The organism is Streptomyces afghaniensis, assembly GCF_044327915.1.
Taxonomy (GTDB): Bacteria; Actinomycetota; Actinomycetes; order Streptomycetales; family Streptomycetaceae; genus Streptomyces; species Streptomyces afghaniensis.
On sequence record NZ_JBIRGJ010000014.1, the window covers coordinates 1 to 56423 of the forward strand.

The 56423-nt window shown below is 68.3% G+C and carries 50 protein-coding genes and 4 pseudogenes (1 of these 54 running past the window's edge); 19 read left to right on the forward strand and 35 right to left on the reverse strand.

The features are described from left to right. The first annotated feature begins 179 nt into the window (after positions 1–179). Positions 180–515 (forward strand): ComEA family DNA-binding protein, encoded by a 336-nt coding sequence (locus ACH4G3_RS41180; protein WP_397629284.1) that lies wholly within the window; start codon positions 180–182, stop codon positions 513–515. 715 nt (positions 516–1230) lie between these two features. Next, the gene (locus tag ACH4G3_RS41190) at positions 1231–1767 is read left to right on the forward strand and encodes a SixA phosphatase family protein (protein WP_397629286.1); all 537 of its coding nucleotides are present in this window, start codon (positions 1231–1233) and stop codon (positions 1765–1767) included. A gap of 546 nt (positions 1768–2313) precedes the next feature. Here ACH4G3_RS41190 and ACH4G3_RS41195 read toward each other — a convergent pair. Further along, positions 2314–2580, reverse strand: a pseudogene (locus tag ACH4G3_RS41195) (helix-turn-helix domain-containing protein); the annotation flags it as partial. Positions 2581–2698: 118 nt separating this feature from the next. Then, positions 2699–3466: a transposase gene (locus ACH4G3_RS41200; protein WP_397629287.1), complete on the reverse strand. Its 768-nt coding sequence runs from the start codon at positions 3464–3466 to the stop codon at positions 2699–2701. Positions 3467–3565: 99 nt separating this feature from the next. Here ACH4G3_RS41200 and ACH4G3_RS41205 point away from each other — a divergent pair, with 99 nt between their 5' ends. Continuing rightward, a complete protein-coding gene (locus tag ACH4G3_RS41205; RefSeq protein ID WP_397629288.1) occupies positions 3566–3979 on the forward strand; it encodes a hypothetical protein in 414 nt (137 codons plus the stop codon). Positions 3980–4230: 251 nt separating this feature from the next. After that, positions 4231–4434, forward strand: a complete 204-nt coding sequence (locus tag ACH4G3_RS41210; RefSeq protein ID WP_397629289.1) for a hypothetical protein — start codon at positions 4231–4233, stop codon at positions 4432–4434. Positions 4435–4848: 414 nt separating this feature from the next. On the opposite strand, the gene ACH4G3_RS41215 is transcribed toward ACH4G3_RS41210, so the two are convergent. The 3 genes and pseudogenes from ACH4G3_RS41215 to ACH4G3_RS41225 form a co-directional block, all read right to left on the reverse strand. Continuing rightward, positions 4849–6282 (reverse strand): pentapeptide repeat-containing protein, encoded by a 1434-nt coding sequence (locus ACH4G3_RS41215; RefSeq protein WP_397629290.1) that lies wholly within the window; start codon positions 6280–6282, stop codon positions 4849–4851. 113 nt (positions 6283–6395) lie between these two features. Continuing rightward, positions 6396–6950 carry a helicase associated domain-containing protein gene (locus ACH4G3_RS41220; RefSeq protein WP_397629339.1) on the reverse strand — a complete coding sequence of 185 codons (555 nt, stop codon included), beginning with the start codon at positions 6948–6950 and terminating at the stop codon, positions 6396–6398. Positions 6951–6982: 32 nt separating this feature from the next. Beyond that, positions 6983–7516 (reverse strand): annotated as a pseudogene (locus tag ACH4G3_RS41225) (helicase associated domain-containing protein); the annotation flags it as partial. Between the two features lie 211 nt (positions 7517–7727). Between ACH4G3_RS41225 and ACH4G3_RS41230 the strand changes: the two are divergent. From ACH4G3_RS41230 to ACH4G3_RS41240, 3 genes are all read left to right on the forward strand, one after another. After that, positions 7728–8255, forward strand: a complete 528-nt coding sequence (locus ACH4G3_RS41230) for a hypothetical protein (RefSeq protein ID WP_397629291.1) — start codon at positions 7728–7730, stop codon at positions 8253–8255. Then, positions 8204–8683 (forward strand): hypothetical protein, encoded by a 480-nt coding sequence (locus tag ACH4G3_RS41235; protein ID WP_397629292.1) that lies wholly within the window; start codon positions 8204–8206, stop codon positions 8681–8683. Before ACH4G3_RS41230 ends, ACH4G3_RS41235 begins: the two co-directional genes overlap by 52 nt. Positions 8684–9025: 342 nt before the next feature. Continuing rightward, entirely contained in the window at positions 9026–9298 is a 273-nt protein-coding gene (locus tag ACH4G3_RS41240; protein ID WP_397629293.1) for a hypothetical protein, read from the forward strand. Between the two features lie 219 nt (positions 9299–9517). Here ACH4G3_RS41240 and ACH4G3_RS41245 read toward each other — a convergent pair whose 3' ends face one another. From ACH4G3_RS41245 to ACH4G3_RS41260, 4 genes are all read right to left on the reverse strand, one after another. Further along, positions 9518–10285 carry a hypothetical protein gene (locus tag ACH4G3_RS41245; protein ID WP_397629294.1) on the reverse strand — a complete coding sequence of 256 codons (768 nt, stop codon included), beginning with the start codon at positions 10283–10285 and terminating at the stop codon, positions 9518–9520. 23 nt (positions 10286–10308) lie between these two features. Beyond that, the gene (locus ACH4G3_RS41250; RefSeq protein WP_397629295.1) at positions 10309–10650 is read right to left on the reverse strand and encodes a hypothetical protein; all 342 of its coding nucleotides are present in this window, start codon (positions 10648–10650) and stop codon (positions 10309–10311) included. 191 nt (positions 10651–10841) lie between these two features. Then, entirely contained in the window at positions 10842–12596 is a 1755-nt protein-coding gene (locus ACH4G3_RS41255; protein WP_397629296.1) for a hypothetical protein, read from the reverse strand. A gap of 288 nt (positions 12597–12884) precedes the next feature. Beyond that, entirely contained in the window at positions 12885–13112 is a 228-nt protein-coding gene (locus ACH4G3_RS41260) for a hypothetical protein (RefSeq protein WP_397629297.1), read from the reverse strand. On the opposite strand from ACH4G3_RS41260, the gene ACH4G3_RS41265 reads away from it, so the two are divergent. After that, complete coding sequence (locus ACH4G3_RS41265; RefSeq protein ID WP_397629298.1) at positions 13111–13380, forward strand: hypothetical protein; 270 nt, start codon at positions 13111–13113, stop codon at positions 13378–13380. The two genes, ACH4G3_RS41260 and ACH4G3_RS41265, sit on opposite strands and share 2 nt — an antisense overlap. Positions 13381–14150: 770 nt before the next feature. Here the strand turns inward: ACH4G3_RS41265 and ACH4G3_RS41270 are convergent. The 8 genes and pseudogenes from ACH4G3_RS41270 to ACH4G3_RS41305 all read right to left on the reverse strand — a co-directional run bounded on the left by ACH4G3_RS41270 (position 14151) and on the right by ACH4G3_RS41305 (position 22199). Further along, positions 14151–15203, reverse strand: coding sequence for a hypothetical protein (locus ACH4G3_RS41270; RefSeq protein WP_397629299.1), 1053 nt, complete (start codon positions 15201–15203; stop codon positions 14151–14153). A gap of 248 nt (positions 15204–15451) precedes the next feature. Then, the gene (locus ACH4G3_RS41275) at positions 15452–16585 is read right to left on the reverse strand and encodes a pentapeptide repeat-containing protein (protein WP_397629300.1); all 1134 of its coding nucleotides are present in this window, start codon (positions 16583–16585) and stop codon (positions 15452–15454) included. Positions 16586–17284: 699 nt separating this feature from the next. Then, a complete protein-coding gene (locus ACH4G3_RS41280) occupies positions 17285–20047 on the reverse strand; it encodes a trypsin-like peptidase domain-containing protein (protein ID WP_397629301.1) in 2763 nt (920 codons plus the stop codon). A gap of 21 nt (positions 20048–20068) precedes the next feature. Continuing rightward, positions 20069–20404 (reverse strand): trypco2 family protein, encoded by a 336-nt coding sequence (locus ACH4G3_RS41285; RefSeq protein ID WP_397629302.1) that lies wholly within the window; start codon positions 20402–20404, stop codon positions 20069–20071. 214 nt (positions 20405–20618) lie between these two features. Beyond that, positions 20619–21239, reverse strand: a complete 621-nt coding sequence (locus ACH4G3_RS41290; protein WP_397629303.1) for a hypothetical protein — start codon at positions 21237–21239, stop codon at positions 20619–20621. Between the two features lie 2 nt (positions 21240–21241). Next, entirely contained in the window at positions 21242–21712 is a 471-nt protein-coding gene (locus ACH4G3_RS41295; protein ID WP_397629304.1) for a DUF6192 family protein, read from the reverse strand. Then, positions 21648–21842: pseudogene (locus tag ACH4G3_RS41300) on the reverse strand (DUF6192 family protein); the annotation flags it as partial. The gene ACH4G3_RS41295 and the pseudogene ACH4G3_RS41300, both read right to left, overlap by 65 nt. 42 nt (positions 21843–21884) lie before the next feature. Beyond that, positions 21885–22199: a DUF6003 family protein gene (locus tag ACH4G3_RS41305; protein ID WP_397629305.1), complete on the reverse strand. Its 315-nt coding sequence runs from the start codon at positions 22197–22199 to the stop codon at positions 21885–21887. Positions 22200–22442: 243 nt separating this feature from the next. Between ACH4G3_RS41305 and ACH4G3_RS41310 the strand changes: the two genes are divergently transcribed. Both ACH4G3_RS41310 and ACH4G3_RS41315 read left to right on the forward strand, forming a co-directional pair. Continuing rightward, positions 22443–24317 (forward strand): Hsp70 family protein, encoded by a 1875-nt coding sequence (locus ACH4G3_RS41310; RefSeq protein ID WP_397629306.1) that lies wholly within the window; start codon positions 22443–22445, stop codon positions 24315–24317. Between the two features lie 148 nt (positions 24318–24465). Then, positions 24466–25080 (forward strand): hypothetical protein, encoded by a 615-nt coding sequence (locus ACH4G3_RS41315; protein ID WP_397629307.1) that lies wholly within the window; start codon positions 24466–24468, stop codon positions 25078–25080. Between the two features lie 200 nt (positions 25081–25280). On the opposite strand, the gene ACH4G3_RS41320 is transcribed toward ACH4G3_RS41315, so the two are convergent. Next, positions 25281–25403 carry a hypothetical protein gene (locus tag ACH4G3_RS41320; RefSeq protein WP_397629308.1) on the reverse strand — a complete coding sequence of 41 codons (123 nt, stop codon included), beginning with the start codon at positions 25401–25403 and terminating at the stop codon, positions 25281–25283. A 59-nt stretch (positions 25404–25462) separates the two neighbouring features. After that, positions 25463–26146 (reverse strand): hypothetical protein, encoded by a 684-nt coding sequence (locus ACH4G3_RS41325; protein ID WP_397629309.1) that lies wholly within the window; start codon positions 26144–26146, stop codon positions 25463–25465. A gap of 332 nt (positions 26147–26478) precedes the next feature. Between ACH4G3_RS41325 and ACH4G3_RS41330 the strand changes: the two genes are divergently transcribed. Further along, entirely contained in the window at positions 26479–26712 is a 234-nt protein-coding gene (locus ACH4G3_RS41330; protein ID WP_397629310.1) for a hypothetical protein, read from the forward strand. A 15-nt stretch (positions 26713–26727) separates the two neighbouring features. After that, a complete protein-coding gene (locus tag ACH4G3_RS41335) occupies positions 26728–27102 on the forward strand; it encodes a fic family toxin-antitoxin system, toxin component (RefSeq protein ID WP_397629311.1) in 375 nt (124 codons plus the stop codon). Positions 27103–27224: 122 nt separating this feature from the next. Here the strand turns inward: ACH4G3_RS41335 and ACH4G3_RS41340 are convergent, their stop codons facing one another. The 3 genes from ACH4G3_RS41340 to ACH4G3_RS41350 all read right to left on the reverse strand — a co-directional run bounded on the left by ACH4G3_RS41340 (position 27225) and on the right by ACH4G3_RS41350 (position 30683). Further along, complete coding sequence (locus tag ACH4G3_RS41340; RefSeq protein WP_397629312.1) at positions 27225–28058, reverse strand: hypothetical protein; 834 nt, start codon at positions 28056–28058, stop codon at positions 27225–27227. Positions 28059–28399: 341 nt separating this feature from the next. Beyond that, positions 28400–29185 (reverse strand): class I SAM-dependent methyltransferase, encoded by a 786-nt coding sequence (locus tag ACH4G3_RS41345; RefSeq protein ID WP_397629313.1) that lies wholly within the window; start codon positions 29183–29185, stop codon positions 28400–28402. A 238-nt stretch (positions 29186–29423) separates the two neighbouring features. Next, positions 29424–30683: an NsdA family TPR-like regulatory protein gene (locus ACH4G3_RS41350; protein WP_397629314.1), complete on the reverse strand. Its 1260-nt coding sequence runs from the start codon at positions 30681–30683 to the stop codon at positions 29424–29426. Between the two features lie 512 nt (positions 30684–31195). On the opposite strand from ACH4G3_RS41350, the gene ACH4G3_RS41355 reads away from it, so the two are divergent. Further along, positions 31196–32251, forward strand: a complete 1056-nt coding sequence (locus tag ACH4G3_RS41355; protein ID WP_397629315.1) for a tyrosine-type recombinase/integrase — start codon at positions 31196–31198, stop codon at positions 32249–32251. A 351-nt stretch (positions 32252–32602) separates the two neighbouring features. Here ACH4G3_RS41355 and ACH4G3_RS41360 read toward each other — a convergent pair. Continuing rightward, positions 32603–32995, reverse strand: a pseudogene (locus ACH4G3_RS41360) (transposase); the annotation flags it as partial. A gap of 11 nt (positions 32996–33006) precedes the next feature. Then, complete coding sequence (locus ACH4G3_RS41365; RefSeq protein ID WP_397629316.1) at positions 33007–33411, reverse strand: DUF6336 family protein; 405 nt, start codon at positions 33409–33411, stop codon at positions 33007–33009. Positions 33412–33992: 581 nt separating this feature from the next. Between ACH4G3_RS41365 and ACH4G3_RS41370 the strand changes: the two genes are divergently transcribed. Both ACH4G3_RS41370 and ACH4G3_RS41375 read left to right on the forward strand, forming a co-directional pair. After that, positions 33993–34526, forward strand: a complete 534-nt coding sequence (locus tag ACH4G3_RS41370; protein ID WP_397629317.1) for a hypothetical protein — start codon at positions 33993–33995, stop codon at positions 34524–34526. Next, positions 34526–35464: a hypothetical protein gene (locus ACH4G3_RS41375; RefSeq protein WP_397629318.1), complete on the forward strand. Its 939-nt coding sequence runs from the start codon at positions 34526–34528 to the stop codon at positions 35462–35464. Before ACH4G3_RS41370 ends, ACH4G3_RS41375 begins: the two co-directional genes overlap by 1 nt. Positions 35465–35645: 181 nt before the next feature. Here ACH4G3_RS41375 and ACH4G3_RS41380 read toward each other — a convergent pair whose 3' ends face one another. Together ACH4G3_RS41380 and ACH4G3_RS41385 are read right to left on the reverse strand one after the other, a co-directional pair. Next, a complete protein-coding gene (locus ACH4G3_RS41380; protein ID WP_397629319.1) occupies positions 35646–37793 on the reverse strand; it encodes a coiled-coil domain-containing protein in 2148 nt (715 codons plus the stop codon). 189 nt (positions 37794–37982) lie between these two features. Further along, positions 37983–39359 carry a dsDNA nuclease domain-containing protein gene (locus ACH4G3_RS41385; RefSeq protein ID WP_397629320.1) on the reverse strand — a complete coding sequence of 459 codons (1377 nt, stop codon included), beginning with the start codon at positions 39357–39359 and terminating at the stop codon, positions 37983–37985. A 491-nt stretch (positions 39360–39850) separates the two neighbouring features. Between ACH4G3_RS41385 and ACH4G3_RS41390 the strand changes: the two genes are divergently transcribed. Further along, positions 39851–40942 carry a hypothetical protein gene (locus ACH4G3_RS41390; RefSeq protein ID WP_397629321.1) on the forward strand — a complete coding sequence of 364 codons (1092 nt, stop codon included), beginning with the start codon at positions 39851–39853 and terminating at the stop codon, positions 40940–40942. A 204-nt stretch (positions 40943–41146) separates the two neighbouring features. On the opposite strand, the gene ACH4G3_RS41395 is transcribed toward ACH4G3_RS41390, so the two are convergent. Beyond that, positions 41147–41713, reverse strand: coding sequence for a hypothetical protein (locus tag ACH4G3_RS41395; RefSeq protein WP_397629322.1), 567 nt, complete (start codon positions 41711–41713; stop codon positions 41147–41149). A gap of 1207 nt (positions 41714–42920) precedes the next feature. On the opposite strand from ACH4G3_RS41395, the gene ACH4G3_RS41400 reads away from it, so the two are divergent. Both ACH4G3_RS41400 and ACH4G3_RS41405 read left to right on the forward strand, forming a co-directional pair. After that, positions 42921–45674, forward strand: a complete 2754-nt coding sequence (locus tag ACH4G3_RS41400; RefSeq protein WP_397629323.1) for a CHAT domain-containing protein — start codon at positions 42921–42923, stop codon at positions 45672–45674. After that, on the forward strand, positions 45667–47229 hold the full coding sequence (locus tag ACH4G3_RS41405) for an esterase/lipase family protein (protein ID WP_397629324.1): 1563 nt from the start codon (positions 45667–45669) through the stop codon (positions 47227–47229). The genes ACH4G3_RS41400 and ACH4G3_RS41405 overlap by 8 nt, the downstream gene beginning before the upstream one ends. A 1091-nt stretch (positions 47230–48320) precedes the next feature. Here ACH4G3_RS41405 and ACH4G3_RS41410 read toward each other — a convergent pair. The 8 genes from ACH4G3_RS41410 to ACH4G3_RS41445 form a co-directional block, all read right to left on the reverse strand. Continuing rightward, entirely contained in the window at positions 48321–48752 is a 432-nt protein-coding gene (locus ACH4G3_RS41410; protein ID WP_397629325.1) for a DUF6300 family protein, read from the reverse strand. A 94-nt stretch (positions 48753–48846) separates the two neighbouring features. Further along, complete coding sequence (locus ACH4G3_RS41415) at positions 48847–49380, reverse strand: AlbA family DNA-binding domain-containing protein (RefSeq protein WP_397629326.1); 534 nt, start codon at positions 49378–49380, stop codon at positions 48847–48849. Between the two features lie 160 nt (positions 49381–49540). Then, positions 49541–49756 carry a hypothetical protein gene (locus tag ACH4G3_RS41420; protein ID WP_397629327.1) on the reverse strand — a complete coding sequence of 72 codons (216 nt, stop codon included), beginning with the start codon at positions 49754–49756 and terminating at the stop codon, positions 49541–49543. A 95-nt stretch (positions 49757–49851) separates the two neighbouring features. Next, a complete protein-coding gene (locus ACH4G3_RS41425; RefSeq protein ID WP_397629328.1) occupies positions 49852–50409 on the reverse strand; it encodes a hypothetical protein in 558 nt (185 codons plus the stop codon). 438 nt (positions 50410–50847) lie between these two features. Further along, the gene (locus tag ACH4G3_RS41430; protein WP_397629329.1) at positions 50848–52509 is read right to left on the reverse strand and encodes a pentapeptide repeat-containing protein; all 1662 of its coding nucleotides are present in this window, start codon (positions 52507–52509) and stop codon (positions 50848–50850) included. Between the two features lie 410 nt (positions 52510–52919). Next, positions 52920–53318 carry a hypothetical protein gene (locus ACH4G3_RS41435; protein ID WP_397629330.1) on the reverse strand — a complete coding sequence of 133 codons (399 nt, stop codon included), beginning with the start codon at positions 53316–53318 and terminating at the stop codon, positions 52920–52922. Positions 53319–53336: 18 nt separating this feature from the next. Beyond that, positions 53337–53927, reverse strand: a complete 591-nt coding sequence (locus ACH4G3_RS41440) for a replication/maintenance protein RepL (protein ID WP_397629331.1) — start codon at positions 53925–53927, stop codon at positions 53337–53339. Positions 53928–54106: 179 nt separating this feature from the next. After that, positions 54107–54892 (reverse strand): hypothetical protein, encoded by a 786-nt coding sequence (locus tag ACH4G3_RS41445; protein ID WP_397629332.1) that lies wholly within the window; start codon positions 54890–54892, stop codon positions 54107–54109. A 589-nt stretch (positions 54893–55481) separates the two neighbouring features. Between ACH4G3_RS41445 and ACH4G3_RS41450 the strand changes: the two genes are divergently transcribed. After that, positions 55482–56423, forward strand: the 5' portion of a protein-coding gene (locus tag ACH4G3_RS41450; RefSeq protein ID WP_397629333.1) for an AAA family ATPase. The gene runs 27 nt beyond the window's last position; 942 of the gene's 969 nt are visible here — the first part of the coding sequence; its start codon is at positions 55482–55484; the stop codon falls past the right edge of the window.

The window sequence follows — 56423 nt, forward strand, 5'->3', positions numbered from 1 at the left end:
ATGGGAACGACGCGACGACATCCACGAAGCCTTCCTTGGCCTCGCCACCTGCCTGATCACCTACCGCCACGTCCAACGCCTTTGTTAGGACCTCTAAGCCAGGTTACGGAGACCGCACCGAGGCCAAGGCAGCCCCTGCGTGGGTGCCCCCTGGCCGGGCAGTACGACGCCCGGGCGGTGTGGACCCGGCGATCGGTGAAGCCCTCGAACGTCGGCACCGCCGGGCCGAAGCACGACGGATCCTGGAACGTGACCCGGCCCTTGCACGGGAGCTGCGGATCGGCCGACCGGACCTCCCACGGCAGTTCGATGACGGAGGCCTGGTCGACGTAAATCACGTACCGGCCACGATTCTCGCCACCCTTCCTGGCTTTACGCCGGAACTGGCCGACCAGGTTGTCCGGGCCCGCGACGAACACCAAGGCTTCACTTTCGTCCAGGAACTCGAGGCCTACGCCAACCTGCCGGAGGGGCTCACAGACGAACTCACTGAGCGGTTGCTCTTCCTCCGGTAAAACACGGATTCTCTGGCGAGTTCTGCATCTGCTACCCGGCGAGTCGGGCCTTACTTCAATGAGCGTCTTGGAGTCGATGCGGTGCTCGGGCTTGAGTTCCCTGGGTACCCCCAGTGGGTGGTGTCCGTCGAGTACGTGGTTGTCAGTGGCTCCATGAGCGTCTTGGAGTCGATGCGGTGAGAGCCCGTGGGCCGCGGTGGTCCGCGAATGCCGTGAGGAGCTGGGTATCGAGGCCGTGGCGTCACCGATCACCGGCGAGCTTCCCCTCTTCCTCACCGTTACCCGGACCCGGGGGGACAGCCTGAACACACCGACGTCTCGCTCTGGCACCTTCTCAATGCCGACGCTGACACCGCCACCTCCTACGACCGCGGGGAGTTCCAAGCAATCCGGTGGTTGACCGAAGAGCAAGTGCTCGAAGAGCCGGTTGGGCTCTTCGACCCTCATATGCACCGCTTCACGGGTAAACTGCGGCACGCTCGCACCAGTAGGCGCGGGGGATGGCCTCCTCCGGTTATCCCCCGCTGCTGCGCGACTCGGCCACGCCAGGGACCGACACCAGCACAGCTCACGTCCGATCCCCATGGGGTGTCGTGACCGCGAGGGTGAGGAGTAATGGGCTGGGTCGCTTCAGTCGCTCGGTAAGAACTCGGCCGCCTGAGGCCCACCTCCGACCGAGACGAACGGCCGCTGGGGCCGTGCTCCCGCTGCGGAGGTGACCTTCTCCTTCAGTGGAACGGCCCGTGGGGGCCGCCGCGTAGTGATCTTCCGCCATGCGAAGGACGACCGGAGCGCCGAAGCAGACCACGACCGTCCGCTCGCGGACAGCGGTCGCAAGGACGCGCCCGTCGCCGGCCGCTGGCTTGCAGGCTCCGGCATCGCCCCGGACCTGGCTTTGTGCTCAACGGCTGCACGCTGCCGCGAAACCTGGAAGCTCGCGGTTCCCGAGCTACCGCAGCGGCCCAGGACTGTGTACGAGGACCGCCTGTACGAAGCGTCGATCGGGGAACTGATCGCCGTCCTGCACGAGATCTCTGACGAGGTCAACGACCTGGTACTCATCGGGCACAACCCAGGCACGCACGGTCTCGCTGATGCCCTCGCAGGCGAGGCGGAGGGGGACCTCCTGCCGCGAATGAACCGCAGCGGCTTTCCCCCCTCCGCGATGGCCGTACTCGCATTCAACGGCTCCTGGCGGGCCCTCGAGCACGGCGTGGGGCGACTGGTTGCCTTCTGGGCTCCGCATGCCTAGTTGAGCGCCGCCTGCCGACGTGTCAAGCCGCTGCCTCGGTGGCTGGGTACCGAAGACCTTCCCGCCGCACCCGGCCCGCAGGCGGCTCATCTTCCGGCCCCGCCTCCGCCCTATTCCTCATGGGAGACCGCTAGACATGCCCGACCTCCTGTTCCGGTCACCCGAAGAGATCGAAGCCGCCCGTGCGCCCGCCGGCGGGCTGGACGCGTGACCAGTTCGCCGCCTGGGGCGTTCCGTGGCCCCCGCCCAAGGGATAGAAGGAGGAGCTGACCGAGCTCTGCCCCCAGCCCAGCTCCGGCCGACTTCGCACAGGAGATGCTCGACTTCGGCTGCCCCGACGACAGCGGGGCCGGACAGGATCACCTTGTCCGGCCCCGCTGGTCGTTCCCGGCTGCTCACCGGCTGAGGCGGATGCTCGGCCCCCACGCGAACTCGAGGTCGTCCAGCAGGACGTCCTCCAGCGACTAGGCCGGCCACCCCTCCCCCTGTTGGAGTCACGCGGGCTCACTGTTACAACCTGTTTGTGATCGAAAACTTCATGCGCCGCGGTCTGCCCACGCTCGCCCTCGCCGCGCCGTCGCCACGACGAAAGTCTTCGTCGTCAGTGCTGGGCAGGCGGGGACGACCTCCCGCCCACTGAGAGTCCAGACAGGCCAGGCCTATCTCGTTGAACCGATGGATGACGTTTCGGACGGTGTACTCGTCGGCTTGGACCAGCTGCGCAATCACCGGCACCCGGTTCCCGCCGACCGAGGCCAGCAGCATCATCGCCCGCCGGTAGCGCACCGAACTTGTGCCACCGCGCCTCCAGATCGGACGTCACCGTATATCCAACCGCCACGACCACCAACCCGGCGAACCTACGCGGTCAGAGCACTAAGCGTTGTCCCGTAATTGATCACGGTCGTGCTTACTGACCCGCCTGCTCGGTTCAGCCGGTGATGGTGAGGTTGTGGAGGCGAGCGACGCCGAGCATGGCGTGGTGAACGCCGTTGCCTTTCAAGCGGCAGTCGCGGAGGATCTTCCAGCTCTTCATCCGGGCGAAGGCGTGCTCGACGCGGGCCCTGACCTTGCGGTGCGAGGCGTTGTGTTCCTCTTTCCCACTCGGCAGTTCGGCCCGGCCAGGGTCACGGCGGTGAGGGATGATCAGACCAGTGCCCCGGTAGCCGCCGTCAGCGATCACGGTGGTCCGGCCGATGGCGTCCTTCGTTCCGGATAGCTCCCATGCCTTGCAGTCGTTGCGGTTGCCCGGGACCGGTCGGCCGACGACGACCAGACGGGTGTCGGCATCGATGACGACCTGGTGGTTGGTGGAGTACCTGTAGTTTTTCGACTGCTCGGCGATCGTGTGGTCCCGGGTGGGGACCAGGGTGCCGTCGCCGATCAGCACCGTGTCCTTTCGGAACCTCGTGCGAGGCCGCAGGGCGAGCAATGGCCCAAGGTGGGCGATGATCCGGTCCGCGGCGGACTTGGAGACCCCGAACAACGGGGCCAACTGCCGCAGGGTGAGGTTCGTCCGCCAGTACGCGGCCACCAGCAGGATTCTGTCTTCCAGCGGCAGGCCCCAGGGCCGGCCTCTGCTCACCGGGTCGGCGCCCTCCCGCCGCAACGCGGTCACGAGCTTCGTGAACTGTCGTGGGCTCAGCCCGGTGAACGGGGCTATCCAGGAGGGTTCCGACGCAGTGATCACACCAGCCACGGCGAGATCGTCTCACCTTGATCATGGTCCGGGGCCCGCAACCTCTGGGCGGGAAATATCTCGATCGCCCGGACGGCTTCCGCGTGAGATCCTCCGCCCGTGGCTACGGAGACCGAGGTGGGAGAGCTGTTGCACCAGCGCGGCTGGCGGACGGCATTTACGGTCACTGAAAGGGTGAACGCGTGGGCCGCCCTGGTGCGCGTCATCGAGCGCGGCTACAGCGACGACATCTACGAGTACACCAACGACCTCTACTGGCGAAACTGGCTGCACGAGGCATGGCTCCTGCTGGACGAACACATCGTCCAGCTCTGGACCCCGCGGATCAGAGCTCTGGACGACCGGTACAGGGCCGCGACCGTCGACGACGACGGCCAAGCGCTCGACCAGTTCCACCGACTGCCCGGCCCCGACCTGTGGTGGTGGCGGCGACACCCGCGCATCCTCACCGGAGACCTCGGGCGTTCGCTCCGCTCGGCCGGTGCCATCGGCACCGACCCTGACGCAGCATGAACCTCAGCCTCATGGGGTTACGGGACAACTCTTAGGTGGCTTTGTTCACGAGTCGTGACAGCGGTTGTTCACGGGTTTGGGAGGCGGCCCGATCTGCCCAGGGTCGATGTTCACGAGGACGGGAAGCCCCCGCGGCCGGCCGCCTCCCCCGTGCGGGGGAGGCGGCCGCGACCTTCGGACGATCCCCGGACACCGGATCGGCGGCGACGATCGACGCACATGCCATCACACGTCAAGATCGGAGCATCATCGTGCTGAAGTGGACCCTGCGCGGTGCCGCCATTCTCGCCATCACCGCCGCGATCGCTACCCCGGTCGCTGCGCCCGTCCCCGAAGCCGCCGTCGCCACACCGGCTGCCGCCGTCGTCGCGCCCGCGTCTGGCCCCGACGCCCCGGGGGCCAAGCGCGCCTCCGCCGTCAAGGTAACGGCGAGGTTGGATCACCTCGTCGCCTAGTTCCAGAGGCAGCCGCCGGTCCTGGTGGAAGGCACCGAGCGAAACGAAGACGAAGGACCTGGAGGAGCGGGGCGACGGCCGCCCTCTGCCCGCCAGGGAGGCCAGGCGCTGTCGGAACTTGCGAACATCTTGCTCTGGCCCGACACCTCAGTGCCTCCCGACCGGTGTCGCAGTGCTGCTCCTTCTCGTGTACGAAGCCATGCTAGGCCCCTGTTGCCGGTTGCGGGCCGGCTCCGGTCAGTTGGCCGCGCACCTCTCAGTGGTGGTTCGTGTCGTTTGTGTTCGGCTCGGGCCGCCTGGTGCAGCCTTCCACACGGCCACGCCGCCGCCCACTCCCCCCCGAGCTCCGCCAGCTGCTGGAGCTGGTCGGGGGTTGACGCGCCTACCAGTAGGCCACGCTGCCCTGTGGGGTAGCTACCAGTTGGGAGGCAGGAACAGCCCAGCCGGCCGAGGGTGCCCGCTTGGCGGAACCAGGCCAGTCGGCGCCGAGCCGATGGATTGAGAGAAGTCGACCAAGCCGCCGGTGAACCTCGCCCCACCGAGGTTGACGGTGCTGCCTGAGAACCTCACCTCGCGGAAGTAGACGGAGCCACTAGAGAACGTTGCTCCTCGGAAGTCGACGGTGCCGCCTGAGAGCGTTGCTCCTCGGAAGTAGACCGTGCCGCCGGAGAACCTCGCCTCGCTGAAGTAGACCGTGCCGCCGGAGAACATCGCTTCGCTAAAGATGACGGTGCCGTCGGAGAACGTCGCCCCGCTGAAGTAGACCGTGCCGTCGGAGAACGTTGCCCTGCGATAGTCGACGGTGCCGTCGGAGCACGTCGCCCAGCGGAAGTCGACGGTGCCGCCGCTGAACCTTGCCTGGCTGAAGTAGATCGTGCCGCCGGTGAACCTTGCTCCTCGGAAGTCGACGGTGCCGCTGGTGAACCTTGCTCCGCTGAAGAAGACCGTGCCGTCGGAGAATGTCGCCCCGTGGAAGTCGACGGTGCCGCCGGAGAACTTAGCCACGCTGAAGTCTGTCCTGCCGCCGGAGAATGTCGCCCCGTGGAAGTCGACGGTGCCGCCGGAGAATTTCGCCTCGACGAAGTCGATGGTGCTGTCGGAGAACTCTGCCCCGCTGAAGTCTGTCCTGCCGCCAGAGAACCTTGCCCCCCGGAAGCTAACCCTGCTGCCGGAGAACGTCGCCTTGGAGAGGTCACCACCGTCGAACGTGACTTCTGTGAGGTCGAAGTCGTGGCCCTGCCAGGAGTGCGGGTGCTCGGGTTCCAGACGGAGGTGGTCTCGGATGAGCCGGATGACGGTGTGTCGGACTTCCCGCAGAGCCAAGTAGGTGTGCCGGGCTTCCGCGTCACCTGCTGGCAGGTCAGTCTCTGCGGTGTATGGCAGGCGGAGGTAGGCGCACAGGACGTCGATGCAAGTTTGGCGGAGTTCTCGGGTGGGGGCGTCGTCGGCGAGTCCGGCCAGGGCGTGCACGCCGCCGAGTCGGACCGCGGCGGAGTCGTCGCCGAGTTGGGATACAGCCGTCGTGAAGCGCTCGGTGTGCAGGCGCGTCGCTTCCCGCAGGGCGCCGTCCTCGTCGACCCGCTGGCGTCGGTAGGCAACGATCAGGGCAACTAGAGCGCCGGCTCCAGCCACGACACCGAAGGAGAGCTTCACCAGGTCGAAGAGCGTCTTGGAGTCGATGCGGTGCTCGGGCTTGAGCTCCCGGGCGCCGAGCAGGTCCCACCCAGTGAAGAACACGCCGACGGCGACGGCGATTGCAGTGACGAAGGCCAGGGGCAGGACGATCCAGACGTGCCATAGGCGCAGGCCGCGTCGTTCAGCCCGGAGCCGGGGCATGGAGAGTCTCACGGTCAATAGGACAGGCTGGCACCTGTTGCCGGTTGCGCCCCATTCGGTCGCAGTGGGGGTTCGTGTTGTCTGTGTCCGGGCACGGACCCTCGCGACCAGCCTCCCATGCGGCTCTATGCCGCTGCCCACTCAAGTCCGAGGTCGGCCAGCTGCTGGAGCTTGTCGGCGCTCAGCTTGGCGCGCCTGGTCTTGCTGTTGCTCAGAAACACCCCGAGCCGGACCTCTGTGCCATCTGACAGGACTTCGATGTGGGAGCGGCTGATGGGCCCTACGGAGCCCGTACGGGCCTTGTACTGTGTCAGGGCCGCGATGCCCCGCTCAAAGGCCCCAGAGCCGCCTTTGCGAGCCTTCGCAGGCGTCTCCTGCTCCGGTGGCAGCGGCGTGATGCCGAGCTGCTCCAGGCGCTCGCGCTGCCCGTCCATGAGCCCAGTCCACACTGTGTGCTGACGGTTCCTCTGGACAAATCGTCCGACGTCCATCCCGTGCACGGTGACGCCGGGTAGGACGTCGGTCTGGTCCTCGTCGCGCAGCAGTTCCCGTAGCGCGGCGTAGTGGCGTTGCCAGTCCGTCGGCCATGCGGGGTGCCAGTGCTCGTCGACGGCCTCCAGCGCTGCCTTCCACTCGGGTGGCCGTCGAGTGCGCCGGCGCGGCGGAGGTTGGACAGCCATTGCCCCACCGGCCTGTCAAGCGCTGTCGCTGACCTCGGCGCGCAGAGCGTCCAGTGCTGCTCGTAGTACGCGCGGGCGGCTTCCAGGTTTTCCTGGAACCGTTCGTCCGCGAGTGACCAGATCATGCCGAGTTTTTCCAGTCGCCGTGCGCGCTGGCCGCTCATCTGCCCGGCCTGGTAGGCGCGTCGCTGTTCTGCCACCCACTGTCCAAGGGGGTAGGGGCCGGGGGGCTCCTTGTGGCCGTAGGGGACGCGGGCGTGGCCTTCGCGTTCGGTGAACCGTTTGAGGGCTGCCCAGCCGCGTGCCCAGTCCTGCCGTTCGGTGTCGATCACGTTGAAGTTCACCCAGTTCGCGACCATCACCGGGTCACGGGGAGCGGCGAAGCGGAGCAACAGGCGGGATTCTTCCTCTCCTTCCTCGGGGGGCGGACCGATGAACGTGGACGGCTGCGCGACGTCCTTTTGCGGTTCCTGGGGGATCGCGAGCAATTCCACGGCCTCTTCATCGTGAGCTCGCAGCCCCTCAAGTACTTTCACCAAAGGACGATACGACCCCGAGGTGAACATTTCCTCGGGCCGTTCTTCGGGCTGGAGAAATACGGGCACGATCAAAGAAGCGACCTTTCCCTGTCCAGGCTTCTGACGAAGCGCCCGGCCGATGGCCTGCACGATGTGACTCACCGACCGGCTGGAGGAGATCGGTGGCGACGCCCGGGTGCGCAGCCCGTTCGGATGGATCACCCGGCGGGGCCTGGTTCAGCGGCCGGCCTGCTCGGACATGCGCTGCGACGACGGGATCCGGCTGGATACCGGCGGCGACTGCGCCAACTGCGGCAACGTGATCCACATCCGCCGTGCCCGCCGCGTGCGGATCGCGGCCGACATCGACCGGGAGCTGCCCGGCATCGGCCAGGGGGAGCGCCGCCAGGTCCTCGAGGACCGGCTGCGCGAACACGCCGCAGCGGAGGCGGAGGACTTCGTGTGGCGCCGTGAGCAGGCGCTGGCGGAGCAGGCACGGCGGGATGAGGCCCGTGCGGCTGCCCGGAAGCGGGCGGAGCGCGAGCGCCAGGCCGAGGCTGCCGCCGAAGCGGTGCGGCAGGCGCTGCCGTGCGAGGGCTGCGGTCAGCAGCGGTCAGCCGGGCTGTGCGAGACGTGCGGTCTCCGGCGCCGGACCGAGGCGGCGATCACGGAGGCCGGTCTGGTCGCGGCGACCTGGGCGGCCGAAACCTGGACGACGCCGCCGACGTTGCCGCGGTGGCCGCGCACGTCCGCGCGACGCTGGAAGCCGACATCGACACCGCCCTGAAGCAGTTCCTGGAGCTGATGGAGCCGGGCGAGCTAGAGGCGGACCCGGTCGCGGCGGCGTCCGTACTGGCTTTCAACGCCCTCCAGATCGTGCAGCAGGCCCTGCAGGAGTGCCGCAGCAGCGCCCTCGGGCGGCTGGGCAGCACTCCGGAGGCCGACGAGGAAGCCCGCCGGGCGTACAAGACCGAGCAGAACCGCAGGTGGTTCCGCGCGAACCCGAACGGCGCGGACGCGGTTGCCGCCGCGACGAAGGCCGCCGACGCCGCCCGAGAGCGCACTGCCAAGTACCTGCTCACGCTACGGCTGGAGCAGCTGCGCCGGATGGCGGAGCGCACAGAGACGGCCGCACCCGCCCCGTGGTCGGCCCGGCTGACGGAGCTCGCGGCCCGGCCCCTCGATGGCGAGACGGCCGAGGCGGTGATCGCGTGAGCAGCGAGGTGAGCGGGGTTGACCTCGCGCGCCAGGCCCTGGCCGCGGCCCGGGAGGCGGCGAAGAAGAACGGGGGCCGCCGCCAGAGAAGCCGAAGCGGTCTGGGACACAGGTGGTGCGAGCGACGGCTGCGAGCCGCTCGGGCTCGGCACTGCGATTCAACTGGAACCCCTGAGGATGCCCCCGGTCTGCAGGCTGGAGAGGAATCGGGACCCCTGCGGAGCAGAGAGGAGGAAGAGGTTTCACCACCCTGGGCGAAAGACCGTCCGTCCCGAGGCGGGGTGAGATCGCCCGCAATGATTAAGAGCTCTCAACTGTCAGTCCTCCCCGGTAGGTTCGTATATGACGACGGACACCCAGGACGAGACGGCCGCGCACGCGCGGTACACGTTCCGGTTGCGGGTGTCTGCCGGCGCGGCGCGTGCGAACATCGCCCAGGCGGTGGAGCGGCAGACCGCCGCGATGCGGGAGCTGTCCCGCCGCGCGTTTCCGGAGTCCGACACCGTTGCAGACGATGCGCCCGCCATGATCGAGCAGGCCCACGTCCGGCGCCGCCGCCCTGCGCCGGGCACGAGAGGAGAAGGCCGGTCGCCAGCCCCGCTCAGTTCAAGGTGACAGCAGGGCCAGCTAGTGCTCTGACCGCATAGATTCGCCGGGTTCGTGGTCGTGGCGGTTGGATGTGCGGTGAGGTCCGATCCGATCGCTGGAGGTGCGGTGGCTGAGCCTGTCCGCGTGCGCAGACTGACCGACCAGGAGTGGCAGCGGCTGCATGCCGACTCCGGGTCGGAACGGCGCGCCCGCAGGGGTTTTCCGCCGGTTTGGTGAGGTCGAGGTCTAGGACGACTTCCCGCCCTCACCGCAGTGAGAGGCCTTCTTCGCCGTCGGTGGCGGCCCTGCACCCAACCATCCCGTATCGATCTCCCACGGGCCAGCTTCGGCGGGTGATAGGAGGTGGCTCTGCAGGCGAACCCATTTGTTGCCGTAGCGATCGGTGAAGGCGAGACGCTGGTTGTTGATGATCCGCCAGGCGTCCGCCAAGCCCCAGACCTTTTCGTCGCCATCCTTCCTGTACCTCATAGTCGATGGATTGTAAATGAGTTCGGTACATGGCGGGATGGCGCGCAGCCACTCCTTGAACACGATCACCTCGCCCCATGATCCGTCTCGGGCAGAAGCCTGGAGCGTGAAGTTGGCGACAACCTCGTTCACAGGATCAGGTGACCTGTTCATGATGTGCAGCGTGTGTCCCCCGCTGTAGCCCTCAACCCAAAGCGTGACAAGGGACGCATGCGACCGCGACTCCCTGGCAGCTTCCTGCCGTGACTGCTCAAGCTGGTCCTGGGCGGTCTCAGCTCCGTAGTAAGTTGCGACTCCCGTAAAGATCACACTTCCAATGCCGCCGAGGACCGTGGCGACTGCGCCGATGGTGACCCAGGGAACGCGCCGCCACCAACTCGTCTGTGCATCCTGCGGCTCCGGCTCGCGCAGCGGCTCTGGCTGCGGCTCGGGGGACTCCTCCCGAACACGCGCTCGCACCCTGCCCGACGCAGTGCGCCGTCGGGCAAGCCGTAGCCGAACCTGCCGCTGTTGCCCGCTGGTCATCCGTCCCCCTTGTGTCATCAGAGTCACAGACGCTGACACAGCACGCCTGGCTCCCCCGGTTCACTTGCAGCTGCGGTGGCCGTACGCTGCCGCCCCCGCCCGAACTGGCCGGCCTGCGTCGCGGTCGACAGCGGCGCGTGCATGATGGCGCCCTGATTGACCTCGGGGATGAGGCCGTACAGGATGCACGATGCGTCGATGCGGCCGGGACTGTCGGAGTCGGTCGGCTGCCACGTCGCCCACTCGTTTTCCAGGTCGACGAACGCTCCGCACAGCTGGACCTGGTCCTCTCCCATCTGCTGGACGACCGGCTTGGCGCGCAAGAGTTTGCCTTGTTTGGCGTTGATCGGGTCGACGCTCGGCATGAGCGGACTACCCCCGCGCAGGCGGGGGCGACCGGGAAAGGCGTACCCGGCCGGGAAGCCCGAGGGGACTCCCCCCGCCCGCAGGCGGGGACGATCGCCCGCCGATATCGCACCGAACTCGCGCTGCCCCGGGGTCGTCAATGCGTCGAAGTTGAGAGCTGGCCAGGCGGTGCGGCAGAGCGCCGCGAGGATCAAGGTGCCTCAACTTTCGCGGGCGTGTGGTCCAGGGAGTTGAGGAACTCTCCGAAGGTGATCTTCTCTTTGTCGTAGTCGAAGATCATGGCGGCGGCGAGGGCCGCCCACCTTTCGGTGCTGCGCCCGCAGTGGTCCAGCAGGATCTTCACGGCAATCTCGGGTTCGTGGCGGGAGAGGATCTCGTCGGCGGGGATCTGGAGCAGGTGCTCCAGGGTGTGGTGGCGGGAGGCGACGACAGCCCGGTAGACCTCGGAGCGGGAGAAGTGCTCATCGGCGGCGGGGGAGTCGAGCCAGGACTGCAGGACGGCCACCGGGTCGGGGTGCTGGTCGAGTTCGTCGTCGCTGAGTAGCCGCAGCACACCGTCGTCTTCGTCCCCGGCGGCCGGGACGGCGGCTGCCGCGTGGAGGAACCAGTCGGGGCCTTCGACGCTCTCGGCGATCCAGGCCAGCTCGGCGGGGTGCAGCACGTTCAGGGCGTCGTTGACGGCGCTGTGCGGGGTGTGCGGGTTGGCTGCGAGGGCGGCCAGGGCCTGGACCCGGCGGTGCTCGGAGTGGCGTTCCAGCAGGCGGGCCGGGCGGTCGTGGTCGGGGTCGCTGTTGTCGAGGATGCGGATCAGGGTCCGGCTTGGCGTGGGGGAGACGACGGCCGGCGGATCCAGCAAGGCGAGCTGAGCGCAGGCGCCGGTGAGGTGGTCGGGGTTGGCGCTGAGGAGGGCCAGGTCTTCGGCGAGGCTCAGGACGCGTCCGTCAGAACCGTGGTCGTCGGCTTGCTTGTCGGGCGGGCTGAGGAGCTGGCCGCGGGTGATGAGTGCGTCGGTGGCCGCGTGCAGCTGCTCGGCGGCGAGGTCGGCCAGGAGCGGGTTCTTGTGGACGCGGTGAGCAATGTGGTGCAGGGTCCGGCGTGCCGTCACCTGCGGGTTGGGCAGATCGGCCAGCTCGGGAACGCACAGGGCCGGGAGGCAGGCCCGCAGCAGGTCCTCGCTGAGGGCGGGGTCCGGGTCTTCGGCGGGGGGTTCTTCGCCGGGCGGGTACGCGCTGGCGGCGTGGAGCCGGGCGTCTTCCGCAGCGCGGATCTCCGCCTGGTCCAGCAGCAGGTGCTGGACAGCCGCCCCGAACGTGGGATGGGCGACGAGCTCCGCCCACCGCTCGGGACACCTGGCCAGCATCGCCCAGGCACTGTTGTCGCCCAGTTCCAGCGACCAGTCCTTCGAGAACGCGGACACGGCGTCCCAGCCCTCTTCAGGATCCGGGTGGAGCAGGTACGCGGCGAGCGGAGTGAGGCAGGCTTCCAGGACGGCGTCGAACAGTGCCTGCGGCAGGGGCGGGGCCGGCTCGGTCTCGGCGGTGCGGGTGTAGCGGTCGAGATCCCAGTCCCGGACGACGTGCTCCACCTCGTGACCGGGGAGGCGGGGCAGGAGAGCGATCGCCGCTTCGACCTGGTCGGGGCGTCGTGCGAGACCGGCGACCAGTCCGGCCCAGACCCGGCGGGTGCGCAGGATGGCGGGCAGGTCGGCGGTGGTCACCGTGCCGTCGGCCGCCAGGGCGGCCAGCATCTTCTCGTCGGCCTGCACCAGGAGCCGGTTCCGCAGCCGCTTGGCAGAGGTCCGGGCCAACAGCGCAGGCAATGCCGCCTTGAGGGCCTCCTCTCGCCACCGGTCGGCTGGGAGGTCGATGCCGTCGGGGCTGATCGCCGGAGCGCACAGAACTTCGACCACCGTCTTGAGGGCTTCCTTGGGGAGGTCCTCGCTCATCGCAAGATCCCGCCACAGCGGGTACGTACGGGCATTTACCATCCTCGATTCCTCCCATCCCTGACCCGGCGTCACAGCCCGGTCGCCATCCGTGGAACGACCGTATGGCGCGCCCGGGCCCGAGCGGGGCGCGATCCACGAAGTCGACTCCTTGCGCGGCCCTCAGCTGCCGCTACGCCCAGCAGGCGTCAACCCCGCTGACGCTGCCGGCGCCATCACCCGCGCCCGCTTCAAGAGGAGATGAACCGGCGCACAACCGGCCCGAGCGGTGACCGGGCCGGCCGTCCGTCAGTGGTGCCGCCAATACTGGTGAACCTGCTGTACATCAGCTTTGAGGACGTCGCGTAGGTCGTCGTCGCCCGCGGGCACGTCCAGACCGAGCGCGGCGGCGACTTTGCGGTAGGACGTCGCCATGTCCGGGTCTCCCGCGGCGACCAGGCTGGACAGTAGGGCTTGGTCGGCGGGTGTCGCCTGGTCGACGAGGGTCAGGACCTGGACGCGGTCGGCGAGCGTCATGTTCGGAGACGGCCTTTTCAAGGTCGGCGAAGACGCGTTGCTGGTAGCCCTCGTGTCCGGTGAGCCAGGCGCGTGCTTCGTCGAGGGCTTGCTGTGCTTGGGTGCGGGCCGGGCCAGTCAGTGTTTCGAGGAAGGGGCCGCTGCCGGCGTACAGGCGGCGTACGTGTTCGACAGTGCCGGAGCGCTGGGCTGCCTCGAGGCCGCGGATGAACCGGATGACGTTCTCTGGCAGGGCTCCCGTGCCCTCTGCTGCCACGCCGACCTGTGAAGGTCCGGTCGTAGGGGGGTGCTGTCGCAGAATCTCGGTGGCGGCCGGGGTGATCAGGCCGTCGTCGGTCCAGGAGCAGTCGGCGAGGGGGACCCATTTGGTGGGGTGGGCCAGGCTTTGGGTGCCGATCCACACTTGGCGGCTGGCGCCGTCGCTCTCACACCGCACCCGGTACACATAGGGACAGCGGGAGAGCACCCCGGGTTCCGGCACCACGCCGGGTCCGAGAACAGGTATGCGGCCGTCGTCCCAGTCGGGCGGCACCGCGCCGTCCATATGGACACGCAGGAGGACGCCGTCCTGCAGGTCTACGTCCAGCAACGAGCCGATCGGCTGCGGGAAAGCGAAGGAGCCGGTTCTGCCGTGCTCCAGCAGGGACCGGGTCATCGCCGACTTCACATACAGGTGGTCGGCGCTGGACTCGCCGACCTTCGGCCTCCGGCAGGCGTGTGGGGCGCCGTTGGCCTTCGGAAAGTGTTGGAAGTGACGGACCTTCCCTGTTGAATCAGCGTGTTGAAGCCGATCAGGGGGCGGTTCAGGGGACTGGCGTGTGTTCTGGGTGCCACGCGACACGGTTCGAGGTGGGATGTCACCTCATCCCGTTCCCGACCAGGAAACGGTCCAGGGGCAGACTGAGCGCCTCCACAACGAGCGGCGTAGCAAAATGCATGGGCCGGGCGACAGGCACCGAACTGTCATGCCGAGGTCTGGTGCGCTCGGTTCGCCGGGCGGGGTTCGGCAGCCCCCTGTCGCCGACCCTCGTGGCGTGTTCAACCATCGTGGCCGCCAGCGGACGAGGCACCGTTCTCGCTTTCTGCAAGTCGGAAACGAGATAGGTCGCGGGCAAGTCGGATGACCTGACCGATGGTTAGCGAGTCGGGCGTGCCGGTGTAACTAACGTTCTGTGTACCCAGGGTGAGTTCGTCGTCGGTGACGGCCATCTCCAGGCCGATATTGACCCCCTCCCTAGTGTCCGGGACAAGCCTGACTAGAGTGACACCTTGCCGTCCTTCGGTTGCGAGCCAATCCAGCTCGTCAGGCAACGGCAGTGTGTCACAGACGATCAGAATGTGGGGAAGCTGCCGTGAACCGTCTCTACTAAAAGGCGGTCGGTCACCTACTGCTGCTACAAGCCGAGTGAAGCTAACCGCGTCGTCGGCAAAGGCGGTTGTGTTTGACGGGGTCTGATGGCCAGGAAGACGCTGCGCGTGCGGCAGGTAGTCGATCCATTCCCATTCGTGGGACTGTTGCACGGGCCCGTAAATCATCAATCGGAGGTCGTCAGGCCCGTGAAATGTCACCGCCTGCCCAACGATGCTTCGCACGAGGTTGCGAATACTTTGTTCGTCAGTGCCGCACACGTGGATGTGGTGAAACGCCTTGAGGCTGACGGCCATGGGCATCTCTGCCATGGTTCCGTACTCGTAAACGAGTGAGGCCAGACCGTCAACACACACAGCATCGGCCCCTGCTGGAATAGTTGGAGATTCCAGATCCGTGGCGAGCCGTTGCTCTCCGGATCCCACTCGTACTTGTAGGAAATCGGGGTCATCGGCTGTTCTCTCCCACAACTGACTGCGGCGAGACACGACGGAACGCAACTCCGATGGCTCTGGGTTCAACCACAGCTGGGCTTCTCGTTGCTTCAAGGCTGTTCGATGCAGCTGGCGGCGTACGTCGGTAAGGTAGCGGAGATAGGCCCGCCGTTGTTGCGTCGCATGGGTCACCTCCCCGGCCGAGCCGCGTACCGAAGCAAAGCAGGTGACGGCGATACCCACCCCTAGGGTTACGAACCCGACTGCCCTTCCCATGCTGCTGTCCACGAAGAGGAGCAGGAGGCAGGAGGATGCTATGCCTGGGGAAGTTAAGAGGGCCGACGACAGCCACCTATGGCGCCAAGTGCGGTCCGTGTGGACGGGAGGCGGCCGGAGTGGCACGGGATCGGTAGGGACGGGTGCGGGAAGGAACCGCGGCTGACGGACGAAGGCTTGAGTGGGCGACGGGGCTCCGGAGAAGGTGCTGGAGGGATCCGGATCAGGATCCGTAGTTGCGATGCTCAATCAATTCTCCGTCATGTGATCACGATGCCGCTGCCAGCACCGTTGGTCGGGCCGAGGTCGTCCAGAAGATGCGCGAGACCCGCCGGCAAACGAGTTCTCTGGCCCAGTACCGCAGAGCGCAATTGCTCGAGGGTGAGTGAACGAGCAAGCCTCAGGTCTGCGGCGACGAGGATGGTGCCCGACAGATCGGCACCGTACAGGTCTGCCCCCGACAGGTCTGCGCCCGTGAGGTCGGCTCGCCCAAGGCGCGCGTTGATCAAGGTAGCGTTTCGCAGATCCGCCCCGTCCAGACGCGCTCCGTCAAGCCGGGCGGAGAAGAGATCAGCTCCGCGAAGGGAGACGGACGATGCCCAGGCGTCCTCGAGCCGTGCGGAAGACAACAAGCAGTCGCTAAACGCTGCACCCTTCATCTCGGCCCCTCGCAAGTCAGCGCGTGGGAGGCGCGCCGCAGTCAGATCGGCCCGTTCAAGGCGAGCGCCGCGCAAATCTGTGTCTTCGAGTTCGGCTTCGCGTAGGAAGGATCGGCGCAGGTCAGCGCCTCGCAAGAGCGATCGGCTGATCTCTCCGCCTTCGAATGCCAGGCCGTCTAGCTCAGCGCCCCTCAGGTCAGCCTCCGAGAGTTCGACGCGAGTCCTGCGGCCGAGCGAACCGAGCACCGTCAACGCCGCGTGGACGTCAGGCTCCGATCTCGGCGGTTGAGAGGTCCGATTCGGTCTCTCGGAGCCCCGAGCCTGCCCGCCCGGTGCTGGCTCGGCTATCGGACAGCGACGTACGACAAACGACGAGAGTACTTGTGCAATCGAGGCGACGTCGTGCCGAGAATCCCGGGCTAGTCTCTCCAGGGCGAACACGCCGCCAAGGCGTGCATCCAGGTTGTCGCTGCTCAGCTGGCTGACCGCACCCGCGTATCGATCCGTGACCTGGCTCTGGCGCGACAGTACGTATCCCCTGCCCGTGTAGACGAGCCCCCCGAGAACGGCGAGCCCAGCGGCGGTCTGAAGCACCGTGCCACGAACGGTGTTGAGATGCACGAGGCGTTCGGCTGGCTTCAACTGCTTCGCCTCCGGATCAGCAAGCTGATGCGGAATCCATTGCAAGAGTAGGAATCCGAGAGCAACGGAGACGGCCAGCACCGTGATCAACATAAGTGCCGGTCGTAAGTGCCTACCACCACGCATCATCACGTGGGCTCCTCCCCAGGGCTCAGTGACGAGCAACCTATCGATGCGCCAGAGCTCCAGCAAACGTTGACCTCCTAAGCGCAGACGGCCGCGATGCCTCCTGTCCGAAGCGCAGAACCTCGACTTTAGCCATCCGGTGGTAGAGCGGACTGCCAGCGCCACCGAAGTCGTTTCATTCATCTCTCGGTGGCCTACGGCACAGGGTGCGAACACTGCCGTTCTGGCCTCGCCACCGAGGGGGGAGCGGCTGTTCGTGGTCACGTTGTCCGAGTCGGCGAGGACGCGTGACTGTCTGGTCCCCCCAAAGGCGATCGCCCGGCCAGTCGCGTCCTTGGCGGGCGACTTGAGTCCGACACGCTGACTTGACAGGGAACACTGCCGGTCGACGTACAGCTTGTGCGCGAGCCGGGCTCCGCATCCGCCGAGCAAGAGCCCACACCAGAACGTGTCGTGGGCATGAGAGCGGCGGAACCCGTCCAGCTCGATGGCCTCGGTCGGCAGGACGATGGGCACGTCCGAGTGCTCGTCTCCGATCACTGCCGTCTGCACCAGCCGCGTGTCCCGCACTACGACGACCCCCAATCGCCCGTGGTCAACGATAGATGCCGCCACGCCACGGGGTATGAGCCCGAGCAGGAACGTCTGGCGATGTGGCTGATGGAGCTACCTCCCGTCGACGAACTGGATCTGGCCGAACCAGGCCCGGAAGGCGTATGCGAGCGCGAGCATTCCGGGCGAGAAGAGGCTGACCCACACCATCCCCATCACGACGGGGTTGATGTCCGCCCCGTGCAGTTCGCTGAACATCAGCCCGAACCCGACCGTCATGAGGAGGACCACGGGCGGGGCGATCAGGATGGCGAGGGCGGCGGGCAACTGCCGTTGGCCGTAGAAGCTGCCGATGAACAGGTGGGCGCAGATGATGAACGGCGGCAGGAGCCAGAAGGACGGCTCGCTGGAGTAGTGGGAGAAGTAGGCGACGTTGCCGGTCACGAAGGCCACGAAGCCCAGGTGTGCGAGGGCGACGGCGGTGAGGGCGGTCCGCGCGGCCCGGCTGGTGATCGTATGAACGACCACGGTGGGTCGGGGTGCGTGCGGGTCGGCACTGGCTGGGACAACGGTGGCGTCGGCAGGATCGCCGTCTCCGTCGGCCGCCACCTCCCGGTTCTCATCACGTTCGCCGTCGTCGGCCGGGTCCCAGTCGAGGTCGTCTTCGTCGGACGCGTCGCCGTCGTCCTTCAGGCCGTCGTCGGCCTCCGGCTCCTCTGCGGGTGGGTCTCGTGGCGGCTGACACTCGGGGGAGTTGAAGTAGTCGCCCAGGCCGGTTTCGACATGAGTGAGGGATGTGCTGACCAGTTCGGTGGCCCAGGTGACGAGGTCGGGATCGGCGTCCTGCTGTGCCCGCTCGTCGAGGGCGTCTTGCACACCGTGTAACCAGTGCCGGGCGATGTCGGTGTCGAGTTCGGCGGCGACGGTCCTGGCCGCGAGGGGCAGGAGCTTTTCGGGTGCGGCGGCCACCGCGCGGGCTGCGCTGGCGGCGAGCACGGGCTGGGTGGGGGCGGAGCGGGCAAGGACCGTCAGGGCGCGGTGCTGTTGCTCTTCTTCCAGGTAGGGGTGGGGCAGCAGGCTTTCGATGAACTGCCCTCCGCTTTGCTCTTCGACTTCCGCCGCGAGGGCGGTGCCGAGCAGGTCGGGGCCCATGGAGCCCCAGTGGGCTCCGTCGCCGGAAGGGTAGGCGGCGGTGAGGATGTCCTCGTACGCGGCCAGCAGGCGCCGGTCGTTGGGTGCGGCGTCAGGGAAGCCAGCGTGGTGGACGTCGAAGCCGGCGGTGACCGCGGCCTGCGCGTTGTGGAGCTTCGTGGCGCCGGTGACGGCCTGGACGGCGACGAGGGTGCGCATCAGCTTCTCGTCGAAGTGCTCGCCACGTGCTTCGACGATCCGTTTCCAGTAGCTCACCTCGTGGGCGATCAGGACGTCCATCGGGTTGTCGTAGCGGGCGAAGTCGTCGTTGAGGGTGGCGAGGACGTCGGCGAGGGCTGCCATGTGCAGGGAGATCACCGTGTCGTCGGCCGGTTTGGCGGCTGCGGTGAACACGGGGCCGGTGCTGGTGTCCGGGCGCAGGGGAGAGGTAGCCCAGTCGTCGCCGAGGCCGGCGCTTCGCAGCGTGCGGATCCGTTCGGTGAAGGCGTGCTTGGCGGCGTCGAAGGCGTGCTCGGTGGCGGTCTCGGCGAGCGCGTCGGCCGGGTCGACGTCGATGGTGGCGCCGGTGCTCATCACGGTGGTGCCCTGCCGGGCGCGGCGCAGGGAGGGCCACCAGTTGTCGCGGCCGCGGGCCAGGAGCAGGACGCGTACGGGCTGGCTGGTGTGGCGGGCGGCAAGGACGTCGAGGACCTGGTCGACCTGGTCGCGGCGGGTCTCCGCGTAGTCGATGGCGAGGAGCAGTGGGTATTTGCTGGTGGCGAGCATGCGGTAGTGGGGTGGCTGCTGGAGCGGGTTGTCGGCGAGGAAGCCGCCGGTCCATCCGCGGGCCGTGGGGCTGCCGGGGCGCGGCTGGCCCAGACGGTGTATCAGTTCGGTGATCAGGCGGGTCTTGCCGATGCCGGCGATCCCGGTGACGGCGGTGACGTCGGTGGGGCGGCTCGTACGGCACCAGGCCTCGAGGGCGTCGAGCTGGGCGGTCATGCCGGTCAGCGGTACGACGGCGGACTGCGCGTTGAGCAGGTAGGAGGTGGACAGCTGGGGGTCGGGGACATCGTCGAGCAGGAGTCTCAGGTCGGCTGGCTGAAGCTGGGGGGTCATGCCGGTCACCGCGGTGACCGTGTCGGTGAACCCGGGGGAGGCGAACAGGCGGGCGGCGGGCATCAGGTGGAGCAGGCCGCCGTGCCGGAAGTCGGAGGCGAAGGTGGCCACCCCGACGAGCCGCTCGTTGCAGAAGGCTCCGGCGCCGGACATGCCCTGCCATAACTCGGCTGATTCCAGCGATGTGTTGATCAGCTCGAAGCCGTAGTAGCCGCGCCGGGAGGAAGTGGCCGGCTTGATGTTCCCGTCGACGGCCAGGAGCTCGTCCACGAACGCGTCCGGGAGCGTGGGGTGCGGCCTGCGCATGGCCCGGGGGAAGCCTGTCATGGAGCACACCGGCCGCGCGTCCGGATAGTCGCAGGTCAGCTCACCCCAGCGGACGACAGGGAGGCCGGCCCCCAGCACAGTACGGTCCGTCTGCAGCAGGACGGCGTCCAGGTCCGCATCCGCCCACGTGATGGTGGCTTCGGCTGCCCGGCCGGTCTTGTCCCTGACCTTGACGGGCTCCCGGTCACCGCCAGGACAGGCGACGTGGTAGGCGGTCAGGACCAGCCCCGGCGCGACCAGGGCGCCCGAACCGAACATAGGGACGCGGGGGTTGATGACTTCGACGGTCCGCGCTTCCACCAGGCTGTCCCTGCTCCGGGACTACATGCCGGCCGGGGGAGCGGGCACCGGGTCCAGGCCACGGCCCGCATCGCCGATGAGTACGTCCCGGCCGCCCGGGCCCGTCTCGACCTGGAGGGTGACGGTCATCCGGTGCGTCGCGGTGCTCGCGCGTTCGCCGCGGGCATCGGCGGAGACGACGAACGCCTTCACCCCGCCGCCGGCCGAGGCGCTCTGCCGCAGTTCGATGCCGAGATCCAGCACGATGTCCTTGACGGTGAACCGGATCGGGGAGCCGTCCCCGTCCTGCTGCGCTGCGGCCAGTCCGGCGCGAACCGCCTTGATGGCATCGGACAACTCCGTGGGCTCCAACTCCATGCATCCCCCCTGGTCACTTCACCGGCGGCCCAGTCTGCCGGGCGGTTCTCGGTCACGGAAGACGGTTTGTCGCCGAAGATCACCGCCCGCTAGGCCATGGCTTCAGAGCAGGTCGACGCGGGTTGAGGACCCTGGCGCGGTTGGCAAGGCCATGGACAGCCCCGCCCATCAGGCCAACTCCAGGGCGAGGCTGTCGGCGTTTCGGGTGGGTCTCTTACCGCATCACTGCGTAGTCCTGCGGTGCCTTGCGGAGGATCTCGACCATCTGGTCAGCGGTCAGCTTCCTGAAGGCCACCGCGGAGGAGTTCGCGATCTTCCGGAACAGGACCTCGGCGGGGATCGGCGGCAGGTCGGCGAAGAGAGGGTGATGCTCAGCTCCGGCGCCTTCGCTGAACTCGCGGTGCAGCAGCCACACGGCCTCGGCGAACATGGGGTAATTGGTCTGGTGCTTACTCCACAGGCACCGCAGCGCGTCGCCGCCGAAGTCCAGGTAGTTCGCCCACCGGCTCCTGGGGAACAGAGCCAGGTGCGGCGCCAGCGTGCCGGTGATCATCCGCCGGAAGGCGGTGAGCTTCTCACTGATCCAGACGCGCTCCCACTCTTCGAGCACGCTCGCGCAGAAGTGATAGCCGTCGGCCCTCGTCCAGATCAGCGGGGGCCAGCCCCGCTCCCCGCACAGATCCCGCATGGCGGTCAGACCGCTGCGGGTCTGGTACTCGCTCAGCTCGCAGGCGGCCATCAGGCGTCTGAGAGGCAGCCCCGAGGGGGCTGCCTCCATCAGCGCGATGCGGATCAGTTCGGCGTGACGCTCCGCAGCCGGGAAGCGTTTGCGCACCCTCACTCACCCCGCAGCACGCGGGCGAGTTCCTCGTCCATGTCGACCCGGCCGGTGGAGACCGCGGTCTCCATCCAGTCCAGCACCGCCCGGGCGCGTCCGATGTTCGACAGCAACACCTCACGCTCGTCCCCCGACCAGCTGCGATCCCGCATCGTCGGCACCGCCTTGGAGGCCTCGCCGACGAACCGGTGGAACGCGCCGAGCAGGTCGACGAACTCCTCGGTCCGCTCGGTGTGCCTCACGGCCGGCGCGACGGGCGATTCGCGGCGGAAGGCTTCGGCAGCCTGGCGGGAGCGTTCGGCCTGGGCCCGGTTGACCGCGTGACGGGCGGTGGGGTCGGCCGCGACCCGGGCAGTGACCTCCGGCCGCCTGAGCACGTCGGAGGCCAGCTTCGCCGCAGTAACATCATCCTTGACCACGCTCTGCACCGCCTCGACCCGGTGCTCGGGCTTCTGGGCCTCGGTGACCACGCGGCGCACCTCGGGTGTCCTCCATCAGCCGGGCCGCGACCTGCGGGCGGCGCAGGACATCGCGCGCCACCTCCACCGCGACCTCCTCGTCCACCGCCAGGTCGTGGATGCGTTCCACCTTCTCCTGGACCGTCCCCGGCCGGGGCCGAGTACAGTTCCTGCAAGATCTACTTCACTTTCTTTTCAGCCCGAGAGCGGCACGTACCGTGGTGCGTGAGTGGCCCGTCAGCTGCGCGATGCGGACCTCGGTGAGGCCAGCCGCCTTGGCTCTACGGATCAGATCGTCACGGGACTCCATACACCGCCTGTAGGCCAGCAACGCATCCTCACAGCCTTCCATCGTGTTCTGGGTTTCACTCTCGACGGCTACCGCTGCTGACGGTGATCCCTGATGCAGCGCTCGTCTGCGGGATGGAACTCCTTGCACGGCAGAGTCCGGCGCAAACAGCCCCTGCAATGTCTCGTCGATCACTACCACTTCAGGCATGTACAGAAATATACATGTCCAGTTCCATACACCGAATTCCGTTGATAATCATGTGCGAACAGTCGTGTAAATAGGCTCTCCGGGTTACTGGAACGGGCCGACGAGTATGGCGGCTTGCCCGAATCAGGCAATGGCTATGAAGCTTCCCCCCGGCGGCGCACCCCGCGTCGCACATCTGCGGTCAGGGGTGCTACGCCTCTCCTGGCCTGGGACGCGGAGGTTGACGTGGCAACACCTAAAGTCGTGATCGGAATCGACTTCGGCACCCATGGATCTGGGATTTCGTGGTGCACCTATGGGGGCAGGAATGACGATCCCGGCGAACGGCGCATCAATTTCTTCAACACGTGGGCGGGGCAACCCGTCGCCTCCGTGAAGAACCTGTCCGCGCTGCTGGTCGATGCGCAAGGCGAAGTACTGGGATGGGGATACGACGCGCGCAGGCGAGCCCTCGCCAACACACACGGAGCCGATGAGCCTCGCTACTTCAACGGCTTCAAGATGGGGCTCATGGAGCAAGCAGTCGCGGAGCGCGCAGGCCTTGGCCGAGAAAACGAGGTGATCGAGGAGGCCGCAGGCGACGACGAAGAGGACGACGAGGACGAAGACGAGGACCAAGGCGATAAGGCGACACCTGAAAACGTCGCCGAAGGTACCGGAGAGGAGGAGGGAGCGCAGGATGAGGCCACCAGCGATCTTGTCGTTCTCTCCGGCTCACGCCGACAGAACGCAGAGTCACTCATCTCCGCCTACCTGCGGAACCTCTACGAGACGGCCCTCGCACAGGTCACTGCCAGCGGGTACGACAGGGACGACATCCGCTGGTGCCTGACGGTACCCGCGATCTGGACCGATGAGCAGAAACAAGTGATGCGGGACATCGCCGGGCGAGCGGGCTTCCCCATGGAGGACGGCCGGCTCATCCTGGCCCTGGAGCCGGAAGCGGCAGCTCACTACGCCCTGGTCAGTGGCGTCAAAGTGGCTGGCGGCGCCTCCGACGGCGCCAGCTTGATGGAGCCCGGCTGTCGGTTCATCGTGGTTGACTGCGGGGGCGGCACCGTCGACCTCACGGCCTACGAGACCGATGCCGAAGGCCGGATGGTGGAGATCGGTCTCCCCATTGGAGGTCCGCATGGGGCAGAGGAGATCAACCGTGCCTTTCGCGATGAGCATCTCCTCGACCGTTTCGGCAAGCTGGAGATCCTTCAGGACCTCGCCGCTGATCACCCCGAGGCGCTGCTGGACCTCACTGAGGCCTTCGAGAGGGCCAAGCTTCACTTCGGCCCCGGTGAGACCGACCCGATCTACCTCACGTTGCCTACAGCGATCGACCGGCGGATCGGTGCCACGGTACGAAAGCGTCTCGCCCGCAAGCAGAACGGTGTCACGGACGCCATCGTCGTGACCGCAGACGAGGCGCGCAGCCTGTTCGACAACGTTGTGCCCGACATTCTCGACCTCATCGACGAGCAGCTCAAAGAAGTGCAGAACACGGCGACCGCCGGGAGCCGCGAGCCGGTCGTACTTCTTGTCGGCGGGTTCAGCGCATCCCCCCTGCTCCAGCACGCGGTCAAGGAGCACCTCAAGGGGCGTGCGAACGTGCTGGTACCGCCTGACCCAGGCGCCGCCGTCCTGTACGGCGCCGCGCACTACGCCTACGAACCGCACACGCGCGCACGGCGCAGCAGACTGACGTACGGGACCTGCTACTGCCCGGAGTTCGAGGAAGGCGTCGATCCGGAGGAGTACCGCTTCACTCTGAGCACGGGTGAGGCGCACTGCAAGGCGCGCTTCTCCAAGCTCGTCACTCGAGGTGATCTGGTCAACACCGACCAGGAAGCGCATCTCGCCTACGTTCCCCTCGAGGGCACGACGCGCAAGCTCACCTTCAGTCTCTTTTCCTCCACTGAGCCGGACCCTCGCTACGTCACTGATCCCGGGTGCGCGTACCTCGGCAAGATCACGGTTGATCTGAAGAAGGTCATGGCCTTCGCTCTGCAAGATCGCGGCGTCACTCTGTACATGCGCTTCGGTGAGACGGAGATCAAGGCGCGTGCTGTCGTACGAGAAAGCGGCGAGGAAGCTGCGACCTCCCTCCGCTTCCAGACGAACTACTGAGCTGAGGCTAGACGTGATCTTCCCCGGAGACAGACCCGCAGTGGCACAGCCGCACCAGTCCTTTAACCATCCGGAGTTCCCCGTGGCGGATGATCTCCCTGCGGGGGCTCGGCGTCTGGAGACGGAACTCCGTGAGGGCGCCCGCAGATTGACCACACTTGAGCGCGACTACCGCGCGTTGCAGCAGGCTCACAACCAGTTGGCGGGGCGCCTGCAGTCCGTGGAACGACGGCTGGATGCCCTGATGGCAGCGCAAGCCGAAACGCGCAGTGACTTGCCGTCCAACGCGCACAGCGTTCATCACGTCATCGCCCGTGAATACGACGCGCTCGTTGAGCAGAAGGTTCAGGGACTGTCCCGGGCTGCCGCCCATCAACAGCCCAGGGACGCTCCTGGCGCTGTTCCCAGGATGCTCTGGCACATGGGGCAGATCTGCTCCGTCCTCTTCGGCCCCGATGAGCCGGACGGCAAGGCGATCCTGTCTGTACTTGGTAGGAGCCGCCTCGACCCATTGGCGCCGCAAGCCGGTCGGTTGAGCGACAGTGCCTTCGATCTTCGGCAGCGCTCGGCGCAGACAGGGTTGCCAGCCCACTGGGACTTCGAACTCGTGCCTGGGGAGCACCTCGACCAGGAGTGGCAGGAGCCCTGGCCGTCATGCGACAGCGAGCTGCCCGGCCAGTTCGTGATCGCTCCTGCCTACCTTGTAGCTGACCAGGTCTTCAGTCGTCAGCGAGTGTGCACTGGCTTGTCCATCCCCGGTTGATGGGCACAACCGATCCGTAGAGCGACATGATCCGTGCAGGGCGAGCTGGGGATCGTGCGAGCCGAGCGCCTGGAGCTCGTCGCCGCGATGATGCGGCTGTTCTCGGCTCCCCACACCGCAGAAAAACCCGTCCCGACCGACGCGTCCTCACAGACGTAGGGCGTTGAGGCGGCACGCGCCGGTGACCCGAAGATTCGGGTTCAGACGGGTTCCAAGAGGTCGACGACGGAGAGCCCGGTCTCACCATTGACGAGGTTGAGGGAGACTTCTGCCCGGGCGGCCAGGTCGAGCGGTTCGAGGCCTTCGGCGTATGCGGCGTGCACGATCCGGTCCAGGCCCGCACCGACGAGCGGTGCGGCGGTACGCAGCGAAGCCTCCAGGGCTACGCCCTGGGTGGCTCCGCCGTGCAGGATGATGTTCCGGTGCGGTACAGCCGACGCAGAGCTATCCGGAAGGCGCCGGCGACATCGCCCAGCACAGGGCGGGGAGCCTGCACCAGGTCGGCCATGCGCTGAGCAGCGGGCCAGTCGCTGTACTTCGTAGGAGCCCTGGTGAAGTCCAGCGCCGAGGCCCCGCCTCGGTACAGCGTGTCGGCGACCACACGGGCGCGCTCCTGATTTGTGGCGCAGGCCGCGATGCGCCGGGCGAGTACGTCCTCGGAGCGGGGCTTGTGGCGGTGGGCAAGGGCGGTGAGCTCAGCGCGGGGCCACGAGCAGGCGATGATGGCCGCCATCCGGTCTGCCGCCACCGCCTTACCGGACCGTTCGTTCTCTCCTCTGGGATCGTCCGGGTGCGTAAGCAGCGATTCCACTGCGGCCCAGGCGCCGGCAACGGCCGGGGCCATCGGGCCGCGGTTGACCACGGCCGCGAGCTCCAGAGCGTCGTCGATCCGGCTGCGGGTTCCGGCGACCCGGTAGAGGTGCCCCTCGTTGACCAGGGTCAGGACGTCAGCGCACCGCGCAGGTGGATCGAGCGGGACAGACCGACTGTGGCCGGCGACCCAGATGTAGGGGAGGGGCTCCACTCCTCCGCGGTCCTTCCGCAGGAACTGGGAGCGAGCGGTCATCCGCTCCACGCCGGGCCTGCTCGGCAGCGCTGAACGCATCCAGCGCCGTGAACCGGTAGACGAACCCGCCTCCGGGCCAGACACCGTCGGTGTCGTACCCGTGTTCGCGCAGCCAGGCGATGACCTTGCTGTTGCCGTACCAGTGCTCCAGCGGTTCGGCGAGCTCCCGCCGGGGCACCTTCTTCAGCGCCACCAGCACCTCGTACGGACGGGCTGGCGTCCGCGCGAGCTCCGCGGCGCTGTCCGCTATATCCGCCGTGGCAGCCCCCGCATCGGACCCACGGCCAGCCAAACCCTCCCCGGCAGTGGTCCGGTCCCGCTACCGTGGGGGCATGGCCAGGGAAATCCGCATCGAGATCGATGACGAGCAGTACGCGCAGCTGGAGCGCGAGGCACACGAGCTGCACGAAGACCCGAGAGTGTACGCGCGACGCGTCCTGGCCGATGGTCTGAACAAGGCGAGGTTCCTCGAGGGCTGCGTAGACTTCCTCGCCATTCCCGGGATGCGCGACGAGTTCGCTCGCCGCTTCGGCCCGGAGCCCGGCACCAGCGCTACGGCTGCGTGAGGCCAGCCGCTCACAATGGACCTCACCGTTGATCTTGCATGGCTGCTGGAGCTTGCCCGCACTCACCTCGGTGACCCGGACGTGACCGATTGGGGTGCGCTGGAGGGTGCTCGCGCGCGGCACTGTTTCCGGGTGATGGACGATCCCGTCTACGACCAGCCCCATCACAGGGCGGCCGCCCTGTTCCAATCGCTGTGTCGCGTCCCGGCACTGGAGCACAGCAACGCCCTGTTCGGTATCACCATCGCTGCCGGCTACCTGCATGCCAGCGGCCGCTCGGTGCACTTCACCGCCAAAGAGGACGCCGACCTCGCAGAGCAGGTGACCGCAGGGGACGTGGACGTGCGAACCCTGGCCAACACGCTCAAGGAGTGGACCGAGCGGCGCTGAACCCCAGCACCGGCTCGCGGGCCGTCTGGGCCGACACGCTTGCTGGTCGGCACGTTCCCCGATGCCCAGGCTGGCCCGAAGGCCTCCAGCAAACTGATGTCAGCTATGCGGCGGCACACGCTCTAGCTGAGTTTCCGCAGCACCTCGGCGATGGTGGCCCGGTATGTCCGCAGCGCCTGCAGCCCGGCGGCGTAGCGGTCACGGTGCCTCGAGATGTCCACGGTCTGTTTCCGCGCCCGGACAGCGTGCCAGAGCTCGGCCGTATGGTGGCGGCGCTTGCAGGTGACGTCCGTAGCGGCGGTGTTCCGCTCCCGCGACGTATGCCGGGTGTTGCCGTCGCTGCCCCGCTGCCAGGCGGTGTCCGTGTATGCCGCGACGGGGTCGGGATAGCGCGTGAATCCTTGTGCTGCTACACAGCGGGACCACTCATCCCACGCCGCACGGAGGCGCGGGTCGCGCTTGACGGCCTTGTCGATCTCGATCGCCCGTGTACTTGCGTAGAGCCAGTCCCGCTTGACGTCGATGCCGCGCATCAGCCGCCGGCTCGCCTCTGCGTTGCAGGCGGGGAAGTCCGCATACTCGGCGTTGGTCATCCGGCGGCCCTTCGGTCTCAGAGCCCGGGACTTTGCCGGGTCCCAGCCGTAGCCCCAGCGGCGGGCGGCGGCGAGATCCAGGGCACCGTAGTCGGTGCTGACCGCGGTGGCGACGATGGGATCGGTGGGGTAGCGGGGGTCGAGCGGGAAGTCCGGGTGGCCGTGCTCTGCCATGCACTGCCGGACCAGCAGCGCTGATGCTCGCTGCGATCGCTGGTAGTCCTGCGGCGTGTAGTCGTAGCGGTCGGCCGGCAGGGGGCCGAGGTCCGACGCCGTACGGATGACCTCCGGCTGTCCTGGACCGGAGACACAGAGCGCCGCCAGCACCGCCACGACACCCAGTCGCCACCCCCGCATTGTCATGCGCAGGGATGGTAGCGAAGAGCGTGCAAGGGCCGACCATGGCCCCAGCAACTCAGCCACGCTGAAGGTCACCAGATCGGGTCGATCGAACCCGCTTCGGCACTAACGCGCTGGGGCTTCATGGCGTGGAGTCAGTCCGGTCGCCCTTACCGAACGCGTCCGTGGGGCATGCGGAGTTGTGGGTTGAGGCATTCGGGGCGTCGGCTGGGACCGGAGCCAGGCGGCCGCGGATCACCTCAGTGCCGCTCGATCGGGCTGGGGGCGGGATCGGGTCGTCGACCGGCCGGAGCCACCGGTAGCCGCACTGGAGTGGGATCCCCGCCCGTAGACGTCGTGAGGGGTCAGGGGCGGCGGGCGATCAGGACGTCGAAGCGCGCGAGCTCGTTCAGGCCGCCCCTGTAGTTGTGTTCGGTCAGCAGGGCGAGTGCTCGCTCCTCGAACTCCTCCAGCCGGTCTCCGAACAGGGGACGAGAGGCGAAGGACGTCGAGTACAGGTAGCCGATGACCGTCTGCGGGGTCCAGGGCCGCTCGACCGGGATCGTGCGCTCCTCGACGTCCGGGAACGGGGACTCGGCGAGGATCTCCCGGTAGGGGCGGTCGTGCGCCGCGTAGGTCTTGCCCTTTCCAGCCCGGCGTTCGCTGCCGGTGTATTCCTGGATCAGGGACCGCAGGGCGTCCGTCCACGTCGAGCGGGCCGTCCAGAGGCTGCCGTCTCCCATGACGACGACGGCAGCGTCTTTTGCCGTGCAGCCATCCAGCAGCGACAGTACGGCGGGCTGGTCCATCCAGTGGAACGCGCGGCAGACGGTGACCATGTCGGCCGCCCAGTCGGCGTGGGGCGGGACGAACTGCTCAGCCGGTTTGTTGTGCAGACGGATCGTCGTGTCGGACAGACCGGCCAGAGCCTTGCCCGCTTCAGCCAGCATGCCGGGGTCCCGTTCAACGACGTCAATCTCGGCGAAGGCATCGTGCAGGGCGGCAGGCACTTGCCCCGTTCCTGACCCGAGGTCGAGGAGGACCGGGTGCTGCTTGCCGGCGACCGTCTGGCTGAGCAGGCGAACAGCAGCCGCGGGGATGCCGGGGCGGTAAGCGGCGTAGTACGGGGCGGTGTCAGCGAACTCGCTCATGACGGTCCCTTTCTGGTGGGCGAGCCCTCAGGTGGCCTGCTCGACGTGGGCGACCACGCTGTCCAGGTCGGGCGCGCTGCTCAACCGTCCCTGATGGGCAGCCAGCAGGACGCCGGGCCGCGTGGCCTGGCGTGACTGGCTGATCCAATAGCGCTCGTGCGCCGGGCGGCGACGGCGCCTTGCACGTCGCGGCAAACTGTTGGTGCCCTCCGGGCTGTGTGCGGTCGGCCAATGCCAACTATGCGGCGGCAATTTGGAGGAGTTCCGCAACGCCTTGGGCACGGGCGTAGGGCTGGAAGCGGGGGAGCAGGTCGTCGACGAGGCGGACGCAGCGAGGCGCTCCGATGCGGCGGGCCAAGAGCAGGGACTGGGTGGCGGCGGCCGCGGCGGGCTCGGGTTCCTTGAGATCGAGGTAGCTCGCGGCGCGGTAGGCGAGGAACACGCCCTTCGTTTTGTCCCGGGCAGGCGGTAATAGGCGTTCGCCTTCGCTGATGAGCTGGTGGGCGCGGCCGACGTCGCCAAGGTCCAGGAGCGCCTGGCCGGAGTCGACGGCGAAATCGGCTTCGGACACCCAGGCGCACCAGGTGGGTCGGTCGGTGCCGGCGTCGTTGAGGTGTTGCTCGGCCGCGGTGAGGGCGCGCAGTACGGCGCGGCGTTCGCTCTGGTCACCCCGTGCGGCCAGGGTGCGGGCGAGACGCAGCTGGAGCAGGCAGCGGGCGGCGGGGTTCTGGGCGCGGGTCAAGGCGTGGTTCAGGATGTTGGCCGCGGTGGTGTGGTCGCGGCGCCAGGCGGCCTGGTAGGCGAGGTCGCCGAGGAGGCCGGCGCCCATGTCGTGGTCTCCTGCAGCGTAGGCGTTGTGCAGACCGGCGACCCAGTTCCGGCTGGCTTGGGTGTGGCGGCGCAGGTCGAAGGCGTGCCAGGCGACGGTCTGGGAGAGGGAGGCCGCCAGAGTGTGCAGGCGCAGCCCGAGGGCGGGCGTGCAACGGCCGTTCTCGAGTAGTTCGGTCACCGTGACGAGGTGGGCGTTCAGCAGGGCGGGCGTGTACTGCCGCTCCTCGGTGGAGAGGCCAGCGAGGTGCTGGGCGGAGTTCTCCAGGAAGACGACGAGGTCCTCGCTGATCGGTTTGCCGTCGTGGGCCTGGACGAGCGCGTCGTGGTAGCCGCTGGCCCAGGCCGCTGCCAGGGCGGAGACGGCGGTGCCAGTGATCGTCAGGAAGTCTCGGTGTTCCATCGCTGTTCGCAGGGCCTCTCTCAGGGCGGGCACGGAGCTGTCGGGGCCTAGGGGCACCACCCCGTCGGCGGTGAGCGGCAGCCAGTTCGGCCAGTCGTCGGGGCGGACGATGTCGGCGGGCCAGCCGAGTGCTTCGGCGATGTAGACCTGGGATTCATCGCTGGGTTTGACGCCTCGCTGCCACTTGCGCACACGGGCCTCGTCCGTGCCTGACCGCAGTCCACGTCGGGCGGCCGCGTCATGGATGCCGGCTACCAACTCGTCCATCGTCTTGCCAGCCGCACGGCGCGCAACTTCGAGTGGGTGCTGGATGGTTGCTTCCACACCTTCAGTCAATCACTGAGCGCACAGGTGCTGTGACTCCTTGGTCGAGACGGGACCCCCCAGGGACCCCCTTCAGCTGGTCGACTGGATCGAACGGTTGAGCCCATTGTTGGTGTCCAAGGCACTGCTGCCAGGCCCAACGCCGAACTGCGCGGGTCCGGGTCCGGCAGGGGAGTACCCGGCAGTGGATCCGACCGTCACTACACCTTTGAGCGAGGTCTCACGTGACAGATGTCCTGGCCTGCGCATCGCATCCGTGTGAAATCGGAGGGTGCTGATATGGGCACCGCGACGCTGGTGGCCACCAGCGACTTCCATTCAGCCGTCCCCACTGGGTCGGCGGTGCTGGCCGCCGTCCGCACTCGGCGAGACCAGGGCGCACTGGTCGTCGACGCGGGTGACTTCTTCGGCGGCAGCGCGTACCACGAGCACTCGGGCGGGAGGGTGGGACGGGCATGGCGATCGAACTCGGGAGCGGCGGCGCGTTGCGGCTGCCGCGCGCCCGGGTGGTGCCCCTGTCCGCGCCGCCCTCGTCGTACACCGCGGCGGTCGAGCGGTACCTCACCGGTGCGGGCATCGCGAAGTCCTCCGCGCCGATCTACCGGATCTCGCTGACGACGTGGGGGTGGATGCTCGCCGGCGAGGCGGCGCCGACCGCTCCGGCGCGCCGGAGCGCGAAACCGCCCGTCTTCCCCGTCGCCGCGATCGACGATCCGGCGCTGCCGGAGGTGCTGGCCGAGCTGGCGGCGGCGCGGGCGGACGAGATGGACGCCGACACCGTCAACCGGGAGCTGTCCATCGCGCGCAAGGCGATCGGCTGGTGGCAGCGCCAGGGCTGGATCGACTGCGACCCGACGATCGGCATCGAGCGGCGGCCGGCACCACCGGACCGCACCAAGGCCCTGGCCGAGAACCAGATCGCCGCCCTGTGGCGCCTGGACGTCGCCCTGCGGCAGAAGACGTTCTGGAAGCTCCTCTACGAAAGTGCAGCACGGGCCGATGAGGTGCTGTGCCTGAACGTGGAAGACCTGTACCCGCAGGACAAGCGCGGGAAGATCACCGCCAAGGGCAGGGCGACGGAATGGATTCACTGGCAGTCCGGCACCGCCCAGCTGCTGCCCCGTCTGATCGGCCGCCGCACCCGCGGCCCGCTGTTCCTCACCGACCGCAAGGCCCCGGCTGGCACGCCGACGCTCGACGTGTGCCCGGAGACCGGCCGGGCCCGGCTCTCCTACCGGCGGGCTGAGGAGATCTTCGAGGAGAACACCCGGCTGCTGGCCAACCCGCTCGCCTCACCCGAGGACATCGAGGACCTGGACGGCTGGACCCTGCACCGGCTACGGCACAGTGCTCTGACACACGACGCTGAGGACGGCACCTCCACCCCGATGCTGCTGGCCCGCTCCCGCCACGCATCCGTTCGCTCCCTGGAGCGGTACGCCCACCCCGGCGTCGACGCAATCGCCCGACACGTCGCCGGCCGGAACCCCGCTGCCCGCCGACGGGGTTGAACCGGGTTTCGGCGGCTGCCCGCCAGAGGCTCCAAGATCAACTATTGGCGGCTTCTGGGCTCACCTCGGCGCCGCCCCTTGTAGAAGGTGACCAGGCCAGGAGGGACGACACTCGCTTCGGCAAGCGTGCGAGCCGCGGCCTGATCGCCGTGGTCGGCCGACCGGACCTCATTGGTGCCCGGGGAAAGCCGTGACGGCGCTCGAACTCGTCCGTCATTGCGTTCAGAGCCTCGGAGACCCTGCTCGCCCACGAAGCCAGCCAGGCGGAGGAAAGCGAACGGTCACTCATGAGGCCGGATCATGGCATGAGCCGCGGACATCCAGGGGCGACCAGCAACTTTGCTTCCCAAGTCAGCGCAGTGTCCTGAGCTGTCGGTAGATCATGAGGCACCAGGCGAGTTTGAGGAAGGCTTCGTGGATGTCGGCACGCTGTTCCCAGCGGTTCCGCAGGCGTGGGGAGCCGCGCAGCCAGGCGAAGGTCCGCTCGATCACCCAGCGGTAGGTTCCCAGTCCTATGCCGTGCAGCGCGCCGCGCCGGGCGATGGCAGGCACCCTGCCTCAATTTCGGACCTGGTCACGGTAGATGTCGTGGTCGTAGCCGCGGTCTGCAAACAGTGAGTCCGGCTTGCGGCGGGGACGGCCGATCCTGCCGCGGACTGGTGGGATCGCGTCCAGCAGCGGCAGTAGCTGGGTGACGTCGTTGAGGTTGCCGCCGGTCAACTGGACCGGCACCGCTTGCCCGTCCAGGGCAAGTGCTAGCCGTGCAACCAACTGCCGTAAGGCGCAGTGTCCACGAGCTGGTACAGCCCGAGAGCAGCAGCTCCGAGGACGCTCAGGAACAGCCCCGAGCGCAGGAACGCTGGACCCACGACGGTGACCGAGGCGGCCTGGCTCGTGAGAGTGCGCCAGTCCCGCACGCGTCGGATGTCCCCCGCACTGGCCCACCAGAAGCCGGCACCGACCACAATCAGGCTCACACCGAAGAGTCCGGCAAAAGCACCGACGACGGACAGGAACTCTTTCCGGTCGCTGTGGCCGCTGATACTCAAAGTCGCCACCATGAGCGGCACCACACCCAGCAGGCCGAAGGCCACCCCTCGCCGCGCAACGTCCGTCGGCCGCAGTCGCGGCAGCATCACGCCGTCTCGGTCCAGAGTCATGGCCAGCACCCTAGCCCGCTCAGCCTGAGCAGCCGCAACGCCCCTTGGTCGCCATCGGTGACGGCAGGTTGCCCCGCCGGGATCCCAACGGGGCAACGGTTCCGACAGCCCGTGGCGCCACGGGAGCCAGTTCTCGCCTGCGGGGGTAGGTGCGGTTCGCGCGAGAGCCGTACGCCTTGTCGGCGCGCACCTTGTCCGGCCTGGTACGTGGCCGGCCCGGCCCGATGCGGACCACTCGAATGCCCTCCAGAATCGGCTGGAACTCCGGGCTGTCGTTCCGCTGACCGGCGGTGACGAGCAGGGTGAGTGACGGGGCCCCACGCACCTGGCCCGCTGGGCTCGGGCAGCACGAGGTCCGACACGAGGAGGTCACCTCTCCAAGACACTCATCGATGGTGACGCCGTCGCGACCCAGGCCCAGAAGATCCTCTAGCCGTGCCAGGCCGACCAGGGCACAGCCTTGAGTAGGTACCTGACAGCCGTGAGCGCCTGCTAGTGGAGATTTTCGGCCGTCTGTACGGCTGCATGTCTGGGAGGTTGATCGGTGTGGGTAACTACGACGCGTGATCGAGGGGGAGAGTGTGCCAGAGAGCGAGCGTGAGCTGCGCGAGCGGCATCGGGACATGATCAGGGATCTGGGCGTGCGCCACTCGCGGATCAGGCAAGCCGACCCGGATGACGCGACGTTCGATGATCTGTATGAGCAGCTCGTGGCGGGTGCTGAGAAGCTGTTGGAGTTCGAGCGAACTCTTCCCGCCCGTGTGGCGCAACCGAAGCGGGAGCGCGCAGCACGGGTCGTGAAGTGGTCCTGGCGCGGTCAGAGCGGGATGGCGGTCGCGCTGATCACCTCACTGTTTGTCCTCGGGCATACGGCCTGGTGGCTTGTGCTGCTCATACCCCATCTGATTGGCACGTTGATGGGCTGGTCGATCACCGTGACCACGGAGGGCTACAAGCTTCAGCGCGGTATCGCGATCGGGCTGCACGTGCTGTGCCTGCTGGTGGCGCTGGTCGCTCTCGGAGTGGTCTCCGCATGGTGGATCATCGCCGTCCTGGCCGGCTGGGTCGTGGTCGGCGTGGCCTCGGAAGGCAGCAGCCAGCAGGGGGCGAAGTGATGGAGGACGTCGACCGCCGCATCCGGGATCTGGACAGCCGGATCGATGACCTGGAGGGTGAAGCCGGGAGCCTTTCTCGCAAGCTCGGCTACACCGAGGACCTGGATCACGAGCTGGGCAGTATCCGCAGTGACATCCGAAGCTGCGAAGCGAAGATCGAGGAAGTCGACGAAGAGCTCCGTGACCGCGTCGACGACACCCAGCAGGCCGTCAACCGCCTGGTGCAGCAGGTGCGGCTCCTGGAAGGCCAGCTCCTGGCATCCGGCGGTGCACAGCAAGCGGATCTGGACACCTTCCCCAAGGACCAGCACGACCTTGCTCGCACCATGGAACGCGGCCGGCAGGCCCGCGGCCTGCTGCTCAGCGACCACGAGCGCTCCACTTTCCAGCACCGGCTGCGGTATCACCGCGAGAGCGCCGAAAAACTCCGTGCACACCGAGCCACGGTCACCGATGCGGTTGGCGCACTGCTCTCGACCAGGTTCGGCTCCCGCGCCCGCATCGAGGCCGCCGACAAGCTCCGTGAAGCCGTCATGGTGGAGCGGCGCCTGCGCCAGGATCTCGACCGGCAGGCAGCCCTCGCTGCTGAAGCCGAAGATGCCCTGGCCAACGACGCCAAAACCCGCGCCGAGAAGCAGTCGGTGATGGCCGCGGGGGCCAGAGCCGAGAAGGCCCTCACCGTGGCACTGCGCAGCCGTCTGGCCGATGCGGTCCACGAACGGGCCCTCCTGCCCACCTGGTTCGTCACCGTTTTCGGTTCAGCACCGCCAGCCAGGTCCACCCAGAAGTGGCTGGAGACTGCCACTGAAGTATTGCTGTATCGCCTCACTTACAGCGTCACCGACCAGGTGGTCGCGCTCGGCGAGAAGCCGCCAGACACCGCTCAGCGCCGACAGGCCTGGTACGACCGGCTGCGCAAGGATCTGCAGCGCTGGTAGTGAGCCTTTTCCAACTGGATGTGGGCCGTTACGAGCGTGACGCCACCACCAACCACAACGCCCACTAGACCGGCGCGGCGGCGAGGAGCTCTGCGGTCATTAGCCCTTCCCGTGTCCTGTCTGGGTGTCACGCATCTGGTGCCCGCTCGTACCGCGGTTTGTCTCTTGGCGGGACGGCTTCCTAGGCCTCCGACCGGTTGTCGATCTGGTTCTCGATGCGGGTGACGCGATCGGGGCCGGGATGGTCGACGCCGGGAACCATGGGGTTCGCGTAGTCGAACTCGACCCTGCCGAACGAGTCGTCGGTGATGGGCGGGGGGTCGTTGTCGGCGACGATCAGTTGCAGGCGGTCCCCGTATGCGTCGGCCAGAGTCCTGAACCGGCTGTAGATCTCGGCAGCACGTTGCTGGTCGGAGGGGTTGTTGCCGAAGGCCTTGCGCGGTGAGTCGATCACGAGGAGGGACGGGACCAGGACGTCGGCGTGGTCGAGTCCGGAGGTGAGGAGGGTGAGGCTGTAGGCGAGGTTGACGGAAGTGGCGAGGCCGCCGCCGGAGGCTTGCATGCTCTCGAAGGGCTGGTCGTTGACGACGGGTAGGTAGGTGTCGCGGTCGGTGACGGCCCTCTCGACCCAGGGAAGGTTCCAGCCGGTGAGGAGCCGGCCGAAGTCGTCACTGAGGTCGCGCAGCAGTGACTGGCTGGCCTTGAGCTGCTCGGACTTCACTTTGATGTCCCTGTTGACCTGCCGCCGCTCATTCTTGATCGAGCGGATGTCCGCGTCGATGGCGCGCACCCGGGCCCACGATTCCCGCAGCTGAGTGATGGAATCGATGCTGGCTTTGAGCGCGGCGACGCGGGAGCTGGCCTCGGCGATGGCGTCGAAGCGAGGGGCGACCGCATCGCGGGTCTGGGCGTCGAGCTCCCGGCGCAGGCTGCTGATGGCGAAGCTGAGCTGCTGCGACCGCTCCTGGGCAGCCTGCAGGTGATCTTCGTCGGCCTGCTGGATGCGCTGTGCGTCCTCCAGCTGGTGTTGGAGGACTGTGCGTGTCTCCTCGATGGCGGCCGGGTCGATGTCGGCCTCGACGAGGTCGGGCTGGAGGCAGACGAGGCAGTGGCCGTCCTCGACGGGGCGGGCGGCCAAGGACTGCATGCACCGCGGGCAGACGACGAACTCGAAGGGGGAGAGCTGGTCGATGGCCGTGGCCGACCGGGCGAGACGGGAGAGGTCGAGCTGCACCTGGGCGACGACGGCCCTCCGCGCGTCGACGAGGTCGGTGGCCGCCGATACTTCTTCGTCGGCCTGCCGCGCGCCGCGGATGGCGTTCTGGAGTTCGTCGCGCAGTGCAGTGTCGGCGGCGGTCTGCTCCTCAAGTTCGGTCCGGAGACTGGCCAGCGCGGCCTCGGCCCGGCCCAGGGTGTCGCGCAGCTGCGTAAGCTCGGCCCGCAGCTCGTCGTCACTGCGGGGGTCGGAGGCCGCCAGGAAGGCACTGACGTTCTTGTGCTCAGCGTCTCTGGCAGTCAGCCTCTCCAAGAGCTGGTTCCGGGTGCGCTTGAGCTCCATGAGCGCACTGTCGGTGAGCCCGAACATCAAACGGAAGAGTTCTTTGCGCTTGACCTCGAACCAACGGTCAAGGTGGCCGACGACCTGGCGGTCGATCTCGCGGGCCTGGAGATAGACGTAGGCGTACAGATCGTTGAAGGTGAGGTTCTGCGGCCGCGCTGCGCCCTCTCTCCGTGCGGCGATCTGTTCGCGCGGGAAGCCGAGTGCGTCCAGCAGGTAGTCGGAGAGCGTGGTGGCACCCTCGGAGGCGCGCACAGGCAGGGAGCGCTCCAGGGTGAGGGAGCGGGGGTCCAGGAGATCCACGGTGCCGGCGGTGTCTCCCTCGATGGTCCGCCTGAGGACGACATGTTCGTCGCCGGCCACGACCTCGGCCTGGACGGACAGCACGTGCTCGCGGACCGCAGGGGTGAGCATGGCACCGCCACCGAGGGCGTGCTTGATGAGCATCAGCAGGCTGGACTTGCCGGTGCCGATGAAATGCCGTTTGAGCAGCTTGATCCGGCTGTCGACGACCGCCCATTCCGGCGTTGCGGCCAGACTGGCCGCGGCGTCGGCCCCCTGCCGTGTGGCACGGAACTCGGCGCGGGCGCTGCCGCTGTAGGTGATCAGGCCTCGGGCGGCGAGCGAGCCGAGGATGCTGTAGTAGCGCTGGTCCCAGGGCCCGTACTTGTAGCGGGTCATGCGGCTCTCGACCGCGAGGCGCTCGGGTGGTGTCGGCGCCGTTCCCTCCGGCCACGACGCCTCGCCCGCAGGCAGGAGACGCTCCAGCATCCCCGGATAGCGCAGCAGGAAGTCGAGCTTGGCGAGTTTGGTCAGGCCCGAGAGACCGCCCTTGGGGGGTCGTGAACTGCGCGATGAGCAGAAGGATGCGGGCCTCGTGATAGTGAGTCTCGCGCTGCTCGGCTTGCCGGCGCTGAGTCCGCATCCTCGCTGCGGCGGTCTCGAAGTCGGCGTTGTGCGTCATGAGGCTTCCTCGTCCGCGTCGAACGGCTCGGAGAAGAAGAAGTGGCACTCGTCGCACAACTGGTAGGCCAGCCCCCGCAGGTGCAGGTGGTTGAGCTGGAAGGGCGGAGGCGAAGGCAGAGCATCGACCTTGAGCCGCTCGGCCAACAGGTCGTTCATCTTGATGCCGAACTCGCTGCCGTCAGCCACCTGCGCGCGTGCATGGCGCCGGCAGTCGAAGGCCATCTCCAGCACGTCCGTGGACAGATTCAGCAGGTCGGTCTCGTCCCCGGCCAGGCCGGAGCGCCGCTCGGACCAGGTCGTGTACCACGCGGACCGCAGCCTCTCCGCGAAGGCCGCCTCGTCCGAGGGCACCCGGCCCCGGCGCATCTTGCGACGGAGCTTGGCACCTCCCGGTGCCACCACGGGCGCCTGGCCGCGAGGGAACGTGGGCAGCGGAACCGACGTGAACACGATCTCCCGGCGAATGATGTCGCGGGTGATCCTGCGCCGGCCGATGCGCTGCTGCATCTGCGTGCTGTGCCGGACCCGGCTCGGGTCGGCGATGTACACGGCCAGTTGGCCGCGGTCGCTCTCGTCACGGTTGGCGCGCTCGATCCGGTCCACGATGGCCCGGTAGGTGTTCTCAAGATCGACGTGCGCCAGCTTCAGCTGTTCGACCGCAGGAACCAGAAGGCGTTGGATGTTGACGTCGGTGATGTTCTCGCGGTGCGGTGGCTTGCAGGAGATCTCCAGGACCGCGAGGAATCGTACGACCTTGTCCACGAAGCCGTCGGGTATCTGGATGTCCGCGACCTTGCACACGGGAGTGTCCGGGACGTTGGGATAGGGCTGCTTCCAGCGGACTCTGAGCATCTGGCGTGCGATGTCCTCCGCCATGACGGTCAGCCCGGCCGTAACCTCCGGCTCCGGGCCGCACATCCGGGCCAGGACGCCGGCATTGCCCTTGCCCGGCTTCAGCGCCGCGTTCGTCGCCAGTCTGAGGCGGACATTGGCGGCACACTCGCACGCGCACCAGCGGTCGAAGAGATGGGTCAGACCGCCGCTCTTACACAACTCCGCGAGCGTCCAGGGGCCCTGGGTTCCTTCGCGATGCTTGACCGACACCAGTTCCACTGAACCATCGGTCCACGTCACGACGAAGTCCTCGTGCCACTCGCAGACGACGGAGTCGATGGCGTCCTGCGTGAGCATGGCCAGGCAGTCCCGTACGGCTACCTCCGCCTGATACCGGTAGCGGCCCAGCGTGTCCGAGCCGCTGTCTTCCTCCGGAGCGAGGTCGAAGATCGTGAGTTCTGAATATGTCGGCCCGTCCGGCTCAGAGGGTGCTCCGGCGCCTTCGGCCCCAGCGCCCGTGCCCGCCGTATCGGCCATGGACGTCCCCCGCTCCGGCCCCAAATGAGAGCACGCCCCCCGTTGCGTTGCGACGGTGGGGCTTTGAAGATCTCTACCCGTATCACACTCCAGCATCAACGCGTAACTGTGCGTCGCGACTTCAACCGCGGAATGGGCCCCCGGGAGGTCCTTCCATACAAGAGAGCAGGCGGCATCCAATGACCTCGCCAGGGCCCCCGCCACGTGCCGCCTGCACAGCTGGGCGACGTACTGCGTCGGCGAGAGCACCGCGGCATTCGGGTGGTGCGGCGGCGCGTCACCCCGGCGAGCAGGATTCGTCCCCGTCCGATGTGGTCGAATCCAGGGTGGTGGGCCCGGCGGGGCCCCTGCCCCGTGCTCGACCCGACATCGAGCACGCCCGTGGAGAAGCCAACTCGGCTGGCACCGCAGCATGGTCCGGATGATCCTCGTGGCTCTCTGCTGCGCGTGCTGTGTCGGGACGGCTCCGCGGTAGTGAGGGGCTCCGAGTCATGAAGACAACCGTCATCGAACGTCGCGCCGAACTGCTACGTCTGTACACCGGGCTGCCCTGGCAGTCCGCCCGCCGCCGTGTCGAGGCCGCCGAGCCTGGCTCCCTGCTGATCCCGCACCCGGACGCCGACCAGCTGCTGCTGGAGGCCCGGGTGATGGCCGCACTGGCCTGGCGTCGGATCACCTCTGTGCACCCGTGGGGCATCGAATACGTCGACCCGCGCTCCGACCGCCTCCTGATCCGATTCGAGGCCGACCCGGTCGAGCGGCCCGCCCCGAACGATACCCAGGCCCTGGACCTGGCCGAGGCACTGCTGCCGCGCGCCGACGAGGACGGCGACATCATGGGGGTGCCAGGGGCCCGTACCCACATTGAGGACGGGCAGGTTGTGCTCCGCGTGCCGGACCCTTCAGCCTCCGTCATCCTGTCGGGTCTGGCCCCCGAAAAGTGGCTGCGCGCGGCCAACGTCCAGGACCAGCGGCTGGCCACCTACGGCATGACGCCGTGTCACCGCGACCGGCCGACCAGTTGGCACCCGGCCGAGCGTCCCTACCGGCGCCCGGGACGCCGAGGCACCGCGGCGTCAGCCTGGCTGACCAGCGGGCTGCTGCGCCGGGTCGGACTGATCCGCACCCTAGGGGTGCCACTGGCCGTGACCGGCTGGCTCGGCCACCATGAACGCGACGGCGGGGAACGCTGGATCATCGACCCCACGTTCGCGGAAGGTCACGGCGCCACCGGCCACCGGCGGCTCATGGCGCTGCTCGCGGCCCCCGGCTGGGGCCTGCCCGTCACCCCCTGGGACAACCACTGCAACTGCCATCTGCCGCCTGAGTGCAGCGACCAGTGCACCACCATCACCACCGGGGTGGCCGGGCAGCGGGGATCGCTGGAAGTGCGCACCATCCGCCGCAGCGGCAGGCGCCTGAGGTGGATCCAGGAGGACCGCCCGGCGATCTACGCCGCGAAGCAGCAACTTGCCCAGCCCGTGCCGGCATGGGGCGACGGTTGGCTCGAACGCGATGGATCTCCTTCTTCGGACGTGCAGGGCGGCGTGACGAGGGCTGGATCCTTGGACCATGGCTGGTGATCTCCTGCCCGCCGACTGCAGCCGAGCGTCGCCCATCCAGCCGGTACGGTGTTGACGCGGCAGGTCAGCGCGTCTTGGGTGGAGGGCCACGCCCGGCGGGGCGCGGCGCCGTTCCGCACTGTCCGTACGGCGCTCAGCCACCCCATTGCTTTTGGTGGTGGCCGGTCCGTTCCTTAAAGTTCAGTCGCGGGCGGAACTGGGCGCTCAGCTGCTCACTGGGACGTCGAACATGGGCGATGTGCCCGTGTCCGTAAAGTGGAGCGTTCCCTTGCCTTCCGGGACTTCCACAACCGACGTGCCGATGGCGTACTTGCCGGGCGGGATCTCTCCGACGAAGTCCTCGTATTCGTGGCCTACCACAATCACGGAATTAACCAACCGGCCGTCCTCGCTCTCCCACGTGCCTCCGTCCAGAAGTGAGGAGAGGAACGGGACCGTACCTGTGTTCTCTACGCGGAATGTCATCGCGTAGCTCGTTTTTCCGGGTGTTTCGTTGGCTACCTCGGCCAGGTCTTTCAAGGTGACCTTGACCGGCTGATCTGGCTCGTCATACGCGGGCTGGTAATAGGCCGTAACGGTCTCACCGACGCGGAGCGTCGGGGGAGACTGCCGAGTGCGCTGTTCCTCGGTCGTAGTCACGGGGAGGTCCGCCGTCGTAGTCACGGGGAGATCCGCCTTGTCCTGAGCAGGGGTACCGCCGCACGCGGTAACCCCTCCCACGGCCAGAACCGCCGCAATAGCTGCCGTGACGGTAAGGTTCCGGGTTCGCATTCTGACCACCTTCTATCCCCTCAGTATGAGGGTGTGGAGCCCGGCCGAGCAGCATCACCGGGCCCTCCAGCCGGGGCCGTCACTCCCGGAGCCGGAAGGGGCCCGAGACGATACTCGGTCGGGTGCGGGCGGTTGGTGCGGCGCGGTCCCGTACGGCCTCCAGCGCGGCCGTGGCGTCCTCTCCCTGGGCGGTCACCCCGGAGCAGTGAGCCCACCCCGGTAAGGCCGCAGTAGAGGTACACGGGCGCCTCGTCGTCGGCGGGCAACGTCGATCGTGTCCGTCATCCGAGGTCCTTCCGTGGGACCGACCATCCGGGGATGCCGGCGGCGAGCGAGCAGTTCTCGTCGTGGCTGAGCTGGGAGGGCTCCGTACGTGGAGCGCTCTCGTACCAACAGAACGGGCGGATGCCGTCGGCGGCCATCGTGACCGGGCCTCGGCGGCGGGAACGCTGTCCTCAACCGCGCGGCCCCGTCTAAGGAGGCGAGCAGGCGCGCGCCGTGGTGCTCGCACCCGGGTACCTCGGTGCCGGAACTGTCGATCACGGTCACCGCGTCGTGCGAGCCGTCGCATGGCGTCGGGTCCTCCGGGCGCGCGGCCGTCCGGGGAGGCCGGGCCGGTCACCCGGCACCCGGTGCAGCGGTCTCGTCGTCGCCCAGCTTGCACGGCGCCAGGAGGGCGGCGTGCCGATCGTCGTCCGGCCCGAGCGGCTGGGGCCGCCCGTCCGCGACGTCGCGGCGGTGGAGGTCGTGCTGCAATGTCCGCCCACGCGCGCAGGAGCTCGTGGGCCTCGTCGGGGTCGACGTCCAGGGCGTCCGCGACCTGGCGCCGGGTGGCGCCCAGCTCCATCGCCTGGCGGACGCGGACGCCCCGGCCGCGCTCGATGTCCCGGCGGATGGACTCGCGCAGGGCGAGACGGCGAGGGCGTCGCCTACGTCTCCGCGCTGGACGTCGTACGGGAAGTCAGCGGGGGAGGGCGAGGTTCATCAGCCGGTCGTTGTGCTCGGTGTCGCCGCGACGAGCGGCATCACCGGCGAGGTTCCTCTCGACCGTGCCTGTGGCCCGCCGTCCCGTCCATATTCACGATCAGCAAGGTGTGGCAGCGGCTGCTGGAGACGTACCGCGGCTGAACGGCGACGCACAAGAAGACCGGGGAGGTCCCCCGGGCTACGCTGAGTGGTGGGGCCGATCTTCCCGGAGGGCCGAGCCGTGGCCTCACGCTCGCACCGCTTCCTGACGTCGGACGACCTCGGCCCGCTGCTGCTCCTCGCCGTCCATGAGGTCAACCGCAGCCTGCGCGCTGAAGCCCTCGCGGCGTGCGCCGCGCTCCCGCTGGACGAACAGGCGGCGGAGGAGGTCGCGGAGCTGGTCCTCAGCCGTTTCCGGGCGGATCCCTTGGTGCCGGACTCCCTGGTCGAGGCGGCCGGACACCTCCCTGTGGTCGAGGTGCGGGCCGTCCTGGAAGGGTGGGCCGCTGACGACGGCTCGGCCCACCAGGACGCGGCGCGGCGGGCGCTGGCCACCGGGGACCGGCCTGCCGTCACCCCTCCGGCACGGGGCGATCCGGGCGAGTTGCTTTATGCAATGGGCGTGGAGATGGCCGTGACCCACCGCCTCCTGGACGGTCGTGGCTTCCCGTCGGACCTGTCCCCGCTCGCCTCCCTCTTCGAAGATGGGAGGCAGCGGCTGCTGTCGGCGCTGATCGCCACCCTTGTGGATGCCGTAGACGAGGACGACGAGACCCTCCGGGTTGCCACTGAGCGCCTCGGACAGGTCGTCGAGGTGCTGCCGGACACGCTCGCGGCGGATCTCCCCCAGCTCCCTCGGGCGGTGCCCGAGGGCCGGGCCGACTGGCTCGGCGCGGTGCTGAGCCTCGCGCCGCCCGCCGAGGTGGTCAGCCGTGCCGTCGCACGGCTCAGGGACGAGGACCCGGACGAACGCCTCGCCACGCTGCGAGAACTGTCCAGGGCGGCGCCCCACCTGGGCCACCCTCCCGTGCGCTGGCCGGAACCGACCTCCCGCCCCGGCGAACTCGCCCACCTGACGTGGCTGCTGCAGCCGGAGACCGGATACGGGGAAGCCGACGAGCCGGGGAGGGTGGGGGCCGCCCCGGGCTCCTCACCTCGCCCCCGCGGGTATGGGTTCTCTCGAGCCGCCCCCGCCCCCGCCCCGAAGGCCGCGGCCCCGCAGCCGTCGGGCCCGCCGACCGGGCCCCCTGCGCCGTCCCCGGAGTACGGGGGCGAGGGAGGGCGGGCAAGAGATGAAACGACAGGCCGCCACCTAGTGCCTGGTCGCCTCCGGAACTGGTTCAGGCGCAGGCGCGCCGAGCCCAGCCTCCACATCTCACTCGAGGGGGCTGAGCTCAAAATGGCCGCCGCCACCCGCGAGGCCTACGCCTGTCTCCTCGAAATGGCCGCCCCCACCCGCGAGGCCTACGCCCGTCTCGATGCCTCCCAGCACGTCGTGCCCGACGAAGCCTTCGAGCTGCGCGTCGGGCTGGCCCCGCTCCCCACACCCGAGGTCGTCCAGCCCGCCCCCTTCACCGTCCCCACCGGCGTATTCACGCTCGACGTCTCCGTCCTCGCGCACGGCTTCGCCGTGGTCGGCGAGGACCCTCTCACCCTGCGCATGCGCGCCGGTCCGGACGACCCGTACCCGTACCGGATGCTCAGGCTGCGCGCGGTGGACGATCCGTCCCTGGCCGCGGAGCGGGTGATCACCGCGGTGTACGCGGTCGCCGGCAGCATCATCGGGGTCGCCCACCGGACCGTACGGGTGGGGGAGGCGCCCGGGGAGCCAGCCGGTGACGAGCCACCGCGGAGGCAGGCGGCCGGAGGCGTATGGGTGCTGCCGGAAGAGGCGGACGCCGACACCCAGCCGGACCTGGAGATCGTCGTGGCCCCGGGGAACGACAGCGACGGGCGGCAGCACTGCTGGCTGTACCGCTCGCCGCACCCGGGCGTCGGCGCCTGCGACAAGCCGCTCGTGACCACGCTCGGCGGTGAGGCCGACTGGGCCCGCTCCGTCATGCGCGGCGTGCAGGAGCGCAAGGACGCCTACGACCTAGCCCACTACCTCAAGGGAGTCGGCCGTGAGGCGAGCGGCGCCGTGCCGGAGGAGGTGTGGGCCGCCCTGCGGGCCGCAGGGGAACATGCCGGTCCGCCGAGCGTGCTCCTGGCCACCTGGGACCCGTACATCCCCTGGGAACTGGCCCTGCTGTCCGAGCCGTTGGACCCGGCGGTGCCGGCCCACCTCGGCGCCCAGGCGGTCGTCGGCCGCTGGATCTACGGCGACCGGCAGCGCACCCCGGCCCCGCCCGCGCATCTGCAACCCCGCACGATGTCCGTGGTGACCGGGGACTACGCCGTCGCCGAACTCAAGGAGGCGAAGGCCGAGGCCAAGCACCTCATCCGGCACTACCGCGCGAACCCCGTCGACGCCACCACCGACCAGGTGCTCATGGCCCTGGAGGGCGAGCGAGGGCCGGACATCCTCCACCTCGCCGTGCACGGGAAGTTCAGTACGGAAGAGCTGGAGGACGGTCTGCAGATGGTGGACGGCACGTACTTGAGCCGACGGTCCGTCACCGGAGTGGAGGCCAGCGGGGTGCGGCTCGTGTTCCTCAACGCCTGCCAGGTCGGGCAGGGCCGCAGCGAGCTGGGCGCCTACGCGGGCATGGTGCCAGCCTTCCTCGGCATCGGGGCGCAGGCGGCCGTCGCCCCGCTGTGGAACGTCGACGACAAGGTCGCCAAGAACTTCGCCCAGGGCTTCTACAAGGCCGTGCTGAAGGGCGGCACGGCCCCCGCCGAGTACCTGCGCAGGCGACGTGCCGGAACGCGCGGCGCGGCCGGGGCCGAGCTGTCGACCCCGCTCGCCTACGTCTTCTTCGGCCACCCACGGCTGACCGTCCAGTGGACCGCAGAAGGCGCTGCAGCGGAACGGGAAGGAACGGACGATGCCTGATCTCGAACGGGACGGACGCAGTGAACTCCCCTACGGTCTGGTCCTGCGCTCCTCAGCGGTCGGCGGCCGCATCGGCGAGGTCCGCCGATGGGCCACGGCCGGGACGCCGGTGCGCGACGCGGCCCCTGGCGGGCTGCCCGAGCAACTCCTCACCGACCACGTCCCCGAGCCCGCCGCGCGCCTGCTGGGCACCGCGGCGCAGGAGGCCGGGATGCGGCCGGTGCTCACCGTGCCGCTGAGCGACTTGGCCGTGCCACGCCGCCCCGGCGGGCCCGACCGGAGCGACGCTCCCGGCCCGCACCTCCTGCTGGAGGCACCCGCGCCCCCGCCAGACGAGGGGCAGGTCCTGCTGGAGGCAGATGCGACCGGCGTCGTGCGCTGGGTGTTCCCCGAGGCGGCGGTGCGGAATGGCCGCGCGGACCGGGCCGCCGGGGCCCAGACGTTCCGTGTTCCGATGGAGCAGTTCGCACTCCTCGCGGGCGGGCCGACGGCGGACCGGGGCATCCTCGGGTTCGGTGTCGGCAAAGTCCTGCACCTGCTGCGGTTCCCAATCGAGCGGGCGGCCGGTCTCGCGGCAGACTTCGCGGTCAGCCGGTGGGAGAAGAGGCACCGCCCGTACGGGCTCCGGCTGACCACCCCGCAGACGTTCCTCAAGGCAGGCGAACAGGCGGGTGACGGGGCCGGCGAGCGGCCCGGCGTGCAGGTGAGCACGGGCCAGCTCGCCGAGCTCGCCGACCGGCCCTTCCTGCTCTTCGTCCACGGCACGTTCAGCAGGTGCCGCACCGGCTTTCGCGGCATCGCCGACGACGAGCCGCTGCTGCACGACCTCCACCGGCGCTACGACGGCCGCGTCCTGGTCTTCGACCATCCGACCGTCCACCTGGACCCGGTCGACAACGCGCGCTGGCTCCTGGAGCACCTGCCCGCCGACCGGCGACTCACCCTCGACGTCGTCACCCACTCCCGGGGCGGTCTCGTCGCCCGCCACCTGAACCGGGACGGCCTGGCGGGCGCAGGACGGCCCGCCCCTTCCGTCCGTACGCTCGTCCACGTCGCCACCCCCAACGCGGGCACGGCCCTCGCCGAGAAGCAGCGACTGAGCGATCTGCTCGGAGTCTTCACCAACCTGCTCGGGCTGTTCCCGGAGGAACTGGTGAGCACCACCCTGGAGGTCGTCCTCGAAGTCGTGAAGCACGGTGCGACTGGTGTCCTCGGCGGGCTGGACGGTCTGGCGGCGATGGACCCCTCATCGGTGGGGCTCGGTGAACTCAACGCCTCCGCCGTCCCGACCGAGGGTTCGGTGCGCGCGGTGACGTCCGACTTCGAGCCCGCACGGGACGCGGCGTTGGCGATGCGCGCGCTCGACGTGCTGGTGGACCGGCTGTTCGGTGTCGGCAACGACCTCGTCGTACCGACCGAGGGCGTCCACCGCGCCGGTTCGTACGTCGTGCATGATCCGCTCGTCGTCCCGTCGGCGAGCGCCGTCGTCCACAGCGGCTTCTTCCGGGACGCGCGGGTCCGCGCGGGCCTCTCCGAGTGGCTGCCGGGAAGCTGACCGCGCCCCGGACGTGCCGTTGCCGCCGCACGGAAGGATCCTGGAACGCAGGGGAGGGGAGACGTGCTGGGGCGCCCCGGCACGGGTTTGGGTAAAACCGTGAGACGCCCCGAGAGCATCACCGAACGAACAGGAACAGGGCAAGAGCATCGGTCAGCGTGAGTGGGTGGATGGGGTGCTCCGGGATCTACTTCCCCCTGCCCCAGCTGCCCGAGTGGCGGCAGCACGTCGGGAAGGCATGTGTGGCGGAGATGAACCCGACGTACGCGGTGCAGCTGGGCGATGCGGTTCTGCTACTCCAGGGCTCCGGCGTATTGGAGCCTCACCGTGGTCACCGCTGCGCGCAGGGTGGCGTCGGCCTGGTCCTTACTGCCTTTGCGCTGGATGGATGGGCATAGCTCCCCTTTCCACCCCGATGCGTGGGGCGCCCTCTGGCAGCCTTCGGCCGCGGCTGCCATCATTCGGTGAGGAGGGGGACTGCATTGACGGACAATCGCAATTTGCCCAATCGCGTTGACGGCGACTCCATCATGATGGGTGGCCAGAACCACATCTTAATAGTGGGGGCCTTGGCCGCCGCGCCCTTCCTGCAAGCGGTCGCTACGCACTTCGGAAATCGGTTTGCCGGAGCCCTGGATGAAGGAACGCGCACAGCAGTTCGACGCCTACTCCGTCGTCAGGTGGAGGAGAGTCGCGAGGTGCAGGGCCTTCAGGGTGACGTCCAATCGGTCACCCTACGCACGGAGCATGGTTGGTTGATCTCTATCAGTGAGGATCTTCCAGCCGAGGCAGTGGCACAACTGATCGTCTTGTGCAGCGCGGACCCACCCATGGGGAAGCTTGAGGGCACATATCGGCACGACGAATGGCGCGACGCTGAGTTGCCGCGTGTGGGAATCATTGCCTGGAACCGAAGTGTCTGGCGGACCGCGACGTTTGTAAGGGGACGGGTCAAAGCGTTTGCCTGGGATGCTGCGGAAAACTGCTGGACTAACGAGTGAGGGGGAAGTCGCCGACGGGATCCGGGGCTGCTGCTCCAGTCTCCGCGATGGGCGTGGCCGTGCATCCGCCCCGACCACGACCGAGAGTGTTCAGCCCCGTCCGCGCGGTGTGACGCCGGGTGGGGGAGCCGGACTCTCGGGAGGCTCGAGCTGAGGTGCTCGGGCCCAGCCGTGGGCGTGCATGATCTCGGTCTCCCAGTCCTCGAACAGCTGAGGGAGGGCCTTCGGGTCGCGGTCGGTGTCGCGGTACCAGCGGATGAAGGCGCGGGCGGCGGGGCGGTGTGCGTCGCAGGCCGAGCAGAGCTCCATCCATACGCCGGTCATCAGCGGCCCGTGCCAGTACAGAAGGAGGTCGCCTCCGCAGCGGGAACAAGGCCGGTCCGGTTGTTCCTCCTCGTCACGGTCGGCGGGATGCAGCCGGGCGAGTTCTTCGTCGCTGATGTCGTCGAGACTGCCGTTGATGTTGCCGATGCGGCTGAAAGAGCCGTCGGGCCGGACGAGGTAACGCCAGGTGAAGGACATATGGCCCCCTTCCCGTGGAGCGTGACGCGAATGGTCACGATCTGCCCCGCTCGTGACCGGAGCACTCCCTGGGCCGATCCCCCGGTTCAAGCGGTCAGGTCAAGCCGGCCTCTCGTGCCCAGACGGCGACGGCACCCCGATTGCTGCTGCCACGCCGGGGATGGCGCAGAGCGTCTCGTGACGGCTTCGTTGGAGGCGCAGTCACGGCGTGCGGGCCGGACGGGCTCCGCGGCACAGCGAGCAGCAGGAATCCGGTGCCTGGGGCATCGGGGTTGGGCACGGCAATGGCCTCGTACGGGACGGGCGGTGCGGTGTTGTTCGCGACGACCTGCCGAATGTGCCGTAGGTGTCGGTCGTCCAGGTCGACGTCGAACACCTTGCTGGGCACACCCTTGTCCTCTGCCATGCCGAGGACGAGCAGGCCGCCCGTGTGGTTGGCGAAGGCAGCGACGTCTTTAGCCAGTTCCTCGCGTCCCTTGTCGTCGGCGCTGTAGTGAGCCCGCTTGTAGTCGAGGTCCTCGCTCTCGGCGGCTTCGGCGTTCCCGACCAGCTCAGCGATGCTGCTGTAGTCGATGCCGTCGAGGCGTCCACCCAGCAGGCTCTCGAGCCTGCGCAGTCGCGTCACCATGCCCAGACCTTACTGCTGGCTCGCACAGCGATGGTCCTCGAGGTTGATGCGTCCTCGTACGGCGAAGACGGCGAGGCCGAGGAGGAGCGGCTGGATGACGCGCGTGACCATCTCAGAGGACGATTCGCGACGCAGCGAACGCTCGCTCGACTCGGCCGTTTCACGCTGCCCGCAGTGCCGTGAAAGCGCCGTGCAGCAGATCGGGCACGTCCTCGGGTGGTACGACGCGCAGGGCCACGTAGCTCAGGACGAGTGTCACGATCGCCGCGAGCGCCACCCTGACGATGCCGGTGACGTCGGTGTCCCTGGCCTTGTCCATGGCCCGCCAGGCGAGGAGCCCGAGGATGAACAAGGCCAGCATGAGGAGAAGGATCATCTTCCTGGCTTCCTTCGACGCAGGGTCTTCACCTCTCGGTCCCGGGATCCGGCCCTACCGACAAGGAATCTTGAAGAAGATGCCGGGCGCCCCCTTCAAGCCCGGCGTTGCTCAACACGGCGCCGCTGTTCGGCGGCCAGCCGCTTGGCCTTGCGCCGGACTCGCTCGCCGAGTGCGTGCGGGTCGGTGGCGCCGGCGGCGGCCGCGGCCTCGGCCCAGGTGGTGCCCTCGCCCACGGCGTACGCGAACACGACCCGTCGTTCGGTCTCGTTGAGGCCGCGCAGCACGGCGTTGAGCCGAGCGTCCTCAAACACGCAGCCCGTGGCGTGGGCGAGCAGGTCGGCGTCGGCGGCGACCAGGTCGTACAGCGAGAGCCCGTCGCCGAGGCCGGCGTCCAGAGACAGCACGCGGCCGTGCCGGGTGCGCCGGCGCCACACCGGCACCAGCTGCCGGTGCACCGCCCGGGCCTCCGCCTTCAGGGCTCCAAGCGCTGTGGTTGACAGGTGCCCGGTGTCGAAGAAGGGCTCGCACCAACTTCCCAGCGAGGCTGTGGTCACTGCTTCCCGCCAGCGTTCGCTGCGCGGCACCACCAGGACGCGAGAGGCGAAGCGGTCGACGGTATCGGGAGTGATGCTGTCCCTGATGGCCAGCAATGTCTCAAGTGCACCGCTGATCTGACCGCGGAGCTTGAGCGCCTGAACCAGTTCGGGCTGTCGGGTGGGGCCTCCCGCGAGAGACCCTCGTTCTCGGCCCCGCGCAATACCGTCTTCGGTGGGGGTGACGTGCAGCAGGTCAGGTGAGGCGGCCTGCGCGGAGGTTGGTGAGGAGGGCACGGGAACGACGACCGGGAAGTGCCGCCGCGGTCCATGTTCGCTGGTCACCGGTGCTGATCCCCCCTGCGGCGGTTCTACTTCTCGGCAGCGCCTTCGCCAGGCGAGTGTTTCGGCTTCGTCAGTCACGGTGTGCCCTCTTTCGCAGAACGGTAGCGGTCATCTCCCTGTCCCGGGCAGCGGTCCGACCGGCAATGAATCTTGCTCAGCGGCGCGTGACGCTGGTCACACTAGGGGCTGGGCGCGGAAGGACCGTGGTGGTCAGCGTTTGATGCGTCCGCGTACGGCGAGGACGGCGAGTGCGAGAAGGGCGGGCTCCAGGAGGCGGGAGCCCATCTCGATGTAGGTGCCGGTGGTGGTGAGGTCCTGGCCGCTGGAGCGGAAGATCACGGAGTTGAGGGTGACGTTGAGCGCCTTCTCGAACCGCTTCCCCGTGAACCGGTCGTGCGTCGGGTTCTGCGGCTCGTCCTTGTCGATCGCGAAGGTGACCCGGCCGCCCCCGGCCGGCACGGTCCCGCTCGCTTCCTGCCGCGGGGAGTTCTGGGGAAGACCGAATCCCATGAGCAGCACGATGGTGGTGATCATCGCGGCGATCAGCCACCCTGCGGCGCGGGAGGCGCGCAGGCCGTAGCCGGACAGGAGCCAGTAGGCGTGCAGCAGGCCGCGCTCGACGCGGGGGGTGTCGTCGTGGCTGTGGCGGCGCATCTCCATTTCGCCGTAGTAGAAGTCGGCGGAGCCGGGCTCGTTCTTGGCGTCCTCGAACGCCTTACGGAGCTGGCGGTAGACGGCCGCGATGTCCTCGCAGTCGGGTGTGCGTGCGGGATCGCCGTGGTGGGGGCCGACGCGCCAGAACTGGCCCGTTGGAGGGTGCTGGGGAGATATGGCGGGCTGGCCGGCGACCTGGGCTCGCCAGTGGTGCTCCTCGGCCAGCGTGCGGCGTTGGGACCACCTGACGGGCCAGATAGGGCCGCGGAAGTGGAGTCCTTTGGGGACAGAAGCGAACGTTGTGCGGCCTTCGATGTGGATCTGGTCGAGGTGGAAGGCGCCGGTGAACCGGCAGTCGGTCAGGTCGGTGTCAGTGAGGACCAGTTGGGCGGCGTCCACGCCTTGTACTGAGGCCACCTGCACCCCGCCGCGACAGCCTGCCAGCAAGCTCTCGTCCACGGTGCCCTGGGGGCTGGCGGGAAAAGGGGCCGGGTGGGCGACCACTGCTACCGGTGCGGACAACACCGCATCCGTGAGGTCTACGTTGGCATAGCGGAGGCGCAACGTCGCCGTCGACTCCCACCGAGTCCGCTCGCAACGCACCTGGCGCGCCGCGATCTCCAGCGTCACCGGCGCGTCAAACACAGCGCCCGAGAGGTTCACCTCTCCCGCGCATACGATCGGTCCCATTTCCGAAACTCCCGCGAACCGGGCCGTGCCGAACCAAGCGTCACCCGAAAACTGCGTCTCATAGAACCAGGCGTTGTCGGAGAACTGTGCGGCGTCGAACCAGGCGCGGTCGGCGAACCGCGCCGCGGTGAACCAGACAGGGCCATCAAACTGCACCGTGTCGAACTCGGCGGTGTCGGAAAACTGGGCCGCTGTGAACACGGCGCCGGTGGAGAACCTCGCCAGGTTGAAGTAGACACCGAGTGAGAACTTGGCATGGCTGAAGTCGGAGTGGCCGGAGAACCGCGCATCGTCGAATGTGGTGTAGTCAGAGAACTCCGTTTGGTCAAACTTGGCGGCGTCAGAGAACCGGACTGCACCGAAATGCGCGGGGCCGGCGAATCGCGCCCCGGTGAAGTGAGCGAGGGGGGAGAATTCCACCCTGCTGAAATCGGCAGGGCCTGAGAAGTGCACCCCGTCAAACCAGGCGGGACCGGAGAACCGCGTCCCGTCGAATTTGGCGGAGCCGGTGAACTGCGCTTCGTTCAACTGGGCAGTGCCTATGTGGGGCTTTTCGGTGGTGGGGTCGCGGAGCGCCCTGAGGAGTCGGTCCAGCAGGTCTTCGGTGAAGGGGGTACCGCGATGATCGATATCAGCACCGGGCGCCAGGCTGGCCAGGTAGGCGTCACAGTCAGTATCCGCTAGATGTGCCAGACATGCGGTGTGGCCGGGAACGTGAATGCCGTGGCATCCCACCGGGTTCGTGGCTGGGGCGGCGTCGTGGCCGCAGTGGGGCCATGGCGGGGGGACGGCGGAGGGCATCGCGGGCCTTTCTCCGGGGCCGTGGGAAGCGGGAGGTGCCTATCGGCGCTTCGGGGCATACTGGTGTGGACGCTTTCGCGTACAGGTGCAGAAGGCCCCGGCAATCCCGCCGGGGCCTTGCTGCGTTGTGGTGCTGGTCAGGCGACCGCGTGGAGGCCGCCCTTGCCGGGCTTGGGCGGGCGCTTGTCGTAGCCGGGGACCTTGATGGGGGGTGGGCCGCCGACGGCGAGCTGTTCGGCCATGGCCTTTTCCAGCTCGGTCTGGGACTCGTAGCCGGCCACGGCGGGGTTGAGGGCGTAGCGGTGTCCGCGGCCTCCGCCGGAGCGGAGCACGATGCCGCGTTCGACGAGGAGTGCCATGGCGCGGCTCATGGAGGCCTGGCCGACGCCGAGGATCGCGTCGATCTCGGACTGCTTCATGCCGACGTTGCCGCCGGCGTCCTGGTGCTTGACCATCACCGAGAGGACGTCGATCGCCGTGGGGGTGAGCTGCAGCTGGTAGAGCATGCCGAACAGCCCGGTGGTCTGGAAGAGCATGGCGAGGATCCCTTTCGGTCAGCCGACCTCAGACCTGGGGAACAGGCTGAGTTCGGGTGCGAGTTCGTCGGGGAACTTGGATTCCAGCGCGAGTGCCCGCAGCTCGGCCAGGAAGTCGTGCTGTTCCTGGCCGTTCCCGTTATACGCGACGCGGGGGTTGAGCTGGTAGGAGGACCGCTTGACCTTGCGTACGAGGTTCTTCTCGCACAGCGCGTCCAGTGCGTGGCCGATGCTGGTGCGCTTCACGCCGATCTCGTCAGCGATCTCGGCGTGGGTCGCGTAGATCTTGCCCTTCTTCTGCCTGCCGATCATGTTCGACAGGACGGCGGCCTGGAGCTTGCTGATGATGTTGTGCATCAGGCAGTACGGCAGGACTCGGCGCAGGAAGTAGTTGCTGACGAGGGAGTAGCCGTCGGCGCCCAGCATGTCGTGGGGAGGCCGGCGGTAGACGACGGTCTTGACCTCGTGGACGGGCCCTTTGCCGAACTGTTCTGCGATCAGCCGGGCGAGGTCTGCGCCGTCGCCCGCCCCTACTGACCGTACGGGGCGGGGTTGTTGGGATGGTGGCCCTGCGCGGCGCCCGCGCAGCGGCCGTGCCGCTTCTCCCATGTAGATGATCCTTTCACGTACAGGTGCTGCGCACTGTACGGCAAAAGTTGCGGCCAGCCGCATGTTACGCGCCGGAGAGTTGCTGACCGACGCAAGTTTGTGTCGGCGATTGCCGACACTGGCTCGCCGGTGGTGTCGAAAGTGGATCTGGTGCCGGATGGCGGTAGCAGGCGACGGCCTCAGGACCGTCGCTGGGCGGTACGACGGCGCTGTTCAGCAGCGAGTCGTTTGGTCTTGCGCCGGACTCGTTCGCCGAAGGTGTCGGGTGAAGTGGCGCCGGCTGCCGCTGCGGCCTCGGTCCAGGTCGTGCCCTCGCCTTGGGCGTAGGCGAAGACGACCTGCCGTTCTGCGGGGTCCAGGGCTCGTAGAACGGTGCTTAGCCGCTCGTCCTCGAAGACTCCGTGCGTGTTGTGAGAGAGCAGGTCGACATCGGCCGCGACGAGGTCGTGGAGTGACATGCCACCGAGGTCGGCATCGAGCGAAAGCACTCGGCCGTGTTGAGTTCTACGACGCCAGATCGGGACCAGTTGCCGGTGCAGGGTTCGGGTTTCCGACTTCAAGGCGCTCAGTGCGGTGCTCGGCAGCTGGCCCGCATCCCACAGGGAGTCGCTCCAAGGTCCTAGGAGGGCAGTCTCGAGGGCTTGCTGCCAGCGAGGGCTAGTGGGGAGCACGAGGCACCGTGCAGCGTCTCTGGTGTACATCTCAGCGTCACGCGAGGCCGGGTTCAACGGGTAGGTAAGAGCGTCGCGTACCTCGACCAGCCGCAACAGGTCGTGAGCGGGCTGCTCACCGTGATCGTCCTCATGAGGTTGGTGGTCTGCAGGCATGAGCACCAGGCGGTCGCCCGCTGTCACGACCTGCGACAGCTTCAGGTTTGTTGCATGGGCGAGGTCCAGTGGTCCCAGGTGGGTAGTCCATGTCTTCACTCGTCGAGTCCCCGCGGCCTCGATCAAGCGCTCCGTCATCTCTGCTCCATGTGTGATTGGGCGTTGTGGTGGCATTGGGTGGGCGTCAGCGGGCTCGTGATGTGGGTGTCCTGGTAGCGGGTCCAGGGCGGGGTTGTGGTTGCTGTTATGGGGTGACCAAACGGCTGTTGTGGTGTGGCTAGCAGGTTGGTTGCTGGCTGTCATGGGTTTCGCTGTTCCTGTGTGAGGGGTTGGCGGGGTCGGGTGGGCTGGCCCGTGTGACGGTTCTGGGGGTTTCGGCGGGTGAGTTCCGGGCGGGGTCGGCTGGGGCTGTGCTGGCCGGGGGTGCGTCGTTGGCGCGGGGTGTGGTGGTACGGCGGCTTCTTGCGGTGGATGGGGAGGGGACGCTGACTGCGTTGCATGTGCGGATCGCGGCGGAGCTGGCGGGTGTGTCAGAGCGGACGGTGTGGCGGTGGCTGGCCGATGGGCGCCGGGGTCATGTCGAGGCGCGGCCGCGGCAGGACGGGTTTTCGCTGAGTGACGCCTTGTGGGAGGTCCTGGCTCAGGCGGGCGGGAACGTCGCGGAGTTGCGGCGCAGGATGCTCCGGGCCCAGGAAGAGGGGGCGTTGGAGGGTGGGGTGCGCAGTGTGTGCCCTCGCTGCCGACGCTGCACCGGGTGATCAAGCGGGATCTGGGGGCGGGCCGGGTTCTTGAAGTAGCTCGTCCGGCAGGGGCGCGGGTGGGGCTGGAGCCGAGCCGGTATGACCGGGCACTGGCGGAATGGGGTCTCGTGGACGGTGAGGGTGGGCCGCTTGTTGTCGACGGGCCGCCCGCCGACGTGCCGGTGCCGGAGGGCGCCGCGGATGCGGGGGTGCGGGGCGGCGGTGTGCGGTTGTACGTCCCGGGCGCCCGGCTGGTGTCCACACGGCAGGTGGCCGCTGTGGCGGAGGCTGTGGGGCATACGGTCGCGGCACGCGGGATGTGCTGTGTATACGGGGACACGGGCCTGGGGAAGACGGTCGCCGTCGAGCAGGCTTTGCATCTTCTGCCCGGCCGGGTGCCGGTGTGGCGGGCGGTGGCCGGCGTGGCACCCGGTCTGCCGCAGCTGCGGGCCTCGCTGTGTGAAGCGCTCGGGCTGCCGTCGGGGGCGCTGCCGCACCGGGCCGGGCCGGCCAGCCAGGCTCTGACGCGGGCACTGGCCGAGCCGGGTGTGCTGTTTGTCGATGACGCCCAGCGGCTGACGCCGCCATTGCTGGATTACCTGCGGCAGTTGTGGGACGCGCCGGGCTGTGCGGCGGCGCTGGTGCTGTGCGGTGCGGGATGCGAGCGGGCCCTCGCCCGTGCTTCGGCGCTGCGCTCGCGCGTGCTGACCTGGCACCAGGTCGGCCGGCTTGAGCCGTCTCAAGTACCGCAGACGCTGACTCTGTTCCATCCCGTGTGGGCGCAGGCGAACCCGGAAGACCTTGCGCGGGCGGATGAGCAGATGGCGCGCGGCAATTTCCGCACGTGGGCGAAGATCACGTCGCATGTCTACGCAGCCCGCGAGCGCGGCCCCGCAAGGCGTGTGGACCGGGAGCTGATCGAGCATGCC

What these genes read in the sequence shown, in the direction of transcription:
- ACH4G3_RS41220 (WP_397629339.1), bottom strand. Translation starts at nt 6,950, where the DNA reads ATGGCTGTCCAACCTCCGCCGCGCCGGCGCACTCGACGGCCACCCGAG.
- ACH4G3_RS41230 (WP_397629291.1), top strand. Translation starts at nt 7,728, where the DNA reads ATGCGCTGCGACGACGGGATCCGGCTGGATACCGGCGGCGACTGCGCC.
- ACH4G3_RS41240 (WP_397629293.1), top strand. Translation starts at nt 9,026, where the DNA reads ATGACGACGGACACCCAGGACGAGACGGCCGCGCACGCGCGGTACACG.
- ACH4G3_RS41245 (WP_397629294.1), bottom strand. Translation starts at nt 10,285, where the DNA reads ATGACCAGCGGGCAACAGCGGCAGGTTCGGCTACGGCTTGCCCGACGG.
- ACH4G3_RS41250 (WP_397629295.1), bottom strand. Translation starts at nt 10,650, where the DNA reads ATGCCGAGCGTCGACCCGATCAACGCCAAACAAGGCAAACTCTTGCGC.
- ACH4G3_RS41255 (WP_397629296.1), bottom strand. Translation starts at nt 12,596, where the DNA reads ATGAGCGAGGACCTCCCCAAGGAAGCCCTCAAGACGGTGGTCGAAGTT.
- ACH4G3_RS41265 (WP_397629298.1), top strand. Translation starts at nt 13,111, where the DNA reads ATGTTCGGAGACGGCCTTTTCAAGGTCGGCGAAGACGCGTTGCTGGTA.
- ACH4G3_RS41260 (WP_397629297.1), bottom strand. Translation starts at nt 13,112, where the DNA reads ATGACGCTCGCCGACCGCGTCCAGGTCCTGACCCTCGTCGACCAGGCG.
- ACH4G3_RS41275 (WP_397629300.1), bottom strand. Translation starts at nt 16,585, where the DNA reads ATGTTGATCACGGTGCTGGCCGTCTCCGTTGCTCTCGGATTCCTACTC.
- ACH4G3_RS41285 (WP_397629302.1), bottom strand. Translation starts at nt 20,404, where the DNA reads ATGGAGTTGGAGCCCACGGAGTTGTCCGATGCCATCAAGGCGGTTCGC.
- ACH4G3_RS41305 (WP_397629305.1), bottom strand. Translation starts at nt 22,199, where the DNA reads ATGCCTGAAGTGGTAGTGATCGACGAGACATTGCAGGGGCTGTTTGCG.
- ACH4G3_RS41325 (WP_397629309.1), bottom strand. Translation starts at nt 26,146, where the DNA reads ATGACCGCTCGCTCCCAGTTCCTGCGGAAGGACCGCGGAGGAGTGGAG.
- ACH4G3_RS41330 (WP_397629310.1), top strand. Translation starts at nt 26,479, where the DNA reads ATGGCCAGGGAAATCCGCATCGAGATCGATGACGAGCAGTACGCGCAG.
- ACH4G3_RS41335 (WP_397629311.1), top strand. Translation starts at nt 26,728, where the DNA reads ATGGACCTCACCGTTGATCTTGCATGGCTGCTGGAGCTTGCCCGCACT.
- ACH4G3_RS41340 (WP_397629312.1), bottom strand. Translation starts at nt 28,058, where the DNA reads ATGACAATGCGGGGGTGGCGACTGGGTGTCGTGGCGGTGCTGGCGGCG.
- ACH4G3_RS41345 (WP_397629313.1), bottom strand. Translation starts at nt 29,185, where the DNA reads ATGAGCGAGTTCGCTGACACCGCCCCGTACTACGCCGCTTACCGCCCC.
- ACH4G3_RS41350 (WP_397629314.1), bottom strand. Translation starts at nt 30,683, where the DNA reads ATGGACGAGTTGGTAGCCGGCATCCATGACGCGGCCGCCCGACGTGGA.
- ACH4G3_RS41355 (WP_397629315.1), top strand. Translation starts at nt 31,196, where the DNA reads ATGGCGATCGAACTCGGGAGCGGCGGCGCGTTGCGGCTGCCGCGCGCC.
- ACH4G3_RS41365 (WP_397629316.1), bottom strand. Translation starts at nt 33,411, where the DNA reads ATGACTCTGGACCGAGACGGCGTGATGCTGCCGCGACTGCGGCCGACG.
- ACH4G3_RS41375 (WP_397629318.1), top strand. Translation starts at nt 34,526, where the DNA reads ATGGAGGACGTCGACCGCCGCATCCGGGATCTGGACAGCCGGATCGAT.
- ACH4G3_RS41380 (WP_397629319.1), bottom strand. Translation starts at nt 37,793, where the DNA reads ATGCTGGAGCGTCTCCTGCCTGCGGGCGAGGCGTCGTGGCCGGAGGGA.
- ACH4G3_RS41385 (WP_397629320.1), bottom strand. Translation starts at nt 39,359, where the DNA reads ATGGCCGATACGGCGGGCACGGGCGCTGGGGCCGAAGGCGCCGGAGCA.
- ACH4G3_RS41390 (WP_397629321.1), top strand. Translation starts at nt 39,851, where the DNA reads ATGAAGACAACCGTCATCGAACGTCGCGCCGAACTGCTACGTCTGTAC.
- ACH4G3_RS41395 (WP_397629322.1), bottom strand. Translation starts at nt 41,713, where the DNA reads ATGCGAACCCGGAACCTTACCGTCACGGCAGCTATTGCGGCGGTTCTG.
- ACH4G3_RS41405 (WP_397629324.1), top strand. Translation starts at nt 45,667, where the DNA reads ATGCCTGATCTCGAACGGGACGGACGCAGTGAACTCCCCTACGGTCTG.
- ACH4G3_RS41410 (WP_397629325.1), bottom strand. Translation starts at nt 48,752, where the DNA reads ATGTCCTTCACCTGGCGTTACCTCGTCCGGCCCGACGGCTCTTTCAGC.
- ACH4G3_RS41415 (WP_397629326.1), bottom strand. Translation starts at nt 49,380, where the DNA reads ATGGTGACGCGACTGCGCAGGCTCGAGAGCCTGCTGGGTGGACGCCTC.
- ACH4G3_RS41420 (WP_397629327.1), bottom strand. Translation starts at nt 49,756, where the DNA reads ATGATCCTTCTCCTCATGCTGGCCTTGTTCATCCTCGGGCTCCTCGCC.
- ACH4G3_RS41435 (WP_397629330.1), bottom strand. Translation starts at nt 53,318, where the DNA reads ATGCTCTTCCAGACCACCGGGCTGTTCGGCATGCTCTACCAGCTGCAG.
- ACH4G3_RS41440 (WP_397629331.1), bottom strand. Translation starts at nt 53,927, where the DNA reads ATGGGAGAAGCGGCACGGCCGCTGCGCGGGCGCCGCGCAGGGCCACCA.
- ACH4G3_RS41445 (WP_397629332.1), bottom strand. Translation starts at nt 54,892, where the DNA reads ATGACGGAGCGCTTGATCGAGGCCGCGGGGACTCGACGAGTGAAGACA.